The sequence below is a fragment of the Pseudomonas sp. GW823-FHT06E10 genome, assembly GCF_058794995.1.
In genome coordinates this window covers 169591-226871 of the sequence record NZ_JBXAHJ010000009.1, presented here as the reverse complement: position 1 = coordinate 226871, position 57281 = coordinate 169591, and the positions used below count along the sequence as shown (strand labels likewise).

Genomic DNA, 57281 nt, shown 5'->3' with positions numbered 1-57281 from the left:
GATGCGCAAGGCCATTGCCGCCACCACCGACAAGCCGGTGATCGAGGTCTTGCTGACTCATCACCACCCGGACCATGTGCTGGGTAATCAAGCCTTCACCGACGTGCCAATCGGCGCCTTGGCCGGCACCAGCGAGCTGTTGCACCAGCAAGGCGATGCCATGGCGGAGAATATGTACCGGATGGTCGGCGACTGGATGCGTGGCACCGAAGTGGTGCTGCCCACCCAGGCGCTGACACCCGGCGTGAAAAGTTTTGGGAATCACGATCTGCGCTTGCTGAGCCTGGGTGGGCATACGGGCGCGGATCTGGCTATTCTCGACCAGCAAACCGGCGTGCTGTTTGCCGGGGACCTGGTGTTTTATCAGCGGACGCTGACAACGCCCAACAGTCCAGGGCTGTCGGTGTGGCTGGCGGACATCGCGACCCTGCGAGGCTTGCCCTGGACGCAGATCGTGCCGGGCCATGGGCCGGTGTCGAGCGATCCACAACCCTTCGAGCAGATGCGCGATTACCTGACCTGGCTCGATCAGCTCATGCGCGACGGCGCGGCCAATGGCAGTGATATGGCCGAGATGATCCGCAGCCCCATCCCTGAACGTTTCGCCGGGATCAACCTGAGCCGTTATGAACTGATCCGCAGCGTCAGTCATCTGTACCCGCGCTATGAGCGAGGGCAGATGACCCGGGTGGATTCTGCCGCGCAAAAGTGAGCAAACACAGCCCCCCCTGTGGGAGCGAGCTTGCTCGCGATGAGGTCCTGACAGTCAACATTGATGTCGGCTGATACGACGCCATCGCGAGCAAGCTCGCTCCCACAGGGGATCTATGTCTGGCACAAAGTTCGCGGCTCATCTCCTCCGACCCTGTACCAAGGAACTAGCAATCTCCTCATTGCGGGCAATTGTTGCCAGGGCAGCGGCGCCCAAGAATCTGCACCAGACCGGGAAAATTTTCCGGACATAACAAAAATCCGCAGAGGAAGCCGTCATGACCCAACCCGCACGTCGCCAGTCCTTCGTCTTGAGCCTGCTGCTCAGTGCCATGCTGTTGTCCGGCCAGGCATTGGCCGGGGTTTCCGACCAGGACATTCTCCAGGACCCGAAGAACCCGGAACAGGTCGTGACCAACGGCCTCGGCGTTCAAGGGCAGCGCTACAGCCCGCTGGATATTCTCAACGTCGACAACGTCAAGGAGCTGCGCCCGGCGTGGGCGTTTTCCTTCGGCGGAGAAAAACAGCGTGGCCAGCAAGCGCAGCCGATGGTCAAGGACGGCGTGATGTATATGACCGGTTCCTACTCCCGGGTATTTGCCGTGGATGCGCGCACCGGCAAGAAACTCTGGCAATACGATGCGCGCCTGCCCGATGACATCCGCCCTTGCTGCGACGTGATCAACCGTGGTGTCGCGCTGTATGGCGACCTGGTGATTTTCGGCACCCTCGACGCCAAGCTCGTGGCGCTGAACAAGGACACCGGCAAGGTGGTGTGGAGCAAGAAAGTCGCCGACCACAAAGAAGGCTACTCGATCAGCGCCGCGCCGCTGGTGATCAACGGCAAGCTGATTACCGGCGTGGCCGGTGGCGAGTTTGGCGTGGTGGGCAAGATCGAGGCCTACGACCCGAAAAACGGTGATCTGCTGTGGACCCGGCCAACGGTCGAAGGCCATATGGGCTACGTCTACAAGGACGGCAAAGCGGTGGAAAATGGCATCTCCGGCGGCGAGGCGGGCAAGACCTGGCCGGGCGATCTCTGGAAAACCGGTGGCGCGGCCCCTTGGCTTGGCGGTTACTACGACCCCGAAACCAACCTGCTGTTGTTCGGTACCGGCAACCCGGCGCCGTGGAACTCGCACCTGCGCCCTGGCGACAACCTCTACTCCTCGTCGCGCCTGGCGCTCAACCCGGACGACGGCACCATCAAGTGGCACTTCCAGAGCACGCCCCACGATGGTTGGGACTACGACGGCGTGAACGAGCTGGTGTCCTTCAACTACAGCGAAGGGGGCAAGGAGATCAAGGCGGCGGCCACTGCCGACCGTAACGGTTTCTTCTACGTGCTGGACCGCACCAACGGCAAATTCATTCGTGGCTTCCCGTTCGTGGACAAGATCACCTGGGCCACCGGCCTGGATAAGAACGGCCGGCCGATCTACAACGAAGCCAGCCGTCCCGGTGCCCCGGGTTCCGAAGCCAAGGGCAGCTCGGTCTTCGTCGCGCCAGCGTTCCTCGGCGCGAAAAACTGGATGCCGATGGCCTACAACAAAGACACCGGGCTGTTCTATGTGCCGTCCAACGAATGGGGCATGGACATCTGGAACGAAGGCATCGCCTACAAGAAAGGCGCGGCGTTCCTCGGCGCCGGCTTCACCATCAAGCCGTTGAACGAAGACTACATCGGCGTGCTGCGGGCCATCGATCCGAAAACCGGCAAGGAAGTCTGGCGCCACAAGAACTACGCGCCGCTGTGGGGCGGGGTGCTGACCACCAAGGGCAACCTGGTGTTCACCGGCACGCCTGAAGGCTTCCTGCAGGCCTTCAACGCCAAGACCGGCGAAAAGGTCTGGGAATTCCAGACCGGCTCCGGCGTGCTTGGCTCGCCCGTGACCTGGGAAATGGACGGCGAACAGTACGTCTCGGTGCTCTCCGGCTGGGGCGGCGCGGTACCGCTGTGGGGCGGCGAAGTGGCCAAGCGGGTGAAGGACTTCAACCAGGGCGGCATGCTCTGGACCTTCAAGCTGCCCAAGGACCTCGTCGCCAAGCATTAAACCTGTAGGAGCGAGCCTGCTCGCGATGGTCGTCAACGATAACGCTGGAAGCCTGACACCCCACTGCGTTCTCGGGTTCATCGCGAGCAAGCTCGCTCCCACAGTGTTTTGTGTGAAACCTACGACCAAATAACGAGAGCCCCTCCTGCCAACGATGCATTCGTCTGGCGCGCGGGGCTCTCTAGTATCGGCGTATCGCCTGTCAGTACGACAGGCATCGACCCAGACAGAGGCCCATCATGATCTACGCACAACCCGGAACCCCAGGCGCCGTCATTACCTTCAAGCCGCGCTACGGCAACTTCATCGGTGGCGAGTTCGTTGCCCCGATCAATGGCGAGTACTTCACCAACACCTCGCCGGTCAACGGTGAAGTGATCGCCGAATTCCCGCGCTCCAGCGCCGCCGACATCGACAAGGCCCTGGACGCCGCCCATGCCGCTGCCGACGCCTGGGGCAAGACCTCGGCCCAGGACCGCTCCCTGGTGCTGTTGAAAATCGCCGACCGCATCGAGCAGAACCTTGAGGTCCTGGCCGTCACCGAAACCTGGGACAACGGCAAGGCCGTGCGCGAAACCCTGAACGCCGACGTGCCGCTGGCGGCCGACCACTTCCGCTACTTCGCTGGCTGCATCCGCGCCCAGGAAGGCGGGGCTGCCGAGATCAATGAGCTGACCACGGCCTATCACTTCCATGAGCCCCTGGGCGTGGTCGGGCAGATCATTCCGTGGAACTTCCCGCTGCTGATGGCCGCCTGGAAACTCGCCCCGGCCCTGGCCGCCGGCAACTGCATCGTGCTCAAGCCTGCCGAACAAACGCCGCTGTCGATCATGGTCTTCGCCGAGCTGATCGCCGACCTGCTGCCGGCGGGTGTGTTGAACATCGTCCAGGGCTTCGGGCGCGAAGCCGGCGAGGCCCTGGCCACCAGCAAGCGCATCGCCAAGATCGCCTTCACCGGCTCGACCCCGGTGGGCGCGCACATCATGCATTGCGCCGCCGAGAACATCATCCCGAGCACCGTCGAACTGGGCGGCAAGTCGCCGAACATCTTCTTCGAAGACATCATGAACGCTGAACCGGCGTTCATCGAAAAAGCCGCCGAAGGCCTGGTGCTGGCGTTCTTCAACCAGGGTGAAGTCTGCACCTGCCCGTCCCGGGCGCTGGTCCAGGAGTCGATCTACGAGCCGTTCATGGCCGAGGTGATGAAGAAGATCGTCAAGATCAAGCGCGGCAACCCGCTGGACACCGAGACCATGGTCGGCGCCCAGGCGTCCGAGCAGCAATACGACAAGATCCTCTCGTACCTGACCATTGCCCAGGAGGAGGGCGCCGAGCTGCTCACCGGTGGCGCGGCCGAACGTCTGGAGGGTGACCTGTCCAGTGGCTATTACATCCAGCCGACCCTGCTCAAGGGGCACAACAAGATGCGTGTGTTCCAGGAAGAAATCTTCGGCCCGGTGGTGGGTATCACCACCTTCAAGGACGAAGCCGAAGCCCTGGCCATCGCCAACGACAGCGAGTTCGGCCTCGGCGCCGGCCTGTGGACCCGCGACATCAACCGCGCCTACCGCATGGGCCGGGCGATCAAGGCCGGGCGCGTATGGACCAACTGTTACCACCTGTACCCGGCGCACGCGGCGTTCGGTGGCTACAAGAAGTCCGGCGTCGGCCGGGAAAACCACAAGATGATGCTCGATCACTATCAACAGACCAAAAACCTGCTGGTGAGCTACGACATCAATCCGCTGGGGTTCTTCTAACCTCGCAAGAACACTGAAAAACCTGTGGGAGCGAGCTTGCTCGCGATGAGGTCGGCACATTCAACATCTCGGTTGACTGTTGCTCCGTCATCGCGAGCAAGCTCGCTCCCACATGGGTTTTGTGTTGCCAATGACTGCGCAACACCCCCTACCAAATCACCCCCAAAACTCCTTCGAAAGTAGCATTCGGGCACTCGGCGCCCCGTGCATTAATGGCTCTACCGGAATCACCCGGGCACAAGAAGAGGAATGACCCATGTGGACTAAACCCGCGTTTACCGATCTGCGCATTGGCTTCGAAGTGACGATGTATTTCGCCAACCGTTGATTGATCACCCGGCCAGCCGATGCGTTGGCCGGGCCTGCCTTCTGGAGCATCCGCCATGCACATCCGCATTCTCGGTTCCGCCGCTGGCGGTGGTTTCCCGCAGTGGAACTGCAACTGCCGCCAGTGCGCCGGTGTGCGCAATGGCAGCCTGCGGGCCCAGCGCCGTACGCAGTCGTCGATTGCCCTGAGTGACGACGGTGTGGAGTGGGTGCTGTGCAATGCGTCACCGGACATTCGCGCGCAACTCGAGGGTTTTGCGCCGCTGCAACCGGCGCGCCGATTGCGTGACACTGCCATCGCCGGCGTCGTGCTGCTGGACAGCCAGATCGATCATTGCACCGGTTTGCTTAGCCTGCGCGAAGGCTGTCCGCATGACGTTTGGTGCACCGAGCGTGTGCATCAGGACCTGAGCAGCGGTTTCCCGCTGTTCACCATGCTTGAGCACTGGAATGGCGGATTGCAATGGCAACCGGTCGGCCTCGATCGCCAGCCGTTCGGCATCCCGGCCTGCGAGCATTTGCAGTTTCGCGCGATTCCCCTGGTGAGCAACGCGCCGCCGTATTCACCCAATCGCGGCAACCCGCAACCGGGCGACACCATTGGCCTGTTCATAGAAGACCTGCGCAGCGGTGCCTCGCTGTTCTATGCGCCTGGCCTTGGCCGAATCGACGATGAAGTGCTGGGCTGGATGCAGCGTGCCGATTGCCTGCTGCTGGACGGCACCCTGTGGCGCGACGACGAGATGCGTCTCTGCGAAGTCGGCCAGAGCCTGGGCAGCGAAATGGGGCACCTCCCACAAAGCGGACCCGGCGGGATGCTTGAAGTGCTGGAGGGTTTCAATCGCCAGCGCAAGGTGCTGATCCACATCAACAACACCAATCCCATTCTCGATGAAGACTCGGCCGAGCGGGCTTTGCTGGAGCGGCGGGGGATCGAAGTGGCTTATGACGGCATGAGTATTGAGCTGTAGCCAAAGGCCCTATCGCGAGCAGGCTCGCTCCCACAATGGATTTCTGCAGTACATGAAATTTGTGTTCCCACCGAACACCTGTGGGAGCGAGCTTGCTCGCGATAGGGCCAGCGCAGGCACCGCAAAAATTCCCGGAGAACAAAATGACTGACACCCCCATGTCCCCCACAGAATTCGAAGCCGCCCTGCGCGCCAAGGGCGCCTATTACCATATCCACCATCCCTTCCACCAAGCGATGTACGCCGGATGCGCCAGCCGCGAGCAGATCCAGGGCTGGGTCGCCAATCGCTTCTACTATCAGATCAACATTCCCCTGAAGGACGCCGCGATCCTGGCTAACTGCCCGGACCGCGACGTGCGCCGGGAGTGGCTGCAACGGATTCTCGACCACGACGGCGTCCCCGGCAGCGAGGGCGGAATCGAAGCCTGGCTGCGCCTGGGCGAAGCCGTGGGCCTGGATCGCGAGCAGATTTTGTCCCAGGAACTGGTGCTGCCCGGGGTGCGTTTCGCGGTGGACGCCTACGTCAATTTCGCCCGTCGCGCCTGCTGGCAGGAAGCGGCCAGCAGTTCGCTGACCGAACTCTTTGCCCCACAGATTCATCAGTCGCGACTCGACGCCTGGCCGACCCATTACCCGTGGATCGACGTCGCCGGCTACGACTATTTCCGCACGCGCCTGAGTCAGGCGCGGCGCGATGTCGAGCATGGCTTGCGCATTACCCTGGCGCACTACGTGACGGCCGAGGGGCAACAACGCATGTTGGAGATCCTGCAATTCAAGCTCGATGTGCTGTGGAGCATGCTCGATGCCATGAGCATGGCCTACGAACTTGCGCGCCCGCCTTATCACACGGTCACCGGCGACAACGTCTGGCACCGGGGGATAGCCCTGTGAGCCTGATCAATCGCCAGCAGTCACCGGCCTTGCGTCGTGGTTTTCGTCTGCAATGGGAGCCCCGTCAGGATTGCTACGTGCTGCTGTACCCCGAAGGCATGATCAAACTCAACAGCAGCGCCGGGCAGATTCTTGACCTGGTGGATGGCCAGCGCAGCGTGGCGGCGATCATTGATCGATTGAGCGCGAATTTCCCCGGCGTACCCGGGATCGACGAAGACGTGCTGGCGTTTCTGGAGGTGGCCCATGCGCAATTCTGGATCGAGTGAGACGCTGCCTGGACCGCCGTTGTGGCTGCTCGCCGAGCTGACTTACCGCTGTCCGTTGCAGTGCCCCTATTGCTCCAATCCGTTGGACTTTGCTCGACACGGCGAGGAACTGAGCACGGAAGAATGGATTCGCGTATTCCGCGAAGCGCGGGACATGGGCGCCGCGCAATTGGGCTTTTCCGGTGGCGAGCCACTGGTACGTCAGGACCTCGCCGAGTTGATCAAGGCCGCCCGGGACATGGGCTACTACACCAATTTGATCACTTCGGGCATCGGCCTGACCGAGCAGAAGGTGCGCGACTTCAAGGTGGCCGGGCTGGACCATATCCAGATCAGCTTCCAGGCCGCCGACGAAGCGGTGAATAACATGCTCGCCGGCTCGCGCAAGGCCTTTGCCCAGAAACTCGCCATGGCCCGTGCGGTGAAAGCCCAGGGCTATCCGATGGTGCTGAACTTCGTCACCCATCGGCACAACATCGACCGGATCGCGCAGATCATCGAGTTGTGCCTGGAGCTGGAAGCGGATTTCGTCGAATTGGCCACGTGCCAGTTCTATGGCTGGGCTGAACTCAACCGCGTCGGCCTGTTGCCCACACGGGAGCAATTGCAGCGTGCCGAGCGCATCACCAACGAGTATCGCCAGCGCCTTGAAGCACAGAGCCACCCGTGCAAGCTGATATTCGTCACCCCGGACTACTACGAGGAACGCCCCAAGACCTGCATGAACGGCTGGGCCAACCTGTTTCTCGACATCACCCCCGACGGCACGGCGTTGCCCTGCCACAGCGCCCGGCAATTGCCGGTAGCGTTTCCCAACGTGCGCGAGCACAGCCTCTCGCACATCTGGAACGACTCGTTCGGCTTCAACCGTTTTCGCGGCGACGACTGGATGAAGGAGCCGTGCCGCTCCTGCGATGAAAAGCACAAGGACCTGGGCGGGTGCCGCTGCCAGGCTTTCATGCTGACTGGCGATGCCAGCAATGCCGACCCGGTGTGCAGCAAGTCGCCACACCACGGCGTGATCCTCAAGGCCCGCGAAGAAGCCGAGGCGCCAGGGTTGGGGATCGAACACCTGACGCTGCGCAATGCGAAGACTTCACAGCTGATCTATCGAGGTTAGTCTGGCGACACAGATCCGTGTGGGAGCGGGCTTGCTCGCGAAAGCGGAGTGTCAGTCACCATCAATATTGACTGACAGGGCCTCTTCGCGAGCAAGCCCGCTCCCACAGCGAGGCCGCGGTGAATTCGAATCTGAGTACGCCCCAGCCTGCTACCCATTGGTCTGATTGCATTCGCAGCTGGATGGTTTAGTGTGGTTTCTACCTTCCAAAACAATAAAAACAGGCTTTCCAATGAGCCAGAGTCTCAACCAGCTGCGCAAGTTCGTTTCCCCTGAAATCATCTTCGGTGCCGGTAGCCGGCACAGTGTCGGCAATTACGCCAAGACCTTTGGCGCACGCAAGGTGCTGGTGGTCAGCGATCCCGGCGTGATCGCCGCCGGCTGGGTCGCCGATGTCGAGGCCAGCCTGCAAGCGCTGGGCATCGAATACTGCCTGTACAGCGATGTCTCGCCCAACCCACGGGTCGAAGAGGTGATGCTCGGTGCCGAGATGTACCGGGAAAACCACTGCGACGTGATCGTCGCCGTCGGTGGTGGCAGCCCGATGGACTGCGGCAAAGGCATCGGCATCGTCGTCGCCCATGGCCGCAGCATTCTCGATTTCGAGGGCGTGGACACCATCCGCGTGCCCAGCCCGCCGCTGATCCTGATTCCGACCACCGCCGGCACCTCGGCCGATGTCTCGCAATTCGTGATCATTTCCAATCAGCAGGAGCGCATGAAGTTCTCCATCGTCAGCAAGGCCGTGGTGCCGGACGTTTCGCTGATCGACCCGGAAACCACCCTGAGCATGGACCCGTTCCTGTCGGCCTGTACCGGCATCGACGCGCTGGTGCATGCCATCGAAGCCTTCGTGTCCACCGGCCATGGGCCGTTGACCGACCCCCATGCGCTGGAAGCGATGCGCCTGATCAATGGCAATCTGGTGCAAATGATCGCCAACCCGACCGACATCGCCCTGCGCGAGAAGATCATGCTCGGCAGCATGCAGGCCGGGCTGGCGTTTTCCAACGCCATCCTGGGCGCCGTGCATGCCATGTCCCACAGCCTCGGCGGCTTTCTAGACCTGCCCCACGGCCTGTGCAACGCGGTGCTCGTCGAGCATGTGGTGGCCTTCAATTACAATTCGGCACCGGAGCGCTTCAAGGTGATCGCCGAGACCTTCGGCATCGACTGCCGAGGCCTGAATCACCGGCAGATCTGTGGGCGCCTGGTCGAACACCTGATCGCCCTCAAGCACGCCATCGGCTTTCACGAGACCCTCGGTTTGCATGGCGTCAGGACCTCGGACATTCCGTTCCTGTCGCAGCATGCGATGCACGATCCGTGCATCCTGACCAACCCGCGCGAATCCAGCCAGCGTGATGTCGAGGTCGTCTATGGCGAAGCCCTCTGACGAGCAACAACGGGCCCTGGCCGGGCTGCTGGGACTGGGCAGCCATTCGGCGCGCAAGAGTCATTACCCGGAACTGGCCGCGCGCCTGGATGATCTGGAAGCCGAGCGCAACCGCTACAAGTGGCTGTTCGAAAACGCGGTGCACGGGATCTTCCAGGCCAGCCTGCTCGATGGCATGCGCGCCGCCAACCCGGCGCTGGCACGCATGCTCGGCTACCAGGATCCGCAGGAGGTGCTGTTCTCCCTGACCGACCTGGCCAGCACCCTGTTCGTCGATGGCGCGCAGGAGCTGGAAACCATCAGCGAAATCCTCAGGCACCAGCGTAGCCTGCACGGCTATGAAACCCGCTTGCGGCGCAAGGACGGCAGTCACCTGGATGTGTTGATGAACCTGCTGCTCAAGCCCGGCCAGGAAGGCCTGGTGGAAGGGTTCGTCTCCGATATCACCGAGCGCAAGCTGGCCCAGCGACGCCTGCAGCAACTCAATGACGAACTGGAGCAGCGCGTCGTCGCGCGCACCGATGAATTGCTCGAAGCCAACCGTAACCTTCAGCAGCAGATCACCCAGCGTAAACAGATCGCCAAGGCCTTGCGCGATGCCCGCGATGCCGCCGAGGCCGCCAATCACAGCAAGGACAAATACCTCGCCGCCGCCAGCCACGACCTGCTGCAACCGCTGAACGCCGCGCGGTTGCTGATTTCGACCTTGCGCGAACGCCAATTGCCGGAAGCCGAACAGGTGCTGGTGGAGCGCACTCACCAGGCCCTGGAAGGGGCCGAAGACCTGCTGACGGATCTGCTCGACATTTCCCGGCTCGATCAGGCCGCGGTCAAGCCGGACATCGCGTCGTACCGCCTCGATGAACTGCTTGGGCCGCTGGTCTCGGAGTTCCAGTCCGTCGCCCAGGCGGCCGGCTTGAACCTGCGGGTGCGCATGGCCGATTACGCCATCAGCACCGACTTGCGCCTGATGACGCGGATCCTGCGCAACTTCCTCAGCAATGCCTGCCGCTACACCGATGAAGGCAGCATCCTGCTGGCGGTAAGGCGTCGGGGCGAGATGCTGCGCCTGGAGGTCTGGGACACCGGGCGTGGCATCGCCGCCGACCGGCTCGATTCGATCTTCCTCGAGTTCAACCAACTGGACGTCGGTCGCGCCGCCGACCGCAAGGGCGTGGGCCTGGGGCTGGCGATCGTCGAGCGCATCGCCAAGATCCTTGGCTATAGGATCGGCGTGTACTCGTTGCCGGGGCGGGGTTCGATGTTCAGCATCGAGGTGCCGATATCCGACGAGGTTCCGTTGCCCGTGAGCCAGGCGGTACCACAACCGGGCACCGGCAATCCGCTGCCGGGCCGCCGTCTGCTGGTGATCGACAACGAAGTGAGCATTCTCGAAAGCATGGGCGCGTTGCTCGGGCAGTGGGGCTGCGACGTTCTGGTCGCCACCGATGAAGCGGCTGCACTGGCAGCGTTACGCGGACAGGCGCCGGAGCTGATTCTCGCGGACTATCACCTCGATCACGGGGTGGTCGGCTGTGATGTGGTGCGACATTTACGCGAGCATTTCCACCAGGACATTCCCGCGGTGATCATTACCGCCGACCGCACCGACCAATGCCGGCGTGCGTTGCAGCGGCTCAACGCACCCTTGCTGAACAAACCGGTGAAGCCCGGCAAGTTGCGAGCGGTGTTGAGTCAACTGTTGGGAACCTCTGCCTGAAGCGGCCGATACTGCAGGCTGAAACCCAGTTCGGTGGATTGGCCCTGTTCCAGCAAACGCAACCCCGGCCGACCGGGCAGGTGGTGCGCGTTGACCGGATGGCTCACCGGTTCGATGCAGAAAAACTCCAGGCCCACGGGGCAGTACAGCAGGTAGTAATCGCTGCCGGTGGCCTGGCAGTCGAGCGTGTAACCAAGATCCGCTTGCTCGATCAGGCAGTGACCGTTCCATTCGCAGAAGCCGTTGTCCACCAGCGATTCGGGCAATGCCTTCAGTTGCTGGAAATCCCACTCGAGCGGCAATGCGCTGAGTTCTGTCGGCAGTTTTGCCCTGTCGCACAACCACACATGCCGGGCGGGCGCCTGTAGTCGGGTGTTCGCGGTGCGCGGCAGATACGGATGCAATCCCAGGCCATGCCACGCAGCGTGCTCGGCCAGGTGTGTGACGTGCAGTTCGATGCTCAGCTTGCCCGCGCTCAATTGGAAACGTTGCCGGGTGCGATAAGCGAAGGGGGTTGTGCCGTCGAGTTGCAGGACCACTTCATTTTCCGACCGGGAAACCACGTCCCACGGCTGCTGCCAGGCGCTGCCGTGAATCGGCAGGGGATCGGTGAGGCTGTTGGGCGCCAGTGCCAGCCAGCCATCGGGGCAATCGAAACCGCCATCGGCGATGCGGTTGGACCAGGGGATCAAGGGAAAGCAGCCGAGTTTGCCGGGCAGGCCGGTGTTCAGGGCATGGGCATCACTGTGGCGCAACAAGGGCTGTCCGGTGCTGCGCACCGTCCAGTTGACGATGCTGGCGCCAAGCTCGGGCGCGAGGGTGAGGCGGGTGAATTCGTCTTCGAGTTCGATCAGTGTTAGCGACATGTTTACCTGCTGTGTGATTTTCAAGGCTTGCACCGTTCCCTGTGGCGAGGGAGCTTGCCCCCGTTGGGTCGCGAAGCGGCCCCTACGACTTTCAGGCATATCGAGGAGTTTATATTTACGACTGCTGCGCAGCCGAACGGGGGCAAGCCCCCTCGCCACAAAAGCTCGCTCCCACAAGGGATTGGATTGTCAGCTGGAAATCATCGGCGGCAGCGTGCCGAGCAGGGCCGCGACGGTCAGGGTTTTCTTGAGCAACATCGTGGGTACCTCAGGCAGTTTCCAAGTGCGCAGAGTTTAGCTTTACGACAGTGGCCGCACGAAGTTTCGTTTTCCCCTGTCGCCGCGATCCAGAGCGGATGCTAGTCTTGCTCAACGTTGTTGTCGGGGATCCGCATGGGCAATCACAAGATCGAGATTCGTCGCAGTAACGTCGAAAAAATCCTGCTGGGGGCGGAAAAAGTCTTCGCTGAAAAGGGCTTTGGCAGCACCGCCATGGCCGACATCGCCGCTGAAGTACAACTGCCGCGCTCCAACCTGCACTACTACTTCAGCACCAAGACCGAGTTGTACAGCGCCGTGCTGTTCGATTTGCTGGAAGTCTGGAAGCAGGACGCCCTGTGCTTCGAGATGTTCGATGACCCGCGTGTGGTGCTCAGCAGCTACATCCGCGCCAAGATGAACCATTCCCGCAGCCGGCCCTATGGCTCGAAAGTCTGGGCCAACGAAATCATCCATGGCGCGCCGACCCTCGGCGAAGCGCTGGATGCGAGCCTGTACGACTGGGCCAAGATGAAGGAAGCGAAAATCCGCCAATGGGTGGACGACAAACGCATCCTGCCGGTGGAGCCTTCGAGCCTGCTGTACATGATCTGGGCCTCGACCCAGCACTACGCCGACTTCGATCACCAGGTGAATATTCTCAACGACCATCAGCCGCTGTCGGACATGCAGTTCGAGAAAGCGGTGCAGACGGTGACCAGTGTGATTTTGCGGGGGATCGGGTTGGAGCCTTGAGATTTGTGCTGCAGTGGCCGGCCTCATCGCGAGCAAGCTCGCTCCCACAGGGATCATTGGTGTACTCAGGTTTGATGTACGACACAAATCCACTGTGGGAGCGAGCTTGCTCGCGATGGCGCCGGTTCAGACGCCGCAGATTTCAAGGACCGACGTGATACGGATTCCTCGGATCATGATTCCAGTCCAGGAACGGCTTGCCAGTCTCCACCGGCACCATCTCGATGCAGTCCTGCACCGGGCAGGTGATCTGGCACAGATTGCAGCCCACGCACTCCTCATCGATCACTTGATACTTGTGAGTGCCATCCGCTTGCTTGAGGCTGGCCACGGCCTGGTGCGAGGTGTCCTCACAAGCGATATGGCAGCGACCGCAACCGATACAAGCCTCCTGATCGATTTTCGCGATCACCTGGTAGTTGATGTCCAGGTACTTCCAGTCCGTGGTGTTGCCCACCGCACGGCCGGAAAACTCCGAAATGCTGGCATAGCCCTGACTGTCCATCCAGCGTGACAAGCCGTCCTTCATGTCTTCGACAATCCGGAAGCCATGCAGCATCGCCGCCGTGCAGACCTGCACCGAGCCACTGCCGAGCGCGATGAATTCCGCCGCATCGCGCCAGTTGCCAATGCCGCCGATCCCGCTGATCGGCAGGCCCAGGGTCTGCGGGTCGCGGGCGATTTCGGCGACCATGTTCAAGGCAATCGGCTTGACGGCCGAGCCGCAGTAACCGCCGTGGGTGCTTTGGCTGCCGACCATGGGATTGGCGACCATGCGTTCGAGGTTAACGCTGGTGATCGAGTTGATGGTGTTGATCAATGACACCGCATCGGCACCACCACGGTGGGCGGCGCGGGCGGCGACACGGATGTCGGTGATGTTCGGCGTGAGCTTGACGATCACCGGCAGCGAGCAATAGGTCTTGCACCAGCGGGTGACCTGTTCCACGTATTCCGGCACCTGGCCGACCGCCGCGCCCATGCCGCGTTCCGGCATGCCGTGGGGGCAACCGAAGTTCAGCTCGATGCCGTCGGCGCCAGTGGCTTCCACCAGCGGCAGGATGTGTTTCCAGGATTCTTCGACGCAGGGCACCATCAAAGACACGATCAGCGCACGGTCCGGCCAGTCCTTTTTGACCTGGGTGATTTCCCGCAGGTTGATCTCCAGCGAGCGGTCGGTGATCAGCTCGATGTTGTTAAAGCCCAGTACCTCCCGGTTAGCCCCGAAGTGCGCCGAGTAGCGCGACGACACGTTCACCGCCGCCGGGTCTTCACCCAGGGTTTTCCAGACCACGCCGCCCCAGCCGGCCTCGAAGGCGCGGACCACGTTGTAGGCCTTGTCGGTCGGCGGCGCGGAGGCCAGCCAGAATGGATTGGGTGCTTTGATGCCGGCGAAGACAATCGACAGATCGGCCATTTACGCAGCCTCCACGTTGAGCATCAGTTGAGCGTTGATCGCCTCGGCGGCGCGCTTGCCATGCTGCACGGCTTGCACGGTAAGGTCTTGATCGAGGCTGGTGCAGTCGCCGCCGGCATACACGTCGGGGATGCTGGTGCGCAGTTGCTCATCGACTTCGATGCGTTCGCCCTGACGCTTGAGTTCTCGGGCCAGTGGATCACTGAGGGCGCTGCCGTCGAAGGTCTGGCCGATGGCCTTGAAGATCGCGTCGGCGGCCAGTTCGAAGGTTTCACCGGTGGTTTGCAGGCGGTCTTCCACCAGACGGGTGCGGGCGAAACGCATGCCGCGCACGCGGCCATGGTCATCGAGCAGCACTTCTTCGGGTTGAGCCCAGGTCATCAGCCGCACCTGATTGGCCTTGGCAATCTCCTGTTCGTGATGGGTGGCGCCCATGTCCTCGATGCCACGGCGGTACACCAGATTCACATCGTGGGCGCCAAGGCGGGCCATTTGCACCGCCATGTCGATGGCGGTGTTGCCTGCGCCGAGGACAATGCAGTGGTCGGCCAGGGGCAGTTGGCTCAGGTCATCGGCCTGGCGCAGTTCGCGGATGTAGTCGGTGGCGGCGAGTAGGCCAGGCGCGTCTTCGTGGGCCAGACCTAGCTGTTTGCTGGCATTGAGCCCGAGGCCGAGGAACACCGCATCGAACTGTTGATGCAGTTCACTGAGGGTCAGGTTCTCCCCGAGTTTCTGCCCGTGGCGGATTTCGATGCCGCCAATCTCCAACAGGAACTCAAGCTCCTTTTGCGCGTAGTCATCCACCAGTTTGTATTTGGCGATTCCGTACTCGTTGAGGCCGCCAGCCTTTTCCCGCGCTTCGAAAATCACCACGTCATGCCCGTGCATGGCACTGCGGTGGGCGCAGGACAAACCGGCCGGACCGGCACCCACCACGGCGATGCGTTTGCCGGTGGCGGCAGCACGCTGGAAGGGGTGCGTGCTGAAATGGGCGTTGTCCACGGCGTAACGTTGCAACAGGCCGATCATGACCGGCGCGCATTCGTGAGTGTTGTTGCGCACGCAGGCTTGCTGGCAAAGAATCTCCGTCGGGCACACCCGGGCGCAACTGCCACCGAGGATGTTGGCCGAGAGGATTTTCTGCGCGGCGCCTTGCACGTTGTCCTGCGCAATGTTGCGGATGAACGAGGGAATGTCGATCTCGCTCGGACAGGCATTCACGCAGGGCGCGTCGTAGCAATACAGGCAGCGCGAGGCTTCCAGGTGCGCCTGGCGCTCGTTGAGCGGCGGCGCCAGATCGGTGAAGTGGCCGGCGAGGGCGGCCGCATTCTCAACGGGATGCGGGAGGTGGTCCAGGGTCTTGATCACGGTTTTGGCCTCACGGTTATTTGAGGTGCTGCCTCTGAATGGGCATTGTTTTTTGTGTTGTCTGTGCGGGCCTCATCGCGAGCAAGCTCGCTCCCACAGGTTTTGTGAACACTCGAGATCCCTGTGGGAGCGAGCTTGCTCGCGATAGGCCGAAGGCCGCTTTCAGCGTTTCACGGCAACCGGCTTGTGCAGCTCAGCCCGCTTGCTCAGCAAATCAAACACCGCCGGATACGCCGGTCGTTCGATGTAGCGCCCGGCCCCGCGTTCGGCCCGCAGGTCGCCGTCGGCCCAGACCACGCGGCCCTGGCTGATGGTGTGGCTGGGCACGCCGCGCACGGTCTTGCCTTCGAAGATGTTGAAGTCCACCTGCTGATGGTGGGTCTTGGCGGAAATGGTGCGCGTGCCTTGCGGGTCCCACAGCACCAGGTCGGCATCGGCACCCACACGAATCGCGCCTTTGCGTGGGTAGAGGTTGAAGATCTTCGCCGTGTTGGTGGACGTCAGCGCGACGAATTGCTGCATCGAAAAGCGTCCGCTGTTCACGCCTTCATCCCACAACACCGCCATGCGGTCTTCGATGCCGGCGGTGCCATTGGGGATCTTGCTGAAGTCGTCGCGGCCAGCGGCTTTTTGCTCGGCGCAGAAGCAGCAGTGGTCGGTGGCGGTGGTGTGCAGGTTGCCCGATTGCAGGCCATGCCAGAGCGCTTCCTGATGGCCGCGGGGGCGGAACGGCGGGCTCATCACGTAACCGGCGGCGGTTTGCCAGTCCGGATCGCGGTAGACGCTGTCGTCCAGCAGCAGGTGCCCGGCCAGTACTTCGCCGTAGACCGGCTGGCCCTTGCCCCGGGCGTAGGTGATTTCGTCCAGGGCTTCCTTGGTCGAGACGTGAACCAGGTACAGTGGCGTGCCCAGGGTTTCGGCGATGCGGATCGCCCGGCTCGCGGCCTCGCCCTCAACCTGTGAAGGCCGCGACAGCGGATGCGCTTCCGGTCCGGTGATGCCCTGGGCCATCAGCTTGCGTTGCAGGTGATACACCAGTTCACCGTTTTCCGCGTGAACGGTCGGCACCGCGCCCAGTTCCAGGCAGCGTTCGAAACTCGCCACCAGGGTGTCATCGGCGGCCATGATCGCGTTCTTGTAGGCCATGAAATGCTTGAAGCTGTTGACGCCATGCTGGCTGACCAGTTCGGCCATTTCCTCGCGGACCTGTTCGCTCCACCAGGTGATAGCGACGTGAAAGCCATAGTCCGACGCCGACTTCTCGGCCCAGCCGCGCCACTGATGGAAGGCTTCGAGCAAGGATTGCTGCGGGTTGGGAATCACGAAGTCGATGATCGACGTGGTGCCGCCGGCCAGTCCGGCCGCCGTGCCGCTGTAGAAGTCTTCGCTGGCCACGGTGCCCATGAAGGGCAGTTGCATGTGGGTGTGCGGGTCGATGCCGCCGGGCATCAGGTATTGGCCGCTGCCGTCGAGCACTTCGGCGCCTGCAGGTACATCGAGATTTTCGCCGATGGCCTTGATCACGCCGTCTGCGCAATACACATCGGCGCGATAACTTTCATCATGGGTAACAAGGGTGGCGCCACGGATCAACAGAGACATTCCGAGTTCCTCGCAGGCAATGACCGGTTTATGCCGGTTCTAGATGTTCTATATAAAAACAGCCCGGTCAGATTTATTCCTGTCAGTGCTGTCAGGATTAAACGCTAGCTGCAGTTATCCGAATCGGCAAGAATATTTTTTATAAGCTTATGCAGCTATTAACTAATTGATATTTAAAGATTAATTACAAGAATCACCAAAATGGTGAGGCCGTTCACCATTTTGACGCACTTGACAGGATCGAAAAATAGTCAAGATTTCTTATGTGAAATCAGCTGTTTGAGTATGGTCTATGGTTGATGCGCAGCCATTGAAAAAAAGATCAACGCACCAGATTGAGTCCTGACTGTCAGGACAACTTGTCTGGCATTCGGCCTGAGTGGCATGACATGCAACTGAGGACTGCATCGTTGACTGCATAAAACTGATAAACATCAGTTGCTTACAGAGTGTTTATGGAACTGCCCGATGCGTAATCGGGGCACCCGGCACGTTTATTGATGCCGCCAGCCCCCGATGAGCAAAAAATAATTCAAAGAACAGTGGAGCGGCCATGCAACAGATCAGATCGCAAGTGACCGAGCGCGACGGCTTGTTCGAGCTTGAAGCCGGCAGCGATGTCCTCGACAGTCCCCGTTACAACCACGACATTGCACCGACCAAGGTGCGCGAACGCACCTGGAACAAATGGCACATCACCGCGCTGTGGGTAGGCATGGCGATCTGCGTGCCGACCTACACCCTTGGTGGCGTGCTGACCGCGTACTTCGGCCTGACCGTCGGTGAAGCGCTGCTGGCGATTCTGTTTGCCAACATCATCGTGCTGATTCCCCTGACGCTTAACGCCTTTCCCGGCACCAAGTACGGTATTCCCTTTCCGGTGTTGCTGCGCTCGTCCTTCGGCGTGCTCGGCTCCAACATTCCGTGCCTGATCCGCGCCCTGGTGGCGTGTGGCTGGTTCGGCATCCAGACCATGTTCGGCGGGCTGGCGATTCACCTGTTCCTCGGCTCGGTGTTCGAGGGCTGGAAGTCCCTGGGCGGCACCGGTGAGGTCATCGGCTTCATGGTGTTCTGGGCGCTGAACCTGTGGGTGGTGATTCGCGGTGCCGAGTCGATCAAATGGCTGGAAACGCTCTCGGCACCGCTGCTGGTGCTGGTGGGGGTAGGGTTGTTGGTGTGGGCCATGCCCAACGTGTCGATGACCGAGTTGCTGGCGATCCCGGCCAAGCGCCCCGAAGGCGCGGGCGTGGCCAGTTACTTTGCGGCCGGGCTGACCGCGATGGTCGGGTTCTGGGCCACGCTATCGCTGAACATCCCCGACTTCAGCCGCTACGCGAAAAGCCAGAAAGACCAGATCGTCGGGCAGATCATCGGCTTGCCGCTGACCATGTTCCTGTTTGCCTCCCTGGGCGTGGTGATGACCGCCGCCTCGGTGAAGCTGGTGGGCGTGACGGTGTCCGACCCGGTGACCCTGATCGGTCATATCCAGAGTCCGGTCTGGGTGGCGCTGGCCATGGCGCTGATCATCATCGCCACGCTGTCGACCAACACCGCGGCCAACATCGTGTCGCCCACCAACGATTTCCAGAACATCGCACCCAAGGCGATCAACCGGACCAAGGCGGTAATCCTCACCGGGCTGGTCGGACTGGCGCTGATGGCCCATGAACTGCTGAAAAAGCTCGGCCTGATCGTTTCCGATCTCAGCCTGGAAACGGTCTATTCCAACTGGTTGCTCGGCTATTCCAGCCTGCTGGGGCCGATCGCCGGGATCATGGTGGTGGACTATTTCCTGATCAAGAAGCAGCAACTGGACCTCGCCGGCCTGTACCGCGATGACGTGTATCCGGCGTGGAACTGGAGCGGGTTCATCGCGTTTGGTGTGCCGGTGGTGCTGACGCTGCTGTCCCTGGGCAGCGACGCGTTCAGCTGGTTCTACAGCTATGGCTGGTTCACCGGCTCGGCGCTGGGTGGGATTATTTATTACGGGTTGAGTGTGATGCGGCCCAGCCCATCAATAGCTAAAACTGCGGTGTAAGGGAGGGCCTCATCGCGGGCAAGCCCGCTCCCACAGGTTTTGTGAACACCCGAGAACCCTGTGGGAGCGGGCTTGCCCGCGATGGCGGCCTCAAGTTCACCAACGAATTGCCTGAAGAAACACACAAGAACAGCCTGAGGAGATCATCATGAACGCGGCCGTAGACGTTCTGCAGTCCAGCCATCAGCACATCAACCGCGACCGCCTGTGGCAATCGCTCATGGAACTGGCCAGGCTCGGCGCCACGGTCAAGGGCGGCGTGTGTCGCCTGGCCCTGACCGATCTGGATCGCCAGGCCCGGGACATCTTCGTCAAATGGTGTATCGATGCCGGCTGCACCGTCAGCATCGACGCCGTCGGCAACATCTTCGCCCGTCGCCCCGGGCGCAATCCCGACCTGCCACCAGTGATGACCGGCAGCCACATCGACACCCAGCCCACCGGCGGCAAGTTCGATGGCTGCTTCGGTGTGCTGGCCGGCGTCGAAGTGCTGCGTACCCTCAACGACCTCAACATCGAAACCGAAGCGCCGCTGGAAGTGGTGGTCTGGACCAACGAAGAAGGCTCGCGCTTCGCCCCGTGCATGATGGGTTCCGGCGTGTTCGCGGAAAAATTCACCCTCGAGGAAACCCTGGCCAAGGTCGATGCCGAGGGCGTGACGGTGGGGCAGGCACTGAATGCCATTGGTTACGCCGGGCCGCGCAAAGTCAGCGGCCACAAAGTCGGCGCCTACTTTGAAGCCCACATCGAGCAAGGCCCGATACTGGAAGACGAACGCAAGACCATAGGCGTGGTCATGGGCGCCCTCGGGCAGAAATGGTTTGACCTCAAGCTGCGCGGTGTCGAAGCCCACGCCGGCCCGACCCCGATGCACCTGCGCAAGGACGCCCTGGTCGGCGCCGCGGTGATCGTCGGTGCGCTCAACCGCGCCGCCCTCAGCCATCAACCCCATGCCTGCGGCACCGTCGGCTGCCTGCAAGCCTATCCCGGCTCGCGCAACGTCATCCCCGGCGAAGTGCGCATGACCCTGGACTTCCGGCACCTGGAACCGGCGCGCCTGGACTCGATGATTGCCGAAGTGCGTGAAGTCATCGAAACCACCTGCGACGAACATGGCCTGACCTTCGAACTCACGCCAACGGCCGACTTCCCACCGCTGTACTTCGACAAGGGCTGCGTCGAAGCGGTACGCGGCGCCGCCCAAAGCCTGGGCCTGTCGCATATGGACATTGTCAGCGGCGCGGGCCACGACGCGATTTTCCTCGCCGAACTCGGCCCGGCCGGGATGATCTTCGTGCCCTGCGAAGGCGGCATCAGCCACAACGAAATCGAAAACGCCGCGCCGGATGACCTGGCGGCCGGGTGTGCGGTGCTGTTGCGGGCAATGCTGGCGGCTTCGGCGGCGATTGCGAAGGGAGAGTTGGCTGCTTGAACCGAGTGACGTGCGCTGAATGAATCAGCGCACGTCACAAACCCCAACCCTCAATCGTCATCCTGTTGAATCCCTCAATCAGTGGAGCAACACGATGTCGTCCAACACCCAAGCGGTCAACCTGCTGCAATCGATTCCACAGGTTTTCGAAAGCCTGACCCAGGTCCATGTCGCGCTCGATCATCATGACCTCAACCCCACCCTCAAGCATTTGATCCACTTGCGCGCCTCGCAGATCAACCAATGCGGTTTTTGCGTGAAAATGCACACCCGCGAAGCCCGGGAAGCCAATGAAACCAACGAGCGTCTGGATCGCCTGATCGTCTGGCGTCACGTCAGTGATTTCAGCGCTGCGGAGCGCGCCGCGCTGGCGTGGACCGAAGCCTTGACGATACTGGATGAAAAAACCGATTACGCCAGCCTGCGCGGTGAACTGAGGGCGTATTTCAATGACGAACAGATCGGCGCCTTGACGGCCGAGATCGGCATGATCAACCTGTGGAACCGCTTGCAGGTGTCGAGGCACTGATTGATGAACTGCGCTGAAAACGCCGCCACTGTGTTCGAGCAGCGGCGGCCCTTTTTGCTTGGTCTGGCCTATCGCATTCTCGGTTCGCGCGCCGAAGCCGAAGATGCGGTGCAAGAGTTGTTCATCAAGTGGCTGGAGGCCGACCGGGCCTCCATCGCCACGCCGGCCGCCTGGTTTACCACCGCGTGCACTCGCCATTGCATTGACCTGCTACGGTCGGCGCACAAGTCCCGGGTAGATTACATCGGTACCTGGCTGCCGGAGCCGATCCACACGGCGCATCAGGACTCACCCGAACACATGCATGAACTGGCTTCGTCGCTGTCCACCGCGTTCGTGTTGTTGCTGGAGCGGCTGACACCCAAGGAGCGTGCCGCGTACCTGCTGTACGAAATCTTCGACATGGATTACCCGCAGGTTGCCGATGCGGTCGGGGTGCAGGAAGCCGCTTGCCGCAAACTGGTGTCTCGGGCCAAGGCGAGTCTTGGCAGTGCCCAGGCCCGCTATCAACCGGAACCTGCGCGCCAAAACCAGTTGCTCAGTGCCTTCCACAACGCCATCACCAGTGGTTCCACGGCGAACTTGAGCGTGATGCTGAGCGAAGACGTCGAACTCTGCGCCGACAGCGGCGGCAAGGCTTCGGCGATCCGTGAAACGCTGTTTGGCATCGAAAGCGTGCTGGATTTCATTGGCCAGTCGTTGCACGCCTATTGGCAAACCTGTGAATGGCTGCCCGTTGAAATCAATGGGGCCCGAGGCGCCATCATCAAGGCCGACGGTGTTATCACCGCGTCGATGACGTTTGCTTTCGATGAAACCGGGCGGGTGAATCGGGTTTTCATCATGCGTAATCCGGACAAGTTGGCGGGGCTTGACGCGTCCTTTAACGTGCAATAGTCAAAGGACCACCGGCCCTCCAGGCTTTTCGCTGACCAACTCCAGCGCTTCCGCGAGCAAGCCCGCTCCCGCAAGGTTCGTTGCACTAACCAAAACTCCGGCGGTCGTATTCTTCACAGGGGCACCATACTTGTGGAGTCGAAATGAGCCAGCACGTCCTTTCCACGGAGGCCAATCGTCGCCAGTTGCAGCAAATCATCGCCTGCTTGTCCGACGGGGTGATTCTGCTCGATCCCGACCAGAGAATCCTGTGGGCCAACGAGGCGGCGCTGGCCATGCACGGTGCCTCGCAGATCAGCGACCTGGGCAGCAACGCCAAGGCCTATGTCAAACGCTTCGCCCTGCGTTATCGCAACAATCACCTCGTGCCGGCCGACAGCTATCCGATCAGTCGGGTGGCCCGTGGCGAGACGTTCAGCGATGTGCTGGTGGAGGTGACATCGGCGGGGAACGAAGCGTACACCTGGGTCCATCGCGTGCGCAGCCTGGTATTGGTTGACGGCCGTGGCAAACCGGAGTCGCTGGTCTTGATCATGGACGATGTCACCGACCGGGCCAGCACTGGGCAACTAACCGCCCGTGAGCGCGATGTACTGGGTCTGATCTGCGAAGGCCTGGCCGACAAGGACATCGCCGCGCGCCTGAAACTGGCACCGAACACAGTGCGCAACCATGTGGCGACGGTGTACTCCAAGCTCAATGTGCACAGCCGCAGCGAGGCGATTGTCTGGGCGCGGGAGCGGGGGACTGTTCTCTGGTGAATCCCGGTCGAAGGGGCAGGGTTAACCTACAAACGCACTATCGGTCACCGCATTGATCGAAGAACTGCGTTACGAACTGGACAGCAATTCCTTGCAGCGCCCTGATTCGGTGATGTAAGAACTGTCAGCTTTTACGGGTACTGGTCACGGATTGGGCTATAAATGATTCGCAGATATTTATTTTTTTGACAGGTGCATGGATTTTGCGCGCCGGTTTTGTTGTCACAAAAATGTGTCTATCACTTATCGCGGGTCAACCTATGAAAACTCTTGGGAAACGCGTTATCTCACCCTTGTCGCTGGCATTCTGCGTGGCGATCCTCGGCGGCTGTGCCAGTCCTCCACCCCCTCCAGCGGTCACTCCACCCCCTCCTGAACGCACCTGCCAGGCCATGGATAAAACCGATGTCCTGGGCGATGTACGGGCTGAAGACGGGCAGGTGACCCGAGTCACCACCACGACTCGTTGCGTCACGCAGTAAGCCCGGACGCTGCGATGTGCAACAACCCCGACTGTGGGAGCGAGCTTGCTCGCGATAGCGGCGTATCAGTCGACATCGATGTTGAATCTGATACCGCCATCGCGAGCAAGCTCGCTCCCACAGGGATTTGTACTGTTCAGACAATCAGGACAGGAAGCCGCCATCCACATTCAGCGAAACGCCGGTGGTGTAGCTGGAAGCATCGCTGGCCAGGTACAACACTGCGCCGGCCATTTCGCTTGGGTCAGCCACGCGCTTGAGCGGGATCTGTTGCAACGCGGTGTTCAGGATGGCTTCGTTTTTCACCAGTGCAGAGGCGAACTTGGTGTCGGTCAGACCCGGCAGCAAGGCATTGCAGCGAATCCCGAATTGCGCACATTCCTTGGCAAAGACTTTGGTCATGTTGATCACCGCCGCCTTGGTCACCGAGTAGATGCCCTGGAAGATGCCCGGTGAAACACCGTTGATCGACGCCACGTTGATGATGCTGCCGCCGCCGTTTTCGCGCATCAGCTTGCCGGCTTCGACCGACATGAAGAAGTAGCCGCGGATGTTCACGTCGACGGTTTTCTGGAAGGCGCTGAGGTCGGTGTCCAGCACGTTGCAGAACTGCGGGTTGGTCGCGGCGTTGTTGACCAGGATGTCCAGGCGCCCGAACTGTTCCTTGATGCCGGCGAAGACCTGGCTGATCTGTTCCATCTCGCCGATGTGACAGGCAATGGCGGTGGCCTTGCCGCCGGCGGCGATGATGGCGTCGGCGACGTGCTGGCAGCCTTCAAGCTTGCGGCTCGACACGATCACGTGGGCGCCTTGCTGGGCCAGTAGTTTGGCGATGGCTTCACCGATGCCACGGCTGGCGCCGGAGACGAAAGCGATCTTGCCGTCGAGGTCGAACAACTGAGTCTTGGACATGGGATTCCCTTATGAAAAGTCTTGTTATCGAGTCAAATGCCGTGTTGCGGCTAACGCTGTTCAGTTGAGGCCGGTCAGTGCGCGTTATCGTTCACGATCTTCGCGAGCGGGCTCGCTCCTACAGGGATCGCATACGGTCAGAGGCTGGATTTCGAAATGACCTGCAAGCTCATCTGCTCCAACAGCTTGTTCATGTGAATGAACTGCGCGAAGCGTTTGTCCTGGGTCTGGCCATGGTAGAAGCGGTAGTAGATCTGCTGCACGATGCCAGCCAGGCGGAACAGGCCGTAGGTGTAGTAGAAGTCGAAATTGTCGATGCGTATGCCCGAGCGTTCGGCGTAGTAGTCGACGAACTCGCGGCGGGTGAGCATGCCCGGCGCGTGGCTCGGCTGGCGGCGCATCATCTGCACCGGCGCCGGATCATCGGCTTCGATCCAGTAGGCGAGGGTGTTGCCCAGGTCCATCAGCGGATCGCCCAGGGTGGTCAGTTCCCAGTCGAGCACGCCGATGATCTGCATCGGGTTGTTCGGGTCGAGGATCACGTTGTCGAAGCGGTAGTCGTTGTGCACGATGCTGGAGGTCGGATGGTCGGCCGGCATCTTGTCGTTGAGCCAGGCCTTGACCGCTTCCCATTGTGGCGCATCGGGGGTCAGGGCCTTTTCGTAGCGATCGCTCCAGCCTTTGATTTGTCGCGCTACGTAGCCTTCGGGTTTACCCAGGTCACCCAGGCCGTAGGCGTTGTAGTCGACGCGATGCAGTTCCACGAACTTGTCGATGAAACTCTTGCACAGGGCTTCGGTTTTCGCCGAATCCAGGCCCAGCTCCGGCGGCAGGTCCGAGCGCAGGATGATGCCGTTGACCCGTTCCATGACATAGAACTCGGCACCGATCACCGATTCGTCGGTGCAGTGCACGTAGGCTTTCGGGCAGTACGGAAAACCGTCGCGCAGTTGATTGAGGATGCGAAATTCACGGCCCATGTCATGGGCCGACTTGGCCTTGTGGCCGAAGGGCGGGCGACGCAGGACGAATTCCTGTTCGGGGTATTCCAGCAAGTAAGTGAGGTTTGAAGCGCCGCCCGGAAACTGGCTGATCCGTGGCAAGCCGCTGAGCCCCGGAATATGGGCCTTGAGGTACGGATCGATCAGGCCGGCATCGAGCTCTTCACCGGTGCGGGTACGGGTGGACTGGTCAGTAAGCGCCATGCTTATCCCTTCTGCTTATTCTGGAGGCCTGAAACTATTGGCTAATCTAATGCGCACACTGCTCACCTACAACCGCGAGCGGCTCTTATAGGTGAGCGTGTTGCCGGCCAATCATTGTTTTTGATACAGCTGTTTGAATCGCCATCAATGGGCGAGCTGGCTCTGGGCCGCCGGCAGTTCGATCGGCGTGAGCACCGGTTGGCCGGAGAAAAACGCCACGAGGTTCTTGCCCACCATTTCGACGGTGCCCTGGGTGGCTTCCGGGGACAGCCCGGCGACATGGGGGGTGAGGATCACGTTACTCAGGGTCTTGAGTGCATCCGGCACCTTCGGTTCGGCGTCGAACACGTCGAGTGCGGCGCCGGCGATCCGGCGTTGTTCAAGGGCGCTGATCAGGTCGGTGGTGACGATCACGCTGGCGCGGGCGATGTTGACGATGAACCCGTTGGGACCCAGGGCATCAAGGACCGCTTTGTTGATCAGGTGCCTGGTCCCGAGACCACCCGGGGTCGCGACGATCAAAAAGTCCGAAGCACGGGCCAGTTCAGTGGGGGTGGAGCAGAAGGTGTAGGGCACATCGCTGCGATGCTGGCGATTGTGGTAACTCACCGCCATATCGAAGCCATTCGCCGCGCGTTTGGCGATGGCCATGCCGACGGCGCCGAGGCCGAGGATGCCCAGGCGTTTGCCAGCGAGGGAAGGACGCATGATCTTCGGCCACTCACCGCGCCGAACGGCGGCATCACAGCGGGGTATGTCGCGCACCAGCGACAGCAGCAGCGCCATCGCATGGTCGGCGACGGACGAGGCATTGACCCCGGCGCCATTGGTGACGGTGATGCCCCGGTTCGCTGCGGCCTGCAGGTCGACGTGTTCATAGCCGGCGCCAATCACGCAGATGATCTTGAGGTTGGGCAGGGCGGCGATTTCATCGGCATACAGCCCCAACGGGCCACGGGTGAGGACGGCGTCGATCTGCCCGGCGTGGCGGGCAATGGCTTCGGCGCGCTCGGCGGGCGTCGGGGCCAGGATCAGGTGAAAGCCCTGATGTTCGAGGATAGGCAGGTACTCATTGATGGTTTCAACCAGTACCAGAACGGTTACAGGCATGCTTGGCTCCCTGTGGGCATCGAAAAATCGGCTCGAACGTCACTTGAGATTGCTGATTTCAGGGCTGCTTGGCAACCACCAGCGATCGCAGTCCGTGGCAGCTCCTGCGCCATTGTGGACACTGCGCTGAGTGTAGGAGCTGGTAATGCCTGCGATCTTTTTATTGCGTGGGGGCGGGCGATTTACTTCGACGGCGTGAGGGCGGCCCGGGCAGCTTCGAGAATTTCATCCGATAGCGGGTCGCCTCGGGTGGCCCGGGACAGCATCAGCGCACCGAACATCAGCGAATACTGCACCAGCGCCTGCTGCCGTTTGCCGGCTTCGTCCTCTGCGTCCAGCAGCGAGCCAAGGGAATCGAGCAGGTTGTTCAGGCCTTGCAGATAGGTTTGGCGCAGTCCGCTCTCGGCGGCCTCATGGCACATGTCCCCGGCAAAGGCCACCACCGGGCAGCTGTCGCCCGGCTTGTCCCGGCTTTCGTTGGACAGGTAGGTTTCGACCACGGCACGGCGGGCGGCGTCCTTGCTGTCATGTTCGGCCACCCGTCCTGACCAGCGTTGCGCGGCCTGCTCGAAAGCCCGGCCGCTGGCCTCTTGCGCCAGGGCTTCCCTGGATTCGAAGTGCCCGTAGAAGCCACCGTGGGTCAGGCCCGCGGCGGCCATCACATCGACCACACTGATCCCGTGCAAGCCGCGTTCACGAAACAGCCGGGTGGCGGCATCGACGATAGTCTCGCGGTTGAGGTCGGCTTGTTTGCGGGAAACTCGGGGCATGGGTCATTCTCGGTTTGCAGGTGGACTATCAGAGGGCGTATTGGGCAATCCCGTTGCCGAACGACCAGTTCTCTTTTTTCACTTCCACCAGATTGATGAAAACGTCTTCCAGGCGCACCGCCAGCTCTGCATTAAGGCTTTCGGCGATGGTTTTGTAGAGGTTTTTTTTCTGCTCCAGGGTTCGCCCTTCGTTGAGGGTGATCTGGATGACGACCAGGTTATCGGTGCGGTTGATGCCCAGATACTCGGGATCAAAGATGAAATGCTGCTCGTCGTGTTCGGCCAGGATCTGGAAGTTGTCGTGTTCAGGTACGCCAATGGTCTGGCGCATGGCGGCATAGATCAGTTGCCCGATGCGTCTGGCGTGGGTGGGGTCCCGGTGTTTTTGGATGTCGACGCGAACCAGTGGCATGGGCAGACTCCAGAAGGAATGCAGGTCGGTTAAAAATACATGATGGTAGACCTTTATCAAGCGGTGGATGCTGTCTGGCGATGAAACGTAGCCTCGAAAACACTGCAATTCCTTGTGGGAGCGAGCTTGCTCGCGATAGCGGTGTGTCTGGCAAGTAGATGTTGGATGTGCCGCAGCTATCGCGAGCAAGCATAGGGTTCCTTTATTTGTTGGCACGAGCGCTCCGAATATATGGGCGTGGAGCGCGCAAGTTTTCATTAATTTTGGTTAATTTTTTTTCAAAAAAATTGGTACAGGCCTTTGATGTAGTATTTTTGTTTGGTACGCCGGAGCATTCGACCGTTTCGATGGAATTTTCTGATAAGTTAAGAGCCGACACTAACTTCTCATCGCTATCGCAAGTTTTAAACCTGGAGGCTGATACCCAAGAAGTCGCGACGCGAAGGGAGAGCTGAAAGAATTCTGTGAGGAAGGAGAGCGCGCTGAACCATGATCATGAGAGGGGCTGTTGATGATCATGTTGTCGGTAAGATATCCCAGGCAGCATTTAATTTCTGATTGCCCGGGTTCGGCACAAGTTATACTTTTGAATCCGATAGGTCGTATAATTTAATCATGAGTTGTTGGAGCGGAGGTGTATAGGAAAGGATGATACTTCGCATGCTCATCTCTGTTACTAAAAGTTGATACTTGTGGGCTGACATAAAAGAATTTTTTACAGTCTTGAATGCCGAGTCGTTCAACCGGTTTTTAAGCTATAACCGGAAAAAATTAGCTAATCAGCATTTTTTGAGCGAAGCTCATCGATTTGTTTGAGTGAGACGAGCCCTGGATTTTTTGCCGGATGAAACATGGAATCATCTAGAATGAACTTTTTGCTTGAGACTAGCTGTCTAAAATAGCCTCGGGGGACATTTAGTATTGCCGCGGCCATCCCATAAGGGACATAATTTTTTAGAATTTTGCATACTTTTTCAGCGTTTTTTTCTGTGATGTGCCTACCGGTTCTAAATGTTTTGTAAGAAATTAGTTCGTTTTTAATAAAATATGCATAAAACATATTCTTTGAAATTGAAAATTTTTTGCAGATTGTGTTTACGCTTATACAGAACTCAGAATTTAAATCTTCTGTATCAAATCGAGGTTTTGGTGGCTGTGCTGTTGCGTGCTGATGTTTTATTAGAGAGTTTAAGGTGCGGGCGGAAATTCCGGTTCTGCTGTAGAAATGGTTTCTTCCAGAGTTTACCAAAGGGCCGTGTACTGGCATTATTCCAACAGACGAAAGGAATGGTGAAACTCTCATAGGCGATATATTTAGCTGCTTTGATAGTTCTGAAATTCGCAGATATTTTCTGGAGAAGTCTAACGCATCTTGCTTAGAAATAAGATAGCGTCCTTTGCTACCCTTATAATGGCAGGGGATGATTCGTTCTCTGATTAAATACATTATTTCCCCTGCGGAAATACCTAGCATTTTAGCGCATTCTGAATTTGTTAAGTAGTCTGAAGCTTCTGTCGGTGTTATTCGTAAGAGATTAAACCGTTTCGCGCTGTGAGTGGAGCAGGGATGACTTTGTTTTACGATGGAGAAAACTCGCTGTGAAAATGATTTGTTAATAATGATGGTCTCCTTAATGAAGTTGCATTCTTTGAGTTGAAGATGGTGCGTTGATATTGCATCATTAATCTCGCAGATTGGAATATTCCATTTGCGTGATAGATAGTGACTGCACACGTAACGCTGGTTAAAAGCATCAATCCTGGCTCGGCCAAATAGCAATTCTGAACCTTGTTGTATTTGCCGGATGTAGCGCTTTTTTAGACCCAAAAGGTTCGTGTTTAGCGCCAATATTTTAATCGACTGTTCCGGGATATCAGTCATGTATTTAACAGCGCTGATTGATAAAACGTGTTTGCGACGTAAATCTAAGGTCTTCTGACCAAGGTCGTCTCGAGGTTGTAGATCGGCAGTTACGGTTTTCTTCAACTGTATTGCCTCTTTGAGGTTGATTTTTGCTGCTCGACCATTTCCTTTAAATAAACAATACTGGTGTTTTAATGGATACCAAGCCCTTGCTGAGATCCCTATATACTTTATTAGATTTTTTATGGTTAGTGTAATTTCCGCTACAGAAGCTTTCTGCTCCATTGTTGTCAAAAGTAATTGCTGGCGGAGTGTAGCTGCGATAGTCTCGCTGAGTTCGGCTTTTATAAAAAACAAGATAAAATCAATTTCTTCTGCAGTACTGCTCGGTAGGCAACTATGGATTGAATTTATTATGTTTTCCACGTCTCCTTGGCTAAGCGCTATCGCTAAAGCGCGCCGAGCGCGTTTCACATTATCGTCGCAAGTGGAGGTTTCAAGCTCCAAATATGTAAGAATTCGTTGAATGGTAACTACTTGCTCGGTGTCACCTAGTTGAAATATTTTAAGTAAATATTTGTTTAGGCTATTTTCCGAGTTTGACAATTTCGGGCTAATCAAGCGTTCGCCGCATTTGCAAACGTCTGAGAGCTGAATTTTCCATTTTATTCTGTTGCCGCACGATGGGCAGTTAAATAAGAAAGCACAATTGTGGAAAGGACAGCCTGAGAATAGCTTTATGTCCTTTGGGAATTTTTCATACCCCTCCTTCCAGCATTGAGTACAGAGTGCAGAACCTTCGAACCTTAAGTTTGAATATCGAATCTCTATTCCATTGATTATCGCGTTTGAATGCTTGATAAGTGGGTGTATTGGTGAGTAAAAGTTGGCACTAATCTGCTCGGCATATTCCGGCGCGAAGGATTGAAGCGTCCTAGATATTACCGAGTTGGCCAGCAAAATATTACCGTAAGGTGATTGGTGTGTCGCTTTATTTAGGTAGGACAGTAGAGCACGGCAATGTTTGAACCCGTTTTCCTTGGCGGTACGCTGAATGGCGCTAATGGGGCTCTCGTCGGGTAAAGGAAAAGGTATGAAGGAAAGGTAGGAAATTTTCATTTGTCGCCGCTCGTTATTTCGACCAGGATATTTTTAGTGACCTCAAAAGGATTCCCCGCCGGCAAAATACAGTTGTCATGCCGTGTGATTTCAAAAGCATATGTAAAATCTTCACGCCGTAAGATTGCGTCTCCTCGATACAGTGAGAAGGAAAACGCATTCGACAAATGCAGCCTTATATCTTCCAATATTCCTCCGGATGCAACAAATAATGGAAGCGCAATTTCAGGCTCATGCAAATGGACGCCTTTCTCCAATTGCCCGATTTCATACATTTTTTTATCAAGTCCACGCAACACAATTTGAAAGTCAGAATTTTGATCTGTAAGTTCGAGTTGGAGGGGGTCGAGGCGGGCAAAAAAAGGAAATCGACGCCGAAGTATGCCTTTTTTGTAAAAAAAACCTTCAATGTCTGGCGTGCCAAGTATGACGAACGGGATGCCGGTACGATCTACAAGTCGTGCGACACAGTTCATCACATCAGTACATGCCTGTTCTGCTTTTTTGTCTGCAAGCATTTGAAACTCATCTAAAAATGCCACTTCCACCTTCTGTAGTAAAATCTGTCGGAGAGCGCGTTGAGTCAGTTCAAATGCATCCCCGGAATATGCTTCAAATTCCAGTGATTGCAAGAGAGCTTTGGCGAAGGATTTGATCGTCGCTTTGGTAGGAAGCCCACAGTACATTGTAGGTCGACTATTCCATATCCCGCGATCATCTTCCCCCGTACTCTGCGAGGGGTAAGTTGACATGATTTGGTGCGCCAATGTGCTCTTTCCACATCCAGACTCTCCTACAAGTACTACGCAAGACGGGATACCTCGCATTTGCGTGGCTTGAATAGATCGCATGACAGTCATGTAGGCAAGGTTATAGGCCTTGTAGTTGATGATCTGAGCCTCGAAAGTCTCTAGTTGCTTGCTAATATCAATCATTTTTCATAACCTCCGAGACGTCGCCTACAGCGGGCGCGGCGTACATACCAAAGAACTTCTCGTTATCGGTGGTCGGGCGGTGATGTCCAATGGACGGAGCAGTGCGAGTGGTCTCTGACGCAGGGCATGCCTGACCAATTTTTTCGTCCGTTTGTGCAGCTTTACGGCGCCCTCGTTTGTGTTCGTAGTCGTAGCGCTCCTGCATGATGCGAGTTCTGTGGTCGCGTGCCTCTTTGAAGTCGAGTCCCTTAGCTTCCTTATTTTGAGCGGCGTTTAACAGCAGATGCAGGTCTAGGGTGAGACCGTCCTGATAACTCATTTCACAGCCTTTGGCGCGGAACTCTTTTTCGGGGTAATCGGGGTGGGTAACCACCACTTCCCCGAGGTCGCTTGCGTCGTAAAAAATGGTGAGAAGCTGGTCCTTGGTACCCAGATCGTGGAGGTTTTTCAGCTCACCGCAGCTCCATTGAAGGTTTTTGAAACGGACTCTGCCTTCGACGAGTTTGGAGCTTGTTTGGCTCAAGAAGAGGCGGGACATGTCCTCGGAAGCGATCAGCCGCAAGGGCGGTTGCTGCTTTGCTAGCTTGGCCCACATTTTGTTTGGCGACGTGCCAATCCCGCGATGCCGACGCTTGTGATAGACATTTTCCAGCCAATCCTCGAAGCGTTTCTTAATGACCTCAAGGGTGTAGATCGCCTTTTTCTCTGAAGGATAATCGCCGCGCTCCTCGGGGCAGGAGAAGGTGGTACCGCGCAGCCTGTGTGTGAGCCCAGTCGTCAGCGTTTTGAACCAACGCTCTACGTAAGGTTTTTCGTTGGGGCGCCGAACCCGGCAGTATGTGATATTGGGCCCGAGCAAGGGGAAGAGACCATCAAGCGCATCTTTTTTGGTGTTCTCTGAGCCATTGTCCAGCCGGTATTCTTCGCCGACACCCACCCGGTGGAGGGAGTCCTTGAGTGCGCGGATCGTTTTCTGTGCCGAGGGGGGGTTGATCGAGATGTCCCAACCAATCACACGCCGAGACGCGACGTCCAGCAAGACGGTAAGCGCAGCTTTGCCGATGGTGTCCCCATGCTCATTGACCAGTTCGATATCCAGAGAATGAGTATCCCCTTCAATTCGCTGCAGGAGGCGATATTGACGCCTGAGCTTCACGCTCCATCGGCTGGCCTTGATTGCTTCCTGGGCGCCTTTTTGTTTCAGCAGACGGCGGAACTCACCATTTTCCTTGATCCGTCGACGGAGGGTGCTGTCGGACGGGATGATGAGCTGGTCAGTCGGCGGTCGAAGCGCGTTGTATGTTTCCAGCGCGGACTGGATCGCCCCAATAATGTCACTGACCGATTCGGGTTCCTCCATGTAGTAGTACTTGTCCAGGCACTCCTCGATCGTTTCTCGAGTGATCTCCGGCAGTCGCTCCCATTGATCCTTGTGTAGCTTTTTCAAGGGAATCAATGCGGTCACCGATTCATTGCGTTCCAGGTAGCGGTGCACCCAGTTGCGTAGTGTGTTGAAGCACGGCGGGCTGGTGTCACCGATGATGTCTTGCACCTCGGCGATCAGTGCTTTGCAGGCTTGCCTTGGCAACCGGCTATTGAATCGTTCGACGGCGGCTCGCACATATGCAATGCGGCGATCAAATGCCGCACGACTGTCCTGATTGAGGGCTGCCACGATCTGGTGGTATCGGCCAGAAAACGGAGCTTCACGCACCTGTACAAACCGTTGGCGTTTCGCCGCTTGCTCAAGGCGCTCGAGCTTCTGCAGGCGCATGTTCGATGGTTGCGTGCTGCTGTGCAGTTCAACGACTCCGCAGGACACGTTCGCGATCACGTAGACATGCCCGTTGTAGCGGTACTCCTCACCGACAATCAGTTCGAGGCCATCTGCTTCGTTGTTCATGACCGTGCACTCGTTAACGCGATGGCTGACGTGCGAGTGATGGGAAGACGCAGGTCGGCGGTTGCTCCTCCGTAGAAGAGTTGGTAGGCAATGTCGCTGAAATCAGCACCGGCGTCCAAGAGTTCCTGGACCGTGCAGCTGTTGTGATGCTTAAGGAGATCCAGCGCGAGGCTGGAGCCTTGTGCCTTGAAGCTGAAGGAATAGCTGTAGAGGTAGCGCCATTGAAGCAGTTCGCAGTAGCTGATGTTCGTATACGGCTGACAGGGGCAGAAGAGATAGCCCATCTCCCCGAACCAGTCTTCATGACGAACGAGCTGGTCTTCACAGCCGTCGGACATAAACCTGGCGGTTTCGAAAAAAACCAGCCCCAAATCATCGCCATAGGCACATACGGCAGGGGTGTACCGAAATGCCCGGCTGGGCTGAATCAACGTGTATGGGGTTGGCTGGTAGTAGCGGATGTCGCGTCTGCGTTCCAGCATTAGGCAGAAATCCAGCAGGGTGGGCGACATCCGTAAATGGTTGCCATTTTTCCTTGACTGGAACACCACCAATTGCTGAAAGGGCGATCCGCAGCGCCGTGGTTTGATTAGACGCACCTCCACGTCGCGGACAGACTCGGGTTGTCGAAAGAACAGTTCGGTCTTCATCGTTTGGTCCTCGCCGAGGGAAAACCTATCGCCTGGTTTCGTTGCCATTTCGGTCAACGCAACTCAGAAAGAAACAGGACAAGCGCAGTGAATGGCGCTTGTCCTCATTTCTGTCCTCACAGCCGCAAGCAACAGATGGCGGGATGGCCGTTTAAACGGCGGGACCTCTGACACGGAGCTGCGTTTGTCCCATTTCGCCAAAAACATTGCCTGACATTCGATGAGCACAGCGCACATCACAGGCCAGTCGTTTTGTTTGAACCCGACCTTCCAGTGCACCTACCTGCCCACATGGAGCCCAGCCGCAAGGATTGCGCAGTTTGTGTGGCGCTACTCATCAAGCTCGGGCGGCGACTGCTCTCCCGTTTGGTTTGCCTGCCGATCAAAAGGCTTGCTGCTTACGCCAGCGAGCAGCTTGACGATCGTTTGCTTGGCAGTGCGCCCGTTGGACATCGCAAAAAAGTAGTACTCGTCCATGAACAAGCACAATGTTTTGAGAGGCGGAATATTCAACTGCTGATCGCTAGGGCGAGAGAGGTTCATCGCCTGAATTTCTGCCTGCATCCGCCGGGCCAATTCAGACTTCGTCCCACCTGCTACGCAGTACTTGGACTCGAAATAATAGCCAACCAGGCGTTGAATTTCGGATGGTTGCTGCGCAAAGGACGCCCGAGATTTGCGCAGACGCTGGCCTTTGACCGGCTGTACGCGCACGTAGGCTGAAGCCGTGGTCTGGCGCTCCAGATCCTGCTTAGAAGGACGAGCAGCATATGAGCCGACGTTGGCCGCGAGTCGCCTTGTTCCAATGGGCCGCAACCAGACGCGACCATTGTGAATAACACACACTTCGTAGGGGATACCGTGGTACCCATACCAGCGCTTGAGATGGCACTGGCTCGAACGGCCGGTGGCATCGGTAGAGGACTTCGACAGCATTTCCGGCGACCTGATCGTCGCCTTGGCCAGCGTTCCATCATAAGAGACGCGTTGGTCGATCGGACAGTCGTGTAGCAGATCCCATGCCGTCGAGATGAAACAGCGCAGCCCAGGTTGGCCGTTTGCTTTTTCTAGGTTTGAAGTGATCTGCCGGGTCTCGATCAGAATGGTGGCAGATGGGCTGTGTTTACCCGTGGTATTTACGCTCATGATGCGAAGACTCCTTAAATAAAAGAACCTACTCATGCTCTCGGCTGATCAAAGCGCAGCCGTCGCCGTTGTGTCCCGCTGCACTCCCGCGGGGCGTGCCGTGAAGCGGCCGTTCAGGATCAGCTCCAGCACGCCGATCAGGGCCGGGTACCAGGCGACGCTGCACACCCTGCAGGCGCGGTGCACCGCCATGTTCGTTTACGAACTTGAGGTGCCATCATTGGTCGGGACGGAACGAGTTGCTCTGGATACAGGATGAAGGGCGCGCGCGATGGTGGTGGGGATGACTGGCAGTCGTCTCCGCTTCCCGAGTGCGAGCCATTCAACGCGTTGCTGCAATTGCTGCCCAAACTCACAGACCTGGGAGAAATTACCGCCTTTACCGTCACATCAATCATGTTCTTCTCCCATTGTTTAGCGCTGGAAGTGGCAACCAGATCGGGTTGTGCGGAGATTATTCGCCCCCTGTTTCCGGTAAGAAATGGCGTTTTGGCGAAAAATTTTAAAAAATATAACCCCAACAACGCGGTGAAATTCGCCATCTTGGCGTAGGTTTTTGTTCGTTTACGCCGATTCTGTCCAATGGTTAGCCTTTTCTGGCCGTCTTTACGTTTTGTGTATCCTTGCCACTACCTTGACAGCATCAAATTTTTTTTATGCGGTGCAAGCTATGCTGTTAGATAATTTTAACGCGCGGAGGACGGTCGAAGTGACCAGCCCCGTACATCGCCTCGCCCATCAACTCAGGGCGACTGTTTTTATCAATCAACTCATTTTCCTGGCTGGTATCAGTAGGACCCCCGCTGCGCTGGTGTGCTGGGGTGTAGCCTTCGAGGCGCGGCTGGGATTGATCGGACCTGACGGTGGGGAACCGGGTAAGTGGAGGAATTATCTCTGCGGGGTTTTGCCAAAAGGAGAGTTGCGCTCTGCCTTGATCAACGAATTTCCGGCACTGCAGGAGGTGTTGAACAACCCCCTCTGGGCGGTTCTGCACTTGCTAGAAGTGTCGAGCGATCATGGCAAGACATTGGTGATGCAGCTCAGACTGCATGGCAAGCCGCTGCACGGACTGCAACGCCCCCGCTTGCAGCGGCGCATCACGGCTGCCTATTGGCAGGATCTGGGATTCTGGTTGGTGATTCTGGCCGGTGGCCTGGACAAATACCGCTGGGCACGCGAGTTTGTGCAGGCGCGCTTCATCGTCTATCTCCATCTGATCTGTGTACAGCGCGAATTCGCCGGCGCCACAAAATGGCTGTATCCGCTGCTGGATTATCATTTCCGTGAGGGGCACTTGCCATCGATGGCGGGGTGGACGGTCAGTACCGAGAAATTTGCAAACGACGTTCGCCTGTTTCGCGGGCTTCCGCGCTGGTTGATGAAACGGGTGCACATCGAAGGTGAACTTGAGCTAGGTTATTTCTGCGCTGATCCCGAAGGGTTTGAGGCGGTGAGATGCGGCTACGGCTTGTACTGGGATGCCGATTGGAACCGGCGGGTGCTGACCTCTAAGGAACTGCGGTACTTGTCTCCACCGCTGCAAATCAGCCTTAAAGGAATACCTGCGGACGGTAAACGCCGGCGCCGAAGGGCAAGCGAGAAGAGGGCTGCTTGATCGGGCGGTCGCGCTGCGGGCGCTCTATCGATGACCGCTCGCAGGTACCTGGGCGCCAGTACCTTTGGGCCGGCGCGGCGGAAGGCGGGATGCCAATGGTCGGGCCCGCGGTCAATCGGGGCTAGTCGGCGCAGATCGAGTTAAACGCTCTACCAGCGTTTGTAGCTGACTGATGTGGAGTGCCCTGGCCCGCAGCTCGCGCTGGGTCTGCCGCAGTTTGAGCAACTGCTGTTTGGTCTTCTCGCGCAAGGCCGTCAGCTCGTGGGCGATGACCTGCAGCTGCCGCAGATCGCTCTGATGTTCGAGGTCGGCGGCCTGCACCTGCTCCTCGGCCGATTGCAGGGCCTGCTCCAGGCGGCGCGTCTCCTGATGCTGGCGCAGCTGTTCGCCGCTCATCCGCTCCAGATCACGGTACAGCTGGCTTAATTCTTCCTGTTTGCTGAGCAATTGGTCGCGGTTTGTCCGTGCCTCACGCTGCAAGTGCTGGAGTTGCTGATCGTGACGTTGGATTTCCTGTTCACGCTGGAGCAGGTGCTGTTCCCGATAGTGATCCAGGGCCTCCTGAGTCAGGCGGTGTTTACCCTCCAGGGAAACGATCTGCGCCGCCCGGTCTTCCAGCAGGCGCAGCTGTTGCTCATGGGCCTCCTGCAACCGCTGGCGTTCCAGCTCACACGCCTGTAACTGGCCGCTTAGGCTCTGCTCATGGATCAGGCCTGCCTGTCGGGCTTGCCCTAGGGCGGCGTGGGCCTGTTGCAGATGCTCCAGATGGGCCGCTTCCACTTCCCGTTGTTGCCGGGCCGCCAGTTGCTGGCGGTCGAAGGCCGCTCGCTCGGCCGCCAGCGCCTCTTCGGCTCGCTGTTGGACGCGCCCGGCTAGACTGCCAATATAGCGACTGATCTCTTCATCCAGCGGCATCTCCGGCGCCGGTACCTCGGCCTCTCCAAGCTCCTTGAGATAGCGCTGGATGGTGGTCTTCGAGCCGGTATTGCCCAACTCCACGCGTACGGCGTCGATGCTGGGGTGCAGGCCGCGGGCGAGCAGGGCGTTGCGTGCGATCTGCACCACTGCCTTATTGATACCGCCGCGTGCCATGGCCAGTCTCCTACGATTTCGTAGTGTTTTACGCAGTATGGAAGTACAGGTGTACAAATGCCTGGAATGCAACGGGCGGGGCGACGAAGTAGCTCTGGAGAATGCTGATTTCTCCAGAGTTATGCGGCACTTTTTCACGGTGGGGCTTTTTCGAGGTACGCGAGGAGGGGAATCCCATGACAGGCCCGGCGGATCGTTATTTAAGGCCCGTTCAGCGTGAAAGCACCCAGCGGCGCTATCAGGGCGTGCTGAGGTATTTCGAGCAGGGTTGGGGTGGTTGCTTGCCAGCGTCCGGCGACACGGTGGTGCGGTATCTGGCTGAACATGCCGAAATCCTGTCCAGCAGCACGCTGGGCCTGCACTTGGCCGCGCTCGCGCAGTGGCATCACAGTCACGGCTTTGACGATCCCACCAAAAGCGCAAAGGTACGCCAGGTTCTGCGCAACATCCGCGCGCAACACCCACGACTGGTCAAACAGGCCGAGCCTCTGTCGTTGATAGCGCTGGAACGCTGTGTCGCAGGCCTGCAGCAACAGATCGCCAGTGATCACCCGGTGGCACGCCTGCGGGCCTACCGTGATCAGGCGCTGATTCTGATGGGCTTTTGGCGGGCATTTCGCGCCGACGAGCTGTGTCGACTGCGGGTGGAGCACACTACGTTATGCCGGGGGAAACAGCTGGAGGTGTTTCTGGGTAGCAGCAAGACTGATCGAGAATTTCGCGGGCAGGTGGTTCTGTTGCCGGCATTGAAGCTTTTGTGTCCGGTGCAGGCCTACGAGGACTGGCTTTCGATCAGCGAACTGCAGGAGGGACCGGTATTTCGTCCCATCAATCAGTGGGGGCAAATCAGTACCCAAGGGCTCAAGCCCGATGGCGTGACCTATGTGCTGCGGGAGGCGTTTGCTTGCAGTGGTCTGGATGGTGATGCCTATACCGGGCATTCATTGCGCCGTGGATTTGCGACCTGGGCGAACAACGACAACTGGACCACCAAGCAACTGATGGACTATGTCGGCTGGCGGGATGTGAAGTCGGCCATGCGATACATTGATACCACCGCTCCCTTTGGAGACCTGCGCCGTTAGCAGTTGAGGTGGTTGCATCACCGTAAAACGCTCGCTGGCGAAGCTCTGCTGGATGGGCCTGATGGATCACGTCGACTGGCGTAGTGTGCGTATCGGCATACGTTATATCGATCTTGGCGGGGCCTTCGGTAATGGTGGCGCAACAAGTTCTCCGAGTTGAAATGACTGCGTGGCGACGATTTCACCGTGCGCTACAAACTACGTTCGTACGGCTGTATAACGTGGTTATTCGACAGGTGAAGTCAGCGATTCAACAGGTTTGAGAAAGCAAGATTCTCAAACCCCGGAGCGTTTTTTGGGCGAGAGCCATGGTTGACGGTACGTCTAGGAGACGCGTGGCCCACCCTGATCAACGTGAGTGGCACCTTTGGAGCAATGAGCGTGGGTTCGGGCGGAGTCCCAAGGCTGTCCGCTCATGTCTCAAGGCCTGTCGGGAGTAGACGTTTGTGATTCACTTCGAGAGTCGTGATGAAAGGTAAGCGCAAAGTCAAAACGACAAAATGGCAGGTCGCTGAGCATTTCAAGGCCGCGGCGCAGGCGGCGCTCAGGGCGCGCTCGGCGTGTGCGAATCGATTCTTGGACGCCGCCCTGTCGGCGGGTAGAGACTTGGAACCGGTCGGATTGCTGGCGGGAATCCACCGTCCTGTCACTGCAGGCAAGGCTGTTTCACCAGCAGATGGGTTTACCCGGCCGCCGTCACACACCGGCTTGCCGCCCAAGCGACCTCCGGACTAGCCAAGCAGTATCCCCGCCACCTCTTCTTCCGCCGCGCGGCGCACGCGCTGCGGTGACGATCGCAGCAGGTCTTGGGGGCGATTGCCGGCCAAGAAGTGATTGCTCGAGGCGAACCAGAACGCCATGCCCCAGCCGTCCTTTTTTTCGCGCAGCACTTTGACCACTGCGGCGAATTCGGCGATGGGCCGCGGTTCCGTTGCGTCGCCAAACGCGAACGCTGGAAAGTACTCCTGGCTCCGGTCGTTCACGCTGATGAGACGGCCGTCGCGCAGCCACGCCCGGAGGCCGGCGGCGAGCGCTGCAGGTTCGAGCCCGGTGAGTTGGGACAAGCCCGCCGCGGTCACCCAGTCGCCGTCTTGCAGGATCAACTGCCGCGCCTCTGCCAGCATGACCGCCTCCCTGAATAAGGTGCGCGGGTTCAGCGTGCGGGGCGCGCTGAGGCTTGAGGCAGGCACCTCTGTATCGGCCGCTGCCTGGGGCAGGGCACCGAGAAACACACGGTTCAAGACCTCGAGGCAATCGAGGTAGACGTCTGCTGTGTGCCCGCTCATTGCCGGCAGCTCAATGTGGAGCTGGATCCCGTCCGGCTGTTCAGACGCCGGCGTGTAGCCGTCTGATCCGCGGCGGACCTCGATTTTCTTTGCTGACATGCTGCCTCCTTCAAGAGCGGCGTTGAGGCTTGCCCACCTATTGAACGATAGGCGGTTTGTCGTGCAAGGTGCATTTGCGCTGAGGCAATGTCGACCAAGGCCGAAGCGGGGAATCAGTGGGTGGCGGCACTCGGATCCTGTCGTCAGCCGGTGTGAGGTCGGTCTGCCCCTACCGCTGACGCCGCCAGCGCTGGTGCGCACGAGGGAATCACCCAGGCCAACGAGCTGAGCCTTCAGCGATCGCTCGTTCTCTTCGCCGGGAAACCGTCTATGGATGTTACTGCTTCGGTCGCGCCCACCGACGGTCTTTTGGTCTCCATCCGACTGACGTCGCTGTTATCGATCTAGGCGTCTCCGTCTGCTGTCGCGGTCGAGCTGATCTGGCGGCCCGTTAGTCCAGGCTGCCTACGCCATCCTTACACCCTGTGGCTCGGACACTTGCCTATTGGCCACTTCGCAGGCGCATGATGGTCGACTCGCAAGGGGAGGGTGTTTCGACGGCGTTGGGCTTGCCGGGAGCTATTGTGTGGCGTGGCCATGCGGCATTTTATACGCTTGGGAGGCGCGCGAAAAAATGTGAAGTCCTTGAGTCTTACGTCTGTTACTCGTAGGTCGGTAAGCCTTGTAGTTGCAGAAGCGCGGTCGGAAAAAGATGTGAGATAACAAGTGAAAGGTGTAGTGGTTTCGACCTCCGTGCTTTCGGCGAAACTCCACCCAACGCGAAGGTTCGTTTCAGCGCCACCCTCGTACGAAACCAATGCGGGTTTTCCAGCAGTCTGCGCGGAAGCCCGGCCATCGTGCGACCAACCACTGCATTGAGCTAATGCCTAGGATTTTAGGCGCAACGCCAGATTTACCCCTGTAACGCCTAGAATTTTAGGCGTTATCAGTCCTCAAATTGGGAGGGCTCGTGTTGGGCCGTGCCGTCGGTGTACTCAGGTCGCAGCATGGAGTGAAAAGGCTAATCTATATCGAGATCTAGTCAGGGGTATCGGCCATGCGCATCACCTACAGCAAAAGCCAGGCTCGCCGTCGGATGCGTCGGTTGCTGGTGTTAGTTGCGCAAGGGCATACGTTCGTCATCACCCAGCAGGGGCAAGCGGCTTGCTTGCTGGTACAGGTCGAAGCACAAGGGCGTACATGAAAAAGTGACTCGACAATCCTTAACCCACCAACGGGCTGCGTCTCGGGGCAGCGCCCCCCCTCCGCTGTGCGTAAGTTCATCAACTATCAACAGTCTTGCAGGTGTAGTTTTGAGGGAATGCCCATCGAATCTTGAGGACAAGAGCCAAGAAGGGCACACACCGATTTTGATAGGCGGCGTTGCCCGTCTGGCCGACAGCCAATTGGGCGGCTGACGGGTGAGGAGCATCGCTTTCCCCCCACTCAACCATAGGGCATCCCATCTCGTGCAAAACCCTGACCTTGAACAGCTACTCACCCAGACCATCGAGGTCGTTGTTCGCGCCGGCCAACTGCTGATTGCCGAGTGGGTGAGAATGGACGGACCACGGGGTCAGGGTGACAAGGCCGCCGTCGACGTAGAAATCGAACAGCTATTACATCAACACCTGCTGAAGCTTCTTCCTTGCGACTTTTGGGGAGAGGAAACCGGACATCGTCTGACCGGCCATCCATGGTGCTGGGTCGTTGACCCAAACGACGGGACCGCGGACTTTCTTAAGGGGCTCAAGGGCTCAGCCCTTTCCATCGGTCTGTTGTACATGCAAACGCCGGTATTAGGTGTGGTGCATGCTCCCGTCACCGTTGAAGGCGTGCCTGATTGCATTGCCTGGGCAGAAGGCATGGCCGAGGTGAGCCGCAATGGACGGCCGGTCAAAACACGGCTTACTGCCAAAACGTTGTCGAGCGACGAGTTCGTGATGGTCAGTGCGGCGGCGATCAGTAAACCTGCACTCAACAGCGAGCTCTGCCAACCCAGCACCTTTGTGGCCATGCCTTCCATTGCCTATCGGCTCGCCAAAGTCGCCGCCGGGGAGGGTGTTTGCGGTGTTTCGCTCTATCCGGTATCCGCGCATGACGTTGTCGCGGGCCATGCACTCTTGAGAGGAGCAGGCGGCGTTTTATTCGATGAGCGAGGGCAAACGATTGCATACGCTACTGAGGCCAATATGCAAACGGTCTCACAACGCTGCTTCGGTGGTTCAGTGTCGGCGTGCCGCAGCTTGCTAGCCCGTGAATGGGATCGTATTTTCACGGAAACCTGCAACTGATCCGTTGCCCGAGTCATTCAAGCAGTGGCAACCGCTTACGTTTGTCCTCTTCAACCGCGCACAGTCCGCAAGCGCCAGACTGTAAATCTCTCGAATTGAATGTCCATCCTCGCTAGCGGTTGTGCTCTTCAGGACAGGCGCGTCTTCGGCGAACATTTGAACCCATTCGGCGTTTTCGCTTTAGACCACATGTAAATGTCCGAACTGGAGGCGTCGGCTATCCAGCCGATGATGCTTTCATGCGCGCCGAAAACTCGGGCGTCGAATTGCCGCGACTCTTCTCTCGAGACAAGCGAGAAAGCCCTTCACTACCCCATGCGAATAGCGCTGACGAATGATGCTTTTTACGTCGTATACGGGATCAAAATGCAATGCCTTCCGCTACCTGAATCAGCATCTCCTCAACTAGACGAGTGCCCTGGAGTGTAGAGAGCATCGCAAATGGGGCCTTTCCCAAGAAACGATCCTTGGGTTTAGAGAGCCAACGCTTCGCCTTCTCGTCACTCCCGAAGAGTGTCACGGCTATGGCGATGATGTGCGCAAATCGGAACACCCGATCACTCTCGTGCACCGTGAGCCGCTGACGTGTTGCCAACCGAGTTTTGAGGGTTCTGAGCGGAGTAATCTGATTGCGCTCTGATGGACCGATCAAGCCTGTATCGCAGAGAACTATGACGCTATCAGCCAAGAAGCCAGCCTCAATGAGCTCGTGGATATCCTGCTCTGACGCGTTGGTGGGAATATGAAGGATAAGCTCCAGCCGAACTCGATAATCACGGTAAGCATCTTTGCGCATAACGCTAGCAATCATGGTGGGGCCCATTTGGAATGGCTGCAGTTATTATAAAGAGCATTCTGGCAAACTCGTCAGGTACCGACCGATTGTTGCTAACCTCTTACGTCTCGAAAAAGCAGTTTTATACGGGCTCCAATTGAACCTGGCGTCTCGCTGGTACTGCGATTTGATCCCTGAAAATATAGCCCTCCCATTCGTTACGCCGCGGCTTTGCGACCTGGGCCAGCCGTAATCAATGGAGCCCGAAAGCCCTGATGGAGTACGTCGGCTGGCGTGACGTGCACAGCGCCCTGCGCTACGTGGAGGCCGACGCGCCGTTCGGTGACTGGGGCGTCACCCGGCTGACGATTTCGTACTGCGCTACGGCCTACGTTATTACAGCTGCACAATCTAGCCAATTTAGCCTTGAAGTGAGCGATTCAACAGGTGTGAGAAACCAAGATTCTCAAACGTGAGAGGGTTTTTTGGGAAATATTCGGCTTATTAGTGGTATGCGAGGAGGATGTGTGGCGTGACGGCCCCAGTGGATCGGTACTTGAAGGCGGCGCGACGGGCGAGTACGCAACGTCGCTACCTCAGTGCGCTTGAGCATTTTGAAGGGACATGGCAGGGGCTATTGCCCGCTTCCAGCGAAAGTGTCGCGCGCTATCTGGCTACCTATGCTGAGCAGCTATCCAGTTCTACCCTGCATACTCACTTGGCCGCCCTGGCTCAGTGGCATAAGCGCCATGGATTTGTGGATCCGACCAAAGAGCCGCGGGTGCGTGATGTGCTGCGCGGGATTCGCGCCGAGCATCCCCAGCCGGTAAAACGGGCAGAGGCGCTGCAACTGCAGGCGCTGGAGGAGTGCATCACCGGGTTACATGAGCAGGCCAGCTCCACTGTTGCCGCAGAACGACTGCGCGCCTGTCGGGACCAGGCGCTCATCTTGCTCGGTTTTTGGCGAGCGTTTCGCAGCGACGATCTGTGCCAGCTACGCGTCGAGCACATCAAAGTCGAAACGGGAGCAAGCTTGGAAATCTTCCTCGTCAGTGACAAAACCGATCGTGATCATCAAGGACGGACAGTCATGGTGCCCGCGCTGAAGCGTCTGTGTCCGGTGGCGGCGTACGAGGCCTGGTTGGCGGCCAGCGGTCTGCAGCAAGGACCAGTGTTCCGGGCCATTGACCGTTGGGGGCATGTCAGTGCAGAGGGACTGAATGCGAACAGTATGTCGCGGCTTTTACGTATGGCTTTTGCCCGCAATGGCCTGGATGGGGAAGGTTACAGTGGGCATTCGCTGCGCCGCGGTTTTGCTACCTGGGCCAATCGTAACGAGTGGGGGGCTAAGGCCTTGATGGATTATGTCGGTTGGCGAGACGTTCATTCAGCGATGCGCTATATCGACACGACCGCACCTTTTGGCAAATGGCGACGCTAAGTGCTGATGGATTATGTCGGTTGGCTGGGGGCGCAGCCGGCATGGCGGTCCATCGACAGCAACGTCCCGTTCGGAAAGTGACATCGGTAAGCAGTGCCCTGCCTAATATCCGTCCACCCGAGATGAACGTTTTCGCTCTCGTTGGCTGAGGCGAGGCGAAGTATATTAGCGTCGAGAGTCTTGCATCGGATTTAGACACTTGGAGCGTTTCACGGCATGTCGAATCCCCCACGCAATCACCATTTCATCCCTCAGCATTTCCTGAAAGCTTGGCAGCATGCGAGTGGAAAAGTTTTCCGTTATCGTCGCTTACTTCACAGCGGGGTAATGGAGATCAAGCCGGTCTCCATCAAATACACGGCTTCTATCGAAGATCTGTATCGTATCGACTTTCCCGATGGCGGCTTTGAGGTCGAAACCAGCCACATCACTCCGCTGATTGATGAGACCGGTCACAAGATCATCGAAAAGGCACGGGGAAGTCTCGTCCAGGATTGGGGGTTGTCTGATCGCCGACAGCTGGCGAATACCTTGACGTTACTGGAGGCTCGACACCCTGCGGTGCTCATGGATGTTCGTTCGGAACTGGACCTCTTGCGCCAGAGAATGAAAGCCGAACGGCGCTTCTCGCAGGAGTCGATTGATGAGGTCATCCATTATTTTCAGGCAAGCGACTCGCTCGGCGTGGTTTCGTTGGTCTTGCTCACCCAAAACGAGATCCTACCCTTGCTTGAGCAACCGTTTTCGGACGGCTTGGTCCAGGCGAACCTGCGCGAGTATAGCCATGAGCGCTTGAGCTTGCTCTGCTCGGATTATCCGACCTCCCGCTGGGGCGATTACTTGAAGAAGTTGTTGTTCATCATTGCCATCAGTCCGCACAAGGCCTTGGTCTTTTCCAACAGCTCCAATATCGCAGTGTTTGATCTATTGAAGCCGCCTGCGCGGGCTCGGCTGATTAACCTTTATACCTTGGGTAAAGCGCAGACCGCGTACTACTGTGATGATGCGCAAGGTGACTTTGTCAGCGCTCATCTCGGCTGGGCACTGACCCGCCCGACTCTTGCCGAGCAGCGTCAGTACGTCGTGGATTTTTTGAAGGCAGAAGATGCCTGGCATCGTTAGTGATATTTAGGGTGCACCTGTTCCGAGATGCACCCCAACTCGTTAAGGGGGATGGCTTACTGGGTTAGTCCGCCGAGGGCCGCGTCGCCGCTGTTGGGTGCAGGCGCTCGAGCAGCGGTGTGATTAGCTGCTTTGGAGAGGGAATCGGTTCGCCGATCTGCCTTGGCTCGGCGCCATTCTCCTGTGTACGAACGGTGAATATGACACTTTTATCCGCTTGAGCCATGGCAAACACGGCAAATCCATTTTCCAACGGGGGGATGACCTCGCCGGGCCTGACCCCGGGTAAAGCGGCGCTGGGTAGAAATCACTTTTTAAGGCAATGATCCGGACCAGGGTATAAAGCCGTGGTTGAACAACCTGATCGCGGTTTTGCGCGCCCTCGGCGAGTTGGAGCGCTTGAGTTCGCTGCTGGAAGACGTCAGGCCCAGTCCTATACAAATCATACGTATGGAAGGCGAGAAGCGTCAGCGCGCATCTGGTCGCCGAAGTGCGCAGGGTGAGTCCAAGGAGGCTGGCTCGAGCGCAGGCAAACACAGTGATTGGTGATTGCCGAGTTCACATCGCCTGAGAAACAGCGCGCCCTTCACATTGCCAAGGGCGCTCATCAATTCCTATTTCCGATCCTCAACTGCTTGGCAAAGGAGGCGGCGGCCGTTGACGGTCACATTTACAAGCCGTTTTTCGCCGATTTTATGTCCAGAAGATTGATGGTCTTGATCTTGTCTGGGTGGATCACGATCGTCAGTTTGGCAGGGTACTTAAATCGCATTTCACTGATCCGGAATGTCCATAACATGATCTTAAGCAAGTCTTCATCACTGATGTTTTTGTGCTCTTTGATTCGCGTAATGCCTGACCCGAAAATGGGAGTGGAGACGCTTTGTTGAGCGTACACTTTATTAATTTTATCCCAGAAGTTGATCAGAAACTCCAGGTACTCGGACATGGTCAGCATTGCCCGATTTTGATCATCAAACTTTGAAAAGGCTGTGAGTATGAAATCATCGTAGACACAGAGTGTGCCAATTTTATATTTTTGCAGTTTTCCAACTCGTCTGGCAGTGTTTAAATCACCCAGTTCGTCATGGTCAAAAGAGTACGATTCTAGGTGGTGATCGAGTTTGGCAAGCGTGCCCGGCAGGTGTAAGTTAATAAACACCCCATTTAAGGAGTGAGCCGATATGATGCGATCATCGACGATGGTGTCAAAGTACTCGTTGAATGCAATGACTTTTAGTCCTGGCTCCAAAAATAAGTCGCCTGCCTTCACCGTGACTTTGCTGCCTTCAATGTCTAAATCCACGCTTTTGAGCTGATTCGCTCTGTGCCACAACCAGACGTAAACTACAATTAATAGGCCGATAAAAATAGCGCCCGCCAATGCCTTCATCTGTGAAGGGATTTCCACGAAAATCAATGCGAGGGACAATACGGTGCTGGTGGTGGAAATCCGTTCCTTAAAGTTTTTCATCAACTGACTGTCAAAAAAACGAACCTTGCGCAAGCTATTCTCCTTGTTGTATGGGTGTGTCATTGGTTATGCGGAATAGCGGTAGACATCCGGTTGGGTCTTGGAAGCAAGCGAAAAGTCTGAGTTGGTCAGTGCGCTTACTATGGTTTCTTGGTTGAGCGGTATGTGTAAAGTCGGCACCTTGGACATCAGTCTTCTAAAAGTCGGAAGCCTGTTCCACAATTTTTTAACATCCTCAGATAAGACGCCATTCAGCAGTAAAGACCCTTTTGTTTTAAATTCTGGGTAAACAACAATGACGGGGAGGCCTTGGTTTTCGATCCCGTATTCAATTTCCTCATTCAGAGCAACTGAACTAAAAGTAGCGCTGCTTAAAAACAATACAATATTTTTTGAGGACTGCAGGCGTTCGCGCAATCTTGGTTTTAACGTTCTTTCCCAATCACTGCCGTCCCTCACGCTATAGGTTTTCGCGTGGGAATCGATGAAAGGAAAGGATGGATCTTTGGCCTTCCAAGCCCTCAGCATGTTGTAGTAAACGAAGTCTTTGGTGGCATGGGCAGCCAGTGAACTTTCGTGGAAGGGCTCAGCCACATAGAACGCGCAATAGTTACCATTTCGGTATGCCATCGTTGCTCCTTGAGGTATTGGCTCGTGCAGGGATCGCGCTTAGTCGGGACATCGGCACATTGCCATTATCAGGGTTGGAAAGGCAAATCGGCTCTGGCGGTGGGGCCATTTAGCGTGGTTCCTTTCATTAATATAGTCATACGTTTGTTACCCTGCGGAGAAGGCCGCCCATGTTGCCAACCAGCACCCCCAGTACACGATTTCTGGGTATAGCCGACCTGGAAGCTCTTCAGCACCTCGTCAAGGTGTTGGTAAAAGAGGGCAGTTATCGCAGGAGCCACAGCAGCTCCGATCCTGCATGCTTTGCCAATAGCGATCCTCTTCGCTCTGCCAATCACGTAGCGCAAAAGCCAGTTCAACGGCTTGTTTGGCGTGCGGTCCGCACCGACGTAATGTCTTCGGACGCCTAAGCCCAGCGGTCCCGCAAAAGCAGCGCTGCTTCAGATTGATTACTCGCCTGTAAGACTCCCACACGCTATAGACGTGAACGCCGCGAACCCTGATCTCCAGGATGGCCCGACCTTTCGATCGTCGACGTTGCAGTGCAATCTGATTCTGTTCAAGCGCTGCCGAAAATTCACCATCTAGGGCTTTAGCAGCCGTCGATGCGCGAATCTGGTGATGGGCGGCGTTCCCATGGGCCCAGACCTCGTTGTTGGGCCATTTGCGCTGAACCCGGGCCCGTTCTTGAAGCTTGAGGAATCTGTAGAGTGTTTCCAGCCAAGCCACAGCCGATACTTCGTCAGTCACGGTCAAGCGACTGGCCGCTGGGTAATACAGACAGAACGTGCCGTCATAGTTGATGTGGCGTTCAGGGCAAAAGGACGGTAGATGAGTGGGCTGTTCCTCTTGAACGTAAACCGATTCATCGCTCCGTTGAAGGCGCAATTTGTACTGCAAAACCCTGCCGTCGACCAAGCGGATCGGCAATTCCAGAAGCGCCGAAGAGTCTGAGTGAACTGTGCAAACGCCCCCGAAATCGGGGGCGAATTGTGCAATCAGATTAAGTGCGGTGATCAAGAGTTACCTGACTCGCCGGCAGTGGTGATCGCGTAAGGACGAACTTCACGGTTATCCGCGAGAATGATCGCCGGAGCACCAGCATACGCTTCCGTACGTGCCTGTTTGGCTGACTCATCACCCTTGTCGGCCAGCGCCTCAGTGGCCTCGTTATAATCCAGGTTGGCAATCTTGCGAGTCTTGCCAAACAGATCTTTCACGGCGTCAGTCGCGGCGTCATAAGCCGCTTGCCCAATCGCCGTCTCGACACCAGAACAGGCACACTGGCGATTTTCAGATTCGATCACTTTACGCCCTATCGCGCAGCGAACGCGGTCTCCTTGCCTGCCCAGGCGGGTTACCGAAATGGGGCCGATGTCAAAGCCTATCGCGAGACCCAGTTCACCCGTTTCATAATCCTTTGCATTCAAACGCTCGATTGCCAGGTTGAAGCTGCTGCGTAGTGCGCCGGCTAAGCGGGTTGATTCGGAGATCGTTGTTTGTTCGTCCGTGGTGTGGGCAGTACCATCACACGACAGCGCCTGCACACAGTCACCAATGAAGCGGACTCGCCGCCCCTGAAAGTCAGACGTAACCACACGCTCGAGTTCTGCGCGTATTACATGCAGCGTACGGACGACGTCCTCGGCGTTGTCGTCGATATGTTCCGCGACATAGGCCGTGAAGCCGTCGATATCGGCATAAAGGCTCACCATTTCTTGGCGTTTAGAGTTGGCGGGTGTCAGCGTGCTGATGTCCATGTCGCACAGTGGCGGTGTCTGGCGGGTAAACTGGTAGCCGCCAATGGGATTGTTCTTCAGGTCCTCGCGCCATTCCTCGACGATTTCGTCGGCAGTGACGTCCAATTTGGCGGCGTCCTGGCAATCCTTGATTTCTTCATTCGTCAACGCAGCTTTTTCGGGCGCGTCTTTCTCAGTCAAGCCGATTGCCATACGGGCAGCATTGGTAAGGTAGATGCCTTTGGCGCTGTTGTTGCTGGCCAGTTTTGCTGCGTGATTAGCCGGGTCGCCTAGGAATAGCGGTTCACGATTCCCCTTGCGGCCGTTATTAACTGCCAGGGCGAGGCCGGTATCAATGCCGATTCGCAGCTTCGCGGCAGGAATTTGCTCATCATCGTCACCTGTCTGGGCAAGCACATCGATCATGAGCTTGGCCGTCGCGACCGCCCGCTGCACACGCTTCAGTTCGGCATCGGTATCGCTGTTGTAAGGTTTGGTGAACAACGAATGTAGCCGTTGGCTGTGGAAGTCTACCCGTCGAGCGTCAACCCGATCGAGAATGCGCTTGACTGCTCGGTAATGCTGATCGAGGAATCGTAGCGTGCGTTTATGGCAGTCAGTGCCTTCGACATGCGTGATGTTGAGCATGTCCTCTAGGTTCTGGATATCCGCGTACATGTGGACACCGTCGACCCGGTAGGCCACGTTCGTCGGGATCGACTCCAAGGACATGTCGCGGACGTAGTCTTTGACGGTGATGTCTTTCACATCAGCAATTTTCTTATCGATATGTTCGACTGCGCGGTTGTGGCTCCAACTCTTGCTCACTGAACTCTCCTATCCTGAGGGACGCATAACCTGGCATGGTGCAAGGCAGTAATTTGCTGATGATGAATTGGTTTTATCGCGGACCTAGGTCGTTGAAAATTTCCCGCAAAGAGGTGCAGACAGGCCCCAGCTTGGCTGGTTCTTTGTCTGCGGCGGGGCGGTAGGTGATGGTGGTGAGACCTTTCAGATCTGAAGGAAGGCGAACTTCGTCGCCCCTGGGCTCCACCAGAATCGAGCGCATGCGGCCAAGTCGACCGACGAACATGCCGAGTTCAAAAATCACATTGTCACGTGGCGCGCCCTGCGATTGGCCACGGCTTGTCACTTCATCATCCGGCTGGGCGATTGCGATCGCAAAATCGCTTTCGTCCAGCTGTTCTTCCAGACTTTCAATGGTGTACTTCGACGCGCGAAACGTACCTTCGGTCCAGATTTTGACAAAGAACGCGTCATGCTCGAGCTGACGTTCGATTTCGCGTGCAATCGGCAACGCCTCTTTGGACGAGATGATGAACACGCGGGCTGATTTGTGGGAGGGTCGCACCAAAGCGTTGCGTTGATGCAGCCGTTCAACCAGTTCACGGGTGACGTGTTGCCAAATGCGGGGGAAAGCGTTTGCTGCGGCTTTAAAGTCGGGTGCTGAAACCTTCAATACGACCGAAGATTCTGTCGCGACGACGGTCGCTGAACGTTTCGCCGTCACCACCAATGCCGACATTTCCCCGACGTGCTCTCCTTGCCCGCGGATTGCCACTTCCCGATCGTGGACTTTGATTTTGAGTTGCCCCGTGATGATAAAAAAAACGTCGGTATCGTGGCCTCCCTGCTCTATGAGAACCTGATCTTGCTTTAGCTCCATCAAGGAGCCAGCCTCAGCCAGAAGTTTGGCCAGCACTTCATTGCCGAGGACCAATTTCTGCTCTAGCAAAACCTCTTCAAGGGCTGGCCGGCCCGCAGCGCCTTCAAAGCGCTCAATCATTTTTTCCGTAGACATTTATCGACAAGCCCCGCGGGGGTTAAGGGTCTCTCCAGCAAATGGGGGCGTGCCGAAAAAGTTCAATGGGATCCAAAAAAGATAAATGCCGTCGAGGGTGCGGGTAGCGGAGCAGGAGTTTTTCTGATCCAACACGCTGTCGAATGTGCCGTCTGTGGGCTGGCGGGGCGTTCTTCAGCTCAGAAACTTTCTGGCGTACATTCCTGACCGAATCGAGCGTGGAGGGCGTGCGACCTTTTGCCGAAAAGATGAAGGGGTTGATGACCAGTCCAAGACGGGTGGTGCTGGGGACCTGAGGCTTAGCGACAAATGTAACGTCGTGTTGATGGTCGCGGCGCGGGCGGCAGACGATTTTGTAGTGCTTGTTAAGTCATGTTCCGCCCTTCAGGCGTGATGATAAATCTACACCCTCCATTTCCAGGTGGAGGAATACGTCCAAATGCCCATTTCCGTCCAATACTCGCGAACCCACATGTCCGTACCATTGGTTTGTTTCAAGTCTGATGCCAACCTTTCATAGACGTCCTCGGTAATACGACTCGGCTTGTTGGCCAGATTAGTGAGTTTTGCGGCATAATTTGCTGCACGGCCCACCCAAACCAAGTCGTTGTCACCTCGCACTCCAATTCGTGCTGTTTTCAACTGACTGGTGTCGATGCCTACAACATGCTTTAAGACAAAATCTGTAGCCCATCCCTTTGAGATGGCGGGTTGAATAATGTCTTGAACGGCGAAATTGATCTTTAAAGCGCATTTGGCCGCGGAAGTGTTTTTATAATCACCCGTGAAGATTCCCATCACGCGATCGCCATCGTACGCGGTGATGACACCACCCTCATTTTTGATTATGTCTGAAGCACATTTGAGGAAGGTTTTATAGATTTCGGTGCTGAACTCCCATTTCTTGGTGTTCACCATGTCTGTAGACCCGTCCAGATCTGCATACAACACGGTCGCTGAGTCCAGATCTTTTGCATGGTTTGAGTTCAGCCGCAGATCTGCTGGGTTAGGAACCCCAGTCGTCTCTTGAACCTCCCAGGCGGCTGTGAAGGTTTCGTCGACCCATTTTTTCAGGTCTTCAGCTAATGCCATTTTCTCTTCCTTGTTGGTTAGCACGGTAAAAAAACAAGATTGCGGCACTGGCTGCAGGTAACGCCTCTCGCAGCGGCCGCTTGCGACCGAATGAGCACCGCTAACGGATCATTGTAGTGTTGGCGGTATCCACTTGGTAAGCCAAGGCATCGTCAATGAAACGAGCTGCAAAAGCCTTCGTTGTTTAGATGAAGTACATCGTCAGGTACCGACAAAAATGGTAAATGCCGTTGATTGAGGTCTGAGATCAATTGCTTCAGGGTCACAGGCCATATTCCATTTCTGAGATGAAGGCATCAAATTTTGGCTCGTGCTCAATGGATTCATAAATATGGTTGAGCACGAACAGTGCCGCAGCCATGAGTTCAGTGTCCCTCCGGTTGTCATGCCGTTTATCACCGTGGAATAGATTGTTCCGGGCGATTTTTATGCAATCAAGCAACTCTCGCAATGTGGACGGCGTGGTGGGTGTGCCGGACCATTGGACGCCTTCACCAGTGTCGGCCACCAATCGATCCGGCGGCGCGTCGAAATAAATGGCCACCTCGGGTGCCGCGCGCAAGCGGGGAAAAATATCCGCTGGAAGATCGTTAGCGAATTTGGTCCATGCCGCATCAGCGCTGTCACGCCGCCGAAAACCTCCCTTTTTCATCGCGTATTCAAAGCGGGAAAAAACCGCGAACAGATCATAGGCTGCCTGTGAAACGCGGCTGCGAAAGTAGTCTTGCAACTGGATCATGTTGATAAGCACACAGGAAGGGGTGGCAAAGGATAATGGCAGACGCGCGCCGTTCTGCCCAATAAGGCCAAAGTCAGCAGCTCAACGTGAAAATGCCCTGTTCGATAAGTCGACTCATGTGCTCGCGCATGAAGCTCACGCGTGGGTTGTGCAGGGCTGCCTTGTCCCAGGTCAAAAAGAAAGTGTTCTCTGGCGGCGGTAAGGGAAAAGCGTGGCGCGACTGATGAATTTACATCTCAAGGGCCACCTGCCAAGGGATAGGTGCGCCTGCACGAAGCAAAAAACCTCAAACTAACCCAATAACAGAGGAGCAAAGGTCAACGAAGAGCCGACAAACCACTCAATGTGGTGAGTAGGTTCTCCGATGGTGATCGTGCCTGCGTTCGGCCCAGCTGAAAATCCGCGATCCTTCCCTCACGGTTTTGATGGTCAGAACAGTGGCAGGTTATAGCTGATGATCATTCTGTTTTCATCGATATCACGCAAGTAGTTCGAGCGCAGCGTTGCATAGCGCCAAAGTACCGCGACATTTTTCAATGTCCCGCTTTGAATCGCATAGCCAATATCGGTGTCACGCTCCCATTCCCTGCCTTCACCCGCCACGGTCGCCGGGTTGGCATGATCGGCCTTTGTGTAGCGCGTGGAGAAGGTTAGGCCTGGCACACCGAAGACGGCGAAATCGTAGGTGTAGCGCAGTTGCCAGGAGCGTTCGTCGCGCTCCATGAAGTCGTTTGCCATCATGTAGTTAGTCAAGTACGCATCGGTACCAACGATGTAAGGCATTGCAGTTGATCCGCTCAACCCCTGATAACCGAGCCCGACGCCATGGCCACCCAAGCTGTAGGCGACCAGTGCGTTAAGGGTACGGTTGTCGACCTTGCCGGCACCGGCATTACCGACATCACTGCTGAGGTAATACCGCACATCTGTCTTTAGAGTACCGCTACCCAATGGTAGGGAATGCACCAAGCCCAGATACTGCTGACGATAGATGTTTTCCAGCTCACCGTACTGATAACTCAAGGTCAGATTCTTGCTTAGAGCGTAGTCAGCGCCGGCCATTTTGAAGTCGTCGGCGTCGGGAGTGGCTTTGAAGCGCTTGTTCTTGTTGACCAGGGTCAGAGGCTGGTTATGGGAGTAGTCACGCAGCGTGGTGCGGTTGATGTCGCCCAGGGTCAGTGTGAAGTTGTCCAGTTCCTTGGCGGTGAGGATGCCGCCCTGGAAGGTCTGGGGCAGGATACGTCCGGTGCTGGAAGATATGACCGGATACTTGAGAATCTGCGTACCGACCTTCAGCTCGGTTTTCGACACCTTGATCTTGGCTGCCGCGCCGAACTTGCTGTACTCGTCAGGGGCCCGACCATCTTCGCCGACCGGCAACAAACCGGTGCCACTGCGATCGGGGGCCGAGTCTAGCTTGATCCCCAGCATGCCAATGGCATCGAGCCCGAAGCCGAGGGTGCCTGCGGTGTAGCCGGACTTGTAGTCGAGGACGAAACCCTGTGCCCATTCTTCACGTTTGGAGATACCCGGGTCTTCGCGAAAGTCTCGGTTCAAGTAGAAATTACTGGTCTGCAGTGTGGCGTGGCTGTCTTCGAGGAAACCTGCTGCGTGGCCGGCACTGCTGAACAGTCCCATTGGTAGCAAAGTCGAGCAGATGAGCACTTTGTTGTTGTGTTGCATGGTGGCTCCCGTTGAATCGCAGGCATGGCCGCGCCAACCGCCTTTTCGGCGGAATCGTTGTTGTTATTTGAAGGAGAACTCAGTGCACACGGTGACTCATACGTGACGAGTCAGCCGAGCATCCTGTCGAGCGACCTGCCGCAAGGCCATGCGGCAGGGGCAACGTATAGCGACAACGGCACCGGTGTCATGCAAGCACGCCGATCTGCCATGGGCAGAATTCGTCTTCGCCCAGGCCGTTGAGTTCACTCTTGGTTTTGTCTCCCGAGGCGTGAGTCAGCAGGCGCTCGAAGATTTCCTGGCCCATTTGCTGGATGGTCTTGTCGCCGTCGATGATCTGGCCGCAGTTGATGTCCATGTCATCGCTCATGCGATTGAACATGGGCGAATTGCTCGCCAGTTTGAAGGTCGGTGCAGGAACCGAACCGAAGCACGAACCACGCCCGGTGGTAAACGCGATCATGTTGGCGCCACCGGCGATCTGGCCGGTCGCGGACACCGGGTCATAGCCGGGGGTGTCCATGAACACTAGGCCATGGGTCGTCACCGGGTAGGCGTATTCATACACATCCATCAGTGGTGCGTTGCCGCCTTTCTTGGCACCGCCCAAGGATTTTTCCAGCACGTTGGCCAGGCCACCGGCGTTGTTGCCGGGGCTGACGCGACCATTGATCTGGGTGTCGCGGCCCTTGTTGTATTCCAGCCACCAGTCGATGCGGTCAATCAGTTTGCGACCGACTTCGGGGGTGGCGGCTCGGGCGGTCAAGGTGTGTTCGACGCCGAAAATTTCCGAGGTCTCGGAGAGAATCGCGGTCCCGCCGTGGCGCACCAGAATGTCAACCGCAGCGCCTAGCGCCGGGTTGGCCGAGAGGCCGGAGAAGCCGTCAGAGCCACCGCATTGCATGCCGATGATCAGGTGTTCGGCCGACACGGTTTCGCGTTGCACGGCGTTGGCTTGGGGCAGCATCGCTTGAATCATCTTGATGCCTTGGTCTACCGCGGTTTTAACGCCGCCGACGTCCTGGATCACCAGCGACTTGAGCATGTCTCCCAGTACAAGTTGCTCCTGCTCGATGAAACCATAGATATTGTTGCGCTCGCAGCCCAGGGCAATCAGCAGGCCGCCGGCGGTGTTGGCGTGCTTGATGTGGCCGCCGATGGTACGGCGCAGCAGGTTCATCGGTTCGCCGGTCATTTCCATGCCGCAACCGATTTCATGCACGAAGGGCACGACGCCGTCGATGTTCGGGAAGGCGGCCAGGCGCTCTTCGTCAAAGTGATTGGCAATTTTGCGTGCCACGGTGGCGCCGCAATTGCCGACGACAAAAATGCCGAGGTAGTTGCGCGTGGCCACCCGGCCATCTTCGCGAATGATGCCCTGGAACGTCGCGCGCTTATCGGCTGGCAACAGGTCGGTGGGCACGTAATCCAGGCCGTAGCGATAATCGCGAGCGGTTTCGCCGAACTCAATGTTGTGGCTGTGCATCCAGGTACCTGGTGGCAAGTCTTCGCTGGCATAGCCAATCACGGTGTTGTACTTGAGCACCGGTTGGCCTTTTTCGATCATGCGTGCAGCAATCTTGTGCCCCAGCGGGACGTCCTGCAGCGTAGTCAATGATTCGTTAGTAATGGCAGTGCCTGTGGGGATTTCCACGCGTGCGACCACTACGTTGTCGGCAGGGTCCAGGCGGATCACG

50 protein-coding genes and 3 pseudogenes (2 of these 53 only partly in view) are annotated in these 57281 nt (G+C 57.6%); 27 read left to right on the top strand and 26 right to left on the bottom strand.

Annotated features, from left to right (window positions below):
* From AC1Q6Y_RS16930 to AC1Q6Y_RS16880, 11 genes and pseudogenes are all read left to right on the top strand, one after another.
* Positions 1-712, top strand: the 3' portion of a protein-coding gene (locus tag AC1Q6Y_RS16930; RefSeq protein ID WP_492624827.1) for a quinoprotein relay system zinc metallohydrolase 1. The gene continues 227 nt to the left of window position 1, outside the view; 712 of the gene's 939 nt are visible here — the last part of the coding sequence; its start codon lies off the left edge, out of view; the stop codon is at positions 710-712.
* A 277-nt stretch (positions 713-989) separates the two neighbouring features.
* On the top strand, positions 990-2765 hold the full coding sequence (locus AC1Q6Y_RS16925) for a PQQ-dependent methanol/ethanol family dehydrogenase (protein ID WP_057715194.1): 1776 nt from the start codon (positions 990-992) through the stop codon (positions 2763-2765).
* A gap of 25 nt (positions 2766-2790) precedes the next feature.
* Positions 2791-2880 (top strand): annotated as a pseudogene (locus tag AC1Q6Y_RS16920) (outer membrane lipoprotein carrier protein LolA); the annotation flags it as partial.
* A 124-nt stretch (positions 2881-3004) separates the two neighbouring features.
* The gene (gene exaC / locus AC1Q6Y_RS16915) at positions 3005-4525 is read left to right on the top strand and encodes an acetaldehyde dehydrogenase ExaC (protein WP_046037291.1); all 1521 of its coding nucleotides are present in this window, start codon (positions 3005-3007) and stop codon (positions 4523-4525) included.
* A 256-nt stretch (positions 4526-4781) separates the two neighbouring features.
* Positions 4782-4853, top strand: coding sequence for a pyrroloquinoline quinone precursor peptide PqqA (gene pqqA, locus AC1Q6Y_RS16910; protein ID WP_003253598.1), 72 nt, complete (start codon positions 4782-4784; stop codon positions 4851-4853).
* A gap of 55 nt (positions 4854-4908) precedes the next feature.
* Positions 4909-5823: a pyrroloquinoline quinone biosynthesis protein PqqB gene (gene pqqB / locus AC1Q6Y_RS16905; protein ID WP_492624826.1), complete on the top strand. Its 915-nt coding sequence runs from the start codon at positions 4909-4911 to the stop codon at positions 5821-5823.
* Between the two features lie 143 nt (positions 5824-5966).
* Positions 5967-6719, top strand: a complete 753-nt coding sequence (gene pqqC, locus AC1Q6Y_RS16900; RefSeq protein WP_090454972.1) for a pyrroloquinoline-quinone synthase PqqC — start codon at positions 5967-5969, stop codon at positions 6717-6719.
* A complete protein-coding gene (gene pqqD, locus AC1Q6Y_RS16895) occupies positions 6716-6988 on the top strand; it encodes a pyrroloquinoline quinone biosynthesis peptide chaperone PqqD (RefSeq protein WP_154860152.1) in 273 nt (90 codons plus the stop codon). The genes pqqC and pqqD overlap by 4 nt, the downstream gene beginning before the upstream one ends.
* The gene (pqqE, locus tag AC1Q6Y_RS16890) at positions 6966-8108 is read left to right on the top strand and encodes a pyrroloquinoline quinone biosynthesis protein PqqE (protein WP_492624825.1); all 1143 of its coding nucleotides are present in this window, start codon (positions 6966-6968) and stop codon (positions 8106-8108) included. The genes pqqD and pqqE overlap by 23 nt, the downstream gene beginning before the upstream one ends.
* A gap of 232 nt (positions 8109-8340) precedes the next feature.
* Positions 8341-9504 (top strand): alcohol dehydrogenase-like regulatory protein ErcA, encoded by a 1164-nt coding sequence (ercA, locus tag AC1Q6Y_RS16885; RefSeq protein ID WP_057715188.1) that lies wholly within the window; start codon positions 8341-8343, stop codon positions 9502-9504.
* Complete coding sequence (locus tag AC1Q6Y_RS16880) at positions 9488-11224, top strand: PAS domain-containing hybrid sensor histidine kinase/response regulator (RefSeq protein ID WP_223502137.1); 1737 nt, start codon at positions 9488-9490, stop codon at positions 11222-11224. The genes ercA and AC1Q6Y_RS16880 overlap by 17 nt, the downstream gene beginning before the upstream one ends.
* Here AC1Q6Y_RS16880 and AC1Q6Y_RS16875 read toward each other — a convergent pair.
* Positions 11200-12090 (bottom strand): aldose 1-epimerase, encoded by an 891-nt coding sequence (locus AC1Q6Y_RS16875; RefSeq protein WP_492624824.1) that lies wholly within the window; start codon positions 12088-12090, stop codon positions 11200-11202. The two genes, AC1Q6Y_RS16880 and AC1Q6Y_RS16875, sit on opposite strands and share 25 nt — an antisense overlap.
* A gap of 393 nt (positions 12091-12483) precedes the next feature.
* Here AC1Q6Y_RS16875 and AC1Q6Y_RS16870 point away from each other — a divergent pair, with 393 nt between their 5' ends.
* Positions 12484-13104 (top strand): TetR/AcrR family transcriptional regulator, encoded by a 621-nt coding sequence (locus tag AC1Q6Y_RS16870; RefSeq protein WP_008046717.1) that lies wholly within the window; start codon positions 12484-12486, stop codon positions 13102-13104.
* A 142-nt stretch (positions 13105-13246) separates the two neighbouring features.
* On the opposite strand, the gene preA is transcribed toward AC1Q6Y_RS16870, so the two are convergent.
* The 3 genes from preA to hydA all read right to left on the bottom strand — a co-directional run bounded on the left by preA (position 13247) and on the right by hydA (position 17491).
* Positions 13247-14521, bottom strand: coding sequence for an NAD-dependent dihydropyrimidine dehydrogenase subunit PreA (gene preA / locus AC1Q6Y_RS16865; RefSeq protein WP_492624823.1), 1275 nt, complete (start codon positions 14519-14521; stop codon positions 13247-13249).
* Positions 14522-15889, bottom strand: a complete 1368-nt coding sequence (locus tag AC1Q6Y_RS16860) for an NAD(P)-dependent oxidoreductase (RefSeq protein ID WP_492624822.1) — start codon at positions 15887-15889, stop codon at positions 14522-14524. It abuts the gene before it with no gap.
* Positions 15890-16051: 162 nt separating this feature from the next.
* Positions 16052-17491, bottom strand: coding sequence for a dihydropyrimidinase (gene hydA, locus AC1Q6Y_RS16855; RefSeq protein WP_057715183.1), 1440 nt, complete (start codon positions 17489-17491; stop codon positions 16052-16054).
* Positions 17492-18044: 553 nt separating this feature from the next.
* On the opposite strand from hydA, the gene AC1Q6Y_RS16850 reads away from it, so the two are divergent.
* From AC1Q6Y_RS16850 to AC1Q6Y_RS16820, 7 genes and pseudogenes are all read left to right on the top strand, one after another.
* On the top strand, positions 18045-19529 hold the full coding sequence (locus AC1Q6Y_RS16850) for an NCS1 family nucleobase:cation symporter-1 (protein ID WP_057715182.1): 1485 nt from the start codon (positions 18045-18047) through the stop codon (positions 19527-19529).
* 148 nt (positions 19530-19677) lie between these two features.
* Entirely contained in the window at positions 19678-20961 is a 1284-nt protein-coding gene (locus AC1Q6Y_RS16845; RefSeq protein WP_218498239.1) for a Zn-dependent hydrolase, read from the top strand.
* Between the two features lie 94 nt (positions 20962-21055).
* Positions 21056-21490: a carboxymuconolactone decarboxylase family protein gene (locus tag AC1Q6Y_RS16840; protein ID WP_492624821.1), complete on the top strand. Its 435-nt coding sequence runs from the start codon at positions 21056-21058 to the stop codon at positions 21488-21490.
* A 3-nt stretch (positions 21491-21493) separates the two neighbouring features.
* A complete protein-coding gene (locus AC1Q6Y_RS16835; protein ID WP_407516708.1) occupies positions 21494-22387 on the top strand; it encodes a sigma-70 family RNA polymerase sigma factor in 894 nt (297 codons plus the stop codon).
* A 143-nt stretch (positions 22388-22530) separates the two neighbouring features.
* Positions 22531-22956, top strand: a pseudogene (locus tag AC1Q6Y_RS16830) (PAS domain-containing protein); the annotation flags it as partial.
* A gap of 24 nt (positions 22957-22980) precedes the next feature.
* Entirely contained in the window at positions 22981-23148 is a 168-nt protein-coding gene (locus AC1Q6Y_RS16825; protein WP_371318495.1) for a response regulator transcription factor, read from the top strand.
* A gap of 260 nt (positions 23149-23408) precedes the next feature.
* Entirely contained in the window at positions 23409-23630 is a 222-nt protein-coding gene (locus AC1Q6Y_RS16820) for a hypothetical protein (RefSeq protein ID WP_139212678.1), read from the top strand.
* Positions 23631-23774: 144 nt separating this feature from the next.
* Here the strand turns inward: AC1Q6Y_RS16820 and AC1Q6Y_RS16815 are convergent, their stop codons facing one another.
* The 10 genes from AC1Q6Y_RS16815 to AC1Q6Y_RS16770 form a co-directional block, all read right to left on the bottom strand.
* Positions 23775-24542 carry an SDR family oxidoreductase gene (locus tag AC1Q6Y_RS16815; RefSeq protein WP_007976320.1) on the bottom strand — a complete coding sequence of 256 codons (768 nt, stop codon included), beginning with the start codon at positions 24540-24542 and terminating at the stop codon, positions 23775-23777.
* 137 nt (positions 24543-24679) lie between these two features.
* The gene (locus AC1Q6Y_RS16810; RefSeq protein ID WP_057715177.1) at positions 24680-25747 is read right to left on the bottom strand and encodes a phosphotransferase family protein; all 1068 of its coding nucleotides are present in this window, start codon (positions 25745-25747) and stop codon (positions 24680-24682) included.
* A 144-nt stretch (positions 25748-25891) separates the two neighbouring features.
* Entirely contained in the window at positions 25892-26857 is a 966-nt protein-coding gene (locus AC1Q6Y_RS16805; RefSeq protein ID WP_492624820.1) for a 2-hydroxyacid dehydrogenase, read from the bottom strand.
* Between the two features lie 182 nt (positions 26858-27039).
* Complete coding sequence (locus AC1Q6Y_RS16800; protein WP_223502143.1) at positions 27040-27627, bottom strand: TetR/AcrR family transcriptional regulator; 588 nt, start codon at positions 27625-27627, stop codon at positions 27040-27042.
* Positions 27628-27655: 28 nt separating this feature from the next.
* The gene (locus tag AC1Q6Y_RS16795; protein WP_340316213.1) at positions 27656-28039 is read right to left on the bottom strand and encodes a tautomerase family protein; all 384 of its coding nucleotides are present in this window, start codon (positions 28037-28039) and stop codon (positions 27656-27658) included.
* Positions 28040-28814: 775 nt separating this feature from the next.
* A complete protein-coding gene (locus AC1Q6Y_RS16790) occupies positions 28815-31022 on the bottom strand; it encodes a helix-turn-helix domain-containing protein (RefSeq protein ID WP_492624819.1) in 2208 nt (735 codons plus the stop codon).
* Positions 31019-31957: a TniB family NTP-binding protein gene (locus AC1Q6Y_RS16785; RefSeq protein WP_057715173.1), complete on the bottom strand. Its 939-nt coding sequence runs from the start codon at positions 31955-31957 to the stop codon at positions 31019-31021. The genes AC1Q6Y_RS16790 and AC1Q6Y_RS16785 overlap by 4 nt, the downstream gene beginning before the upstream one ends.
* A complete protein-coding gene (locus AC1Q6Y_RS16780; protein WP_057715172.1) occupies positions 31950-33860 on the bottom strand; it encodes a TnsB C-terminal domain-containing protein in 1911 nt (636 codons plus the stop codon). The genes AC1Q6Y_RS16785 and AC1Q6Y_RS16780 overlap by 8 nt, the downstream gene beginning before the upstream one ends.
* Positions 33857-34510: a hypothetical protein gene (locus tag AC1Q6Y_RS16775; protein ID WP_131726874.1), complete on the bottom strand. Its 654-nt coding sequence runs from the start codon at positions 34508-34510 to the stop codon at positions 33857-33859. Before AC1Q6Y_RS16775 ends, AC1Q6Y_RS16780 begins: the two co-directional genes overlap by 4 nt.
* A gap of 330 nt (positions 34511-34840) precedes the next feature.
* Entirely contained in the window at positions 34841-35656 is an 816-nt protein-coding gene (locus AC1Q6Y_RS16770; RefSeq protein WP_057715170.1) for a hypothetical protein, read from the bottom strand.
* A gap of 255 nt (positions 35657-35911) precedes the next feature.
* On the opposite strand from AC1Q6Y_RS16770, the gene AC1Q6Y_RS16765 reads away from it, so the two are divergent.
* Positions 35912-36208 (top strand): hypothetical protein, encoded by a 297-nt coding sequence (locus tag AC1Q6Y_RS16765; protein ID WP_057715168.1) that lies wholly within the window; start codon positions 35912-35914, stop codon positions 36206-36208.
* 118 nt (positions 36209-36326) lie between these two features.
* On the top strand, positions 36327-37271 hold the full coding sequence (locus AC1Q6Y_RS16760) for a hypothetical protein (protein ID WP_057715167.1): 945 nt from the start codon (positions 36327-36329) through the stop codon (positions 37269-37271).
* A 111-nt stretch (positions 37272-37382) separates the two neighbouring features.
* Here AC1Q6Y_RS16760 and AC1Q6Y_RS16755 read toward each other — a convergent pair whose 3' ends face one another.
* Positions 37383-38363: a DNA-binding protein gene (locus AC1Q6Y_RS16755; protein WP_057715166.1), complete on the bottom strand. Its 981-nt coding sequence runs from the start codon at positions 38361-38363 to the stop codon at positions 37383-37385.
* Between the two features lie 176 nt (positions 38364-38539).
* Between AC1Q6Y_RS16755 and AC1Q6Y_RS16750 the strand changes: the two genes are divergently transcribed.
* Positions 38540-39448 carry a site-specific integrase gene (locus AC1Q6Y_RS16750; RefSeq protein ID WP_057715165.1) on the top strand — a complete coding sequence of 303 codons (909 nt, stop codon included), beginning with the start codon at positions 38540-38542 and terminating at the stop codon, positions 39446-39448.
* A 731-nt stretch (positions 39449-40179) separates the two neighbouring features.
* Here the strand turns inward: AC1Q6Y_RS16750 and AC1Q6Y_RS16745 are convergent.
* On the bottom strand, positions 40180-40833 hold the full coding sequence (locus tag AC1Q6Y_RS16745; RefSeq protein ID WP_057715164.1) for a hypothetical protein: 654 nt from the start codon (positions 40831-40833) through the stop codon (positions 40180-40182).
* A gap of 997 nt (positions 40834-41830) precedes the next feature.
* Here AC1Q6Y_RS16745 and AC1Q6Y_RS16740 point away from each other — a divergent pair.
* Both AC1Q6Y_RS16740 and AC1Q6Y_RS16735 read left to right on the top strand, forming a co-directional pair.
* Positions 41831-41977, top strand: coding sequence for a hypothetical protein (locus tag AC1Q6Y_RS16740; protein WP_198530243.1), 147 nt, complete (start codon positions 41831-41833; stop codon positions 41975-41977).
* A 265-nt stretch (positions 41978-42242) separates the two neighbouring features.
* Entirely contained in the window at positions 42243-43067 is an 825-nt protein-coding gene (locus AC1Q6Y_RS16735) for an inositol monophosphatase family protein (RefSeq protein WP_057715163.1), read from the top strand.
* A gap of 361 nt (positions 43068-43428) precedes the next feature.
* On the opposite strand, the gene AC1Q6Y_RS16730 is transcribed toward AC1Q6Y_RS16735, so the two are convergent.
* Entirely contained in the window at positions 43429-43878 is a 450-nt protein-coding gene (locus tag AC1Q6Y_RS16730) for an Xre family toxin-antitoxin system antitoxin (RefSeq protein WP_057716623.1), read from the bottom strand.
* A gap of 185 nt (positions 43879-44063) precedes the next feature.
* Here AC1Q6Y_RS16730 and AC1Q6Y_RS16725 point away from each other — a divergent pair.
* From AC1Q6Y_RS16725 to AC1Q6Y_RS16715, 3 genes and pseudogenes are all read left to right on the top strand, one after another.
* Positions 44064-44318 (top strand): annotated as a pseudogene (locus AC1Q6Y_RS16725) (hypothetical protein); the annotation flags it as partial.
* An 80-nt stretch (positions 44319-44398) separates the two neighbouring features.
* A complete protein-coding gene (locus AC1Q6Y_RS16720) occupies positions 44399-45283 on the top strand; it encodes a site-specific integrase (protein WP_131726872.1) in 885 nt (294 codons plus the stop codon).
* Between the two features lie 216 nt (positions 45284-45499).
* Complete coding sequence (locus tag AC1Q6Y_RS16715) at positions 45500-46405, top strand: DUF4238 domain-containing protein (RefSeq protein ID WP_079246761.1); 906 nt, start codon at positions 45500-45502, stop codon at positions 46403-46405.
* A 670-nt stretch (positions 46406-47075) separates the two neighbouring features.
* On the opposite strand, the gene AC1Q6Y_RS16710 is transcribed toward AC1Q6Y_RS16715, so the two are convergent.
* The 9 genes from AC1Q6Y_RS16710 to AC1Q6Y_RS16670 all read right to left on the bottom strand — a co-directional run.
* Positions 47076-47912 (bottom strand): macro domain-containing protein, encoded by an 837-nt coding sequence (locus tag AC1Q6Y_RS16710; RefSeq protein ID WP_241781141.1) that lies wholly within the window; start codon positions 47910-47912, stop codon positions 47076-47078.
* A 33-nt stretch (positions 47913-47945) separates the two neighbouring features.
* Positions 47946-48509, bottom strand: coding sequence for a TIR domain-containing protein (locus AC1Q6Y_RS16705; protein WP_057715159.1), 564 nt, complete (start codon positions 48507-48509; stop codon positions 47946-47948).
* A 240-nt stretch (positions 48510-48749) separates the two neighbouring features.
* Entirely contained in the window at positions 48750-49529 is a 780-nt protein-coding gene (locus AC1Q6Y_RS16700) for an E2 domain-associated cysteine-rich protein (RefSeq protein ID WP_131726871.1), read from the bottom strand.
* A complete protein-coding gene (gene pycC / locus AC1Q6Y_RS16695; RefSeq protein WP_057715158.1) occupies positions 49526-51076 on the bottom strand; it encodes a Pycsar phage resistance system uridylate cyclase PycC in 1551 nt (516 codons plus the stop codon). Before pycC (AC1Q6Y_RS16695) ends, AC1Q6Y_RS16700 begins: the two co-directional genes overlap by 4 nt.
* A gap of 73 nt (positions 51077-51149) precedes the next feature.
* Positions 51150-52070, bottom strand: coding sequence for a TIR domain-containing protein (locus AC1Q6Y_RS16690; protein WP_057715157.1), 921 nt, complete (start codon positions 52068-52070; stop codon positions 51150-51152).
* Positions 52071-52472: 402 nt separating this feature from the next.
* Entirely contained in the window at positions 52473-53162 is a 690-nt protein-coding gene (gene pycC / locus AC1Q6Y_RS16685) for a Pycsar phage resistance system uridylate cyclase PycC (protein ID WP_057715155.1), read from the bottom strand.
* 262 nt (positions 53163-53424) lie between these two features.
* Entirely contained in the window at positions 53425-53901 is a 477-nt protein-coding gene (locus AC1Q6Y_RS16680) for a hypothetical protein (RefSeq protein ID WP_057715154.1), read from the bottom strand.
* A 429-nt stretch (positions 53902-54330) separates the two neighbouring features.
* Entirely contained in the window at positions 54331-55584 is a 1254-nt protein-coding gene (locus AC1Q6Y_RS16675; protein ID WP_057715153.1) for an OprD family porin, read from the bottom strand.
* A gap of 187 nt (positions 55585-55771) precedes the next feature.
* Positions 55772-57281 carry the 3' portion of a UxaA family hydrolase gene (locus AC1Q6Y_RS16670; RefSeq protein WP_020798281.1) on the bottom strand. 23 nt of this gene lie beyond the right edge of the window, so 1510 of the gene's 1533 nt are visible here — the last part of the coding sequence; the start codon falls outside the window, past its right edge — the gene reads right to left on this strand; it ends in the stop codon at positions 55772-55774.

What these genes read in the sequence shown, in the direction of transcription:
- AC1Q6Y_RS16925 (WP_057715194.1), top strand. Translation starts at nt 990, where the DNA reads ATGACCCAACCCGCACGTCGCCAGTCCTTCGTCTTGAGCCTGCTGCTC.
- exaC (WP_046037291.1), top strand. Translation starts at nt 3,005, where the DNA reads ATGATCTACGCACAACCCGGAACCCCAGGCGCCGTCATTACCTTCAAG.
- pqqB (WP_492624826.1), top strand. Translation starts at nt 4,909, where the DNA reads ATGCACATCCGCATTCTCGGTTCCGCCGCTGGCGGTGGTTTCCCGCAG.
- pqqC (WP_090454972.1), top strand. Translation starts at nt 5,967, where the DNA reads ATGACTGACACCCCCATGTCCCCCACAGAATTCGAAGCCGCCCTGCGC.
- pqqE (WP_492624825.1), top strand. Translation starts at nt 6,966, where the DNA reads ATGCGCAATTCTGGATCGAGTGAGACGCTGCCTGGACCGCCGTTGTGG.
- ercA (WP_057715188.1), top strand. Translation starts at nt 8,341, where the DNA reads ATGAGCCAGAGTCTCAACCAGCTGCGCAAGTTCGTTTCCCCTGAAATC.
- AC1Q6Y_RS16880 (WP_223502137.1), top strand. Translation starts at nt 9,488, where the DNA reads ATGGCGAAGCCCTCTGACGAGCAACAACGGGCCCTGGCCGGGCTGCTG.
- AC1Q6Y_RS16875 (WP_492624824.1), bottom strand. Translation starts at nt 12,090, where the DNA reads ATGTCGCTAACACTGATCGAACTCGAAGACGAATTCACCCGCCTCACC.
- AC1Q6Y_RS16870 (WP_008046717.1), top strand. Translation starts at nt 12,484, where the DNA reads ATGGGCAATCACAAGATCGAGATTCGTCGCAGTAACGTCGAAAAAATC.
- preA (WP_492624823.1), bottom strand. Translation starts at nt 14,521, where the DNA reads ATGGCCGATCTGTCGATTGTCTTCGCCGGCATCAAAGCACCCAATCCA.
- hydA (WP_057715183.1), bottom strand. Translation starts at nt 17,491, where the DNA reads ATGTCTCTGTTGATCCGTGGCGCCACCCTTGTTACCCATGATGAAAGT.
- AC1Q6Y_RS16850 (WP_057715182.1), top strand. Translation starts at nt 18,045, where the DNA reads ATGCAACAGATCAGATCGCAAGTGACCGAGCGCGACGGCTTGTTCGAG.
- AC1Q6Y_RS16845 (WP_218498239.1), top strand. Translation starts at nt 19,678, where the DNA reads ATGAACGCGGCCGTAGACGTTCTGCAGTCCAGCCATCAGCACATCAAC.
- AC1Q6Y_RS16840 (WP_492624821.1), top strand. Translation starts at nt 21,056, where the DNA reads ATGTCGTCCAACACCCAAGCGGTCAACCTGCTGCAATCGATTCCACAG.
- AC1Q6Y_RS16835 (WP_407516708.1), top strand. Translation starts at nt 21,494, where the DNA reads ATGAACTGCGCTGAAAACGCCGCCACTGTGTTCGAGCAGCGGCGGCCC.
- AC1Q6Y_RS16820 (WP_139212678.1), top strand. Translation starts at nt 23,409, where the DNA reads ATGAAAACTCTTGGGAAACGCGTTATCTCACCCTTGTCGCTGGCATTC.
- AC1Q6Y_RS16815 (WP_007976320.1), bottom strand. Translation starts at nt 24,542, where the DNA reads ATGTCCAAGACTCAGTTGTTCGACCTCGACGGCAAGATCGCTTTCGTC.
- AC1Q6Y_RS16810 (WP_057715177.1), bottom strand. Translation starts at nt 25,747, where the DNA reads ATGGCGCTTACTGACCAGTCCACCCGTACCCGCACCGGTGAAGAGCTC.
- AC1Q6Y_RS16805 (WP_492624820.1), bottom strand. Translation starts at nt 26,857, where the DNA reads ATGCCTGTAACCGTTCTGGTACTGGTTGAAACCATCAATGAGTACCTG.
- AC1Q6Y_RS16800 (WP_223502143.1), bottom strand. Translation starts at nt 27,627, where the DNA reads ATGCCCCGAGTTTCCCGCAAACAAGCCGACCTCAACCGCGAGACTATC.
- AC1Q6Y_RS16795 (WP_340316213.1), bottom strand. Translation starts at nt 28,039, where the DNA reads ATGCCACTGGTTCGCGTCGACATCCAAAAACACCGGGACCCCACCCAC.
- AC1Q6Y_RS16790 (WP_492624819.1), bottom strand. Translation starts at nt 31,022, where the DNA reads ATGAAAATTTCCTACCTTTCCTTCATACCTTTTCCTTTACCCGACGAG.
- AC1Q6Y_RS16785 (WP_057715173.1), bottom strand. Translation starts at nt 31,957, where the DNA reads ATGATTGATATTAGCAAGCAACTAGAGACTTTCGAGGCTCAGATCATC.
- AC1Q6Y_RS16780 (WP_057715172.1), bottom strand. Translation starts at nt 33,860, where the DNA reads ATGAACAACGAAGCAGATGGCCTCGAACTGATTGTCGGTGAGGAGTAC.
- AC1Q6Y_RS16775 (WP_131726874.1), bottom strand. Translation starts at nt 34,510, where the DNA reads ATGAAGACCGAACTGTTCTTTCGACAACCCGAGTCTGTCCGCGACGTG.
- AC1Q6Y_RS16770 (WP_057715170.1), bottom strand. Translation starts at nt 35,656, where the DNA reads ATGAGCGTAAATACCACGGGTAAACACAGCCCATCTGCCACCATTCTG.
- AC1Q6Y_RS16765 (WP_057715168.1), top strand. Translation starts at nt 35,912, where the DNA reads ATGAAGGGCGCGCGCGATGGTGGTGGGGATGACTGGCAGTCGTCTCCG.
- AC1Q6Y_RS16760 (WP_057715167.1), top strand. Translation starts at nt 36,327, where the DNA reads ATGCTGTTAGATAATTTTAACGCGCGGAGGACGGTCGAAGTGACCAGC.
- AC1Q6Y_RS16755 (WP_057715166.1), bottom strand. Translation starts at nt 38,363, where the DNA reads ATGGCACGCGGCGGTATCAATAAGGCAGTGGTGCAGATCGCACGCAAC.
- AC1Q6Y_RS16750 (WP_057715165.1), top strand. Translation starts at nt 38,540, where the DNA reads ATGACAGGCCCGGCGGATCGTTATTTAAGGCCCGTTCAGCGTGAAAGC.
- AC1Q6Y_RS16745 (WP_057715164.1), bottom strand. Translation starts at nt 40,833, where the DNA reads ATGTCAGCAAAGAAAATCGAGGTCCGCCGCGGATCAGACGGCTACACG.
- AC1Q6Y_RS16740 (WP_198530243.1), top strand. Translation starts at nt 41,831, where the DNA reads ATGCGCATCACCTACAGCAAAAGCCAGGCTCGCCGTCGGATGCGTCGG.
- AC1Q6Y_RS16730 (WP_057716623.1), bottom strand. Translation starts at nt 43,878, where the DNA reads ATGATTGCTAGCGTTATGCGCAAAGATGCTTACCGTGATTATCGAGTT.
- AC1Q6Y_RS16715 (WP_079246761.1), top strand. Translation starts at nt 45,500, where the DNA reads ATGTCGAATCCCCCACGCAATCACCATTTCATCCCTCAGCATTTCCTG.
- AC1Q6Y_RS16705 (WP_057715159.1), bottom strand. Translation starts at nt 48,509, where the DNA reads ATGGCATACCGAAATGGTAACTATTGCGCGTTCTATGTGGCTGAGCCC.
- AC1Q6Y_RS16690 (WP_057715157.1), bottom strand. Translation starts at nt 52,070, where the DNA reads ATGTCTACGGAAAAAATGATTGAGCGCTTTGAAGGCGCTGCGGGCCGG.
- pycC (WP_057715155.1), bottom strand. Translation starts at nt 53,162, where the DNA reads ATGGCATTAGCTGAAGACCTGAAAAAATGGGTCGACGAAACCTTCACA.
- AC1Q6Y_RS16680 (WP_057715154.1), bottom strand. Translation starts at nt 53,901, where the DNA reads ATGATCCAGTTGCAAGACTACTTTCGCAGCCGCGTTTCACAGGCAGCC.
- AC1Q6Y_RS16675 (WP_057715153.1), bottom strand. Translation starts at nt 55,584, where the DNA reads ATGCAACACAACAACAAAGTGCTCATCTGCTCGACTTTGCTACCAATG.